Below are 57,671 nucleotides of genomic sequence, written 5' to 3'. Positions count from 1 at the left end.
CCCTTGACGGCGAACACCGGAATGCCGGCGGCGGCGATCGCGGCCGCGGCGTGATCCTGGGTCGAATAGATGTTGCAGGAGACCCAGCGGATGTCGGCGCCGAGCGCGGCCAGCGTCTCGATCAGCACCGCGGTCTGGATCGTCATGTGCAGCGAGCCCGCGATGCGCGCGCCCTTCAGCGGCTGCTTGGGGCCATACTCCTCGCGGGTAGCCATCAGGCCGGGCATCTCGGTCTCGGCCAGCGAGATCTCCTTGCGGCCGAAATCGGCGAGCGCAATGTCCTTGACGATGTAGTCGGTGAAGCCGGGCTTCGTGGGGGCGTTCATTTGAGCGTCCTGTTGTTGAACGGGTCGTTCCGGGTCGCCTCGAAGAGGCGAACCCGGGATCTCGAGGTGATGATTAGGGATTCCGGGTTCGCTCGCTCTCGCGAGCGCCCCGGAATGACGCAAGTATCAGAGCGCGCGCTTCAGCTGCTCGACGAGATCGGTCTTCTCCCAGGAGAAGCCGCCCTCATTGTCGGGCGTGCGGCCGAAATGACCGTAGGCCGAGGTGCGCGCGTAGATCGGGCGGTTGAGGTCGAGATGGCTGCGGATGCCGCGCGGCGTCAGATCCATCGCCTTGGCCGCCGCCTTCTCGAGCTGATCCTCCGAGACCTTACCGGTGCCGTGGGTGTCGATGTAGATCGACAGCGGACGCGCCACGCCGATCGCATAGGCGAGCTGCAGCGTGCAGCGGTCGGCGAGACCGGCCGCGACGATGTTCTTGGCGACATAGCGCGCGGCATAGGCGGCCGAGCGGTCGACCTTGGTCGGATCCTTGCCGGAGAACGCACCGCCGCCATGCGGAGCCGCGCCGCCATAGGTGTCGACGATGATCTTGCGGCCGGTCAGGCCGGAGTCACCGTCGGGACCGCCGATGAAGAACTTGCCGGTCGGATTGATGTGCCAGATCGTCTTGTCGCTGATCCACTCCTTCGGCAGCGCCTCGCGGACATAGGGCTCGACGATGTCGCGGATCTGCTTGGACGAGAGGTCCTCGACCAGATGCTGATGCGAGACCACGATCTCGCGGACGCCGACCGGCTTGCCGTTCTCGTACTGCACCGTGACCTGGCTCTTGGAGTCCGGACCCAGCACCTTCTCACGGCCGGAGTGGCGCGCTTCGGAGATCAGCCGCAGGATCTTGTGGGCGTAGAAGATCGGCGCCGGCATCAGGTCCGGCGTCTCGTTGGTGGCGTAACCGAACATGATGCCCTGGTCGCCGGCACCCTCTTCCCTGACCTCGCCCGGCTGCAGCGCGTCGACGCCCTGCGCGATGTCGGCCGACTGCGGATGCAGCAGGATCTCGATGTCGCAGTTCTTCCAGTGGAAGCCGTCCTGCTCGTAGCCGATATCCTTGATTGCAGAGCGAACCACGCTCTCGATGTGGTCATTGGTGACCGAGCTCGGGCCGCGCGTTTCGCCGGCGATCACCACCTTGTTGGTGGTCGCGAGCGTCTCGCACGCCGCGCGGATCTGCCACGGGTCGATGCCCGCTTTCGGTCCCTCGCGATAGAACAGATCGACGATCTCATCCGAGATACGATCACAGACCTTGTCCGGATGGCCTTCCGAGACCGACTCGCTGGTGAACAGGTAAGACGCGCGCATCAAGCAAACCCCTTGTTAAGTCGAAGTCCGACGTTGGTTGGTGAATATGTCCCCGGCATGTCAGTCTCGTCGCCGCGAGATGACGTAGGATTCGTCGTAGAACCACAGCCCGTTGTGTTTGCGGAGAACTTCGCGTGTGGCCTCGAGAGCTCGTCCGTTTTCGGTCGTTTCGGTCAACCGCTCATCTTCGATCTGCGCGACATACACCGCCGCATTCCACGCAGCAAAGGCCGTCGAGGTTCCGATCGAGCCGGTCACCTCATTGGGCAGCGCTTCCATATCATATCGGAAGATCGAACGGTTATCGGCGTAGGCGTTGAAGTTCAGCTCGCGTCCGGCGGATCCCAGTTCGTATTTCACCGCGCGCAGTATCTCATGGCGACTGACGGCGAAAGGATTTTCTCCGGGCCAGACGGCTTGAATCATTTCAAGTCCGGGATCGCCGCCGTGGGAGTGGATTCCTATCAGCCGCCCGCCGCCGCGCAGCGCGCGGGCCAGCGGCGCGATGATCCGCTTGGCGCGGAAGTTCACCGAGGATTTGGCACGGTAGGGTTGCGAGGCGATCACAAGATCGAAATTGGCTTCGGTGCGGCCGGCCCGCGGAATGATGGAATCGAGCAGGAACCGGTGATCGTCCCGGTACAGGACCAGCGCCACCGGCCGCTCATAGATCGGCATCGCATTGCCGGGGCTGAGATTGGCGCGCCAGTTCTGCTCCAGGAATGGACCGAGTTCGGCGATCTGCGCCTCGAATTCGCCCGAGGAAGCGCCCCGCAGGGCTACCTCGTGCCAGATCATGCTGGCGGCCGCCGCGGAGTTCTTGGGCGTCAGCCAGGGCGCCTCGGCGTAATACATGTTGGTGAACACGAAGACGCTGGCCGGATGCTCGAACAGGCGGTCGGGGACCTTATCGAGGGTGAGGCGGACGTCCTCGAGGCTCAGTTCCTTGCCGGCGACATAGAACGGCATATGTGGGAAGCGGCCATGCATGGCGCGCAGGACCCGCGCCAGCACCGTGCCGTCGCCCATTCCGGCATCGAACACCCGCAGCGCCGGCGGCCGCGGGTGGATGGCCGCCAGTTCCAGCGCGACCCGGTCGGCGATGACCCGCTTCTCGCTACAGGTGTGGACGAACAGCAAATAACGCTGGCGGTTCTCGAAGAACCGGAAATTGCCCCGCGGATCGCGCTTTTCCGGCGGCACCACGAGGCCGCGCGGCGGCGCCACGCCGCCCGGCGTCGAGGTCGCGATGAAGGCGTTGATGCGGTCGAGCGTATCGATGGTGATGCGCTTGCCCTCGCGCAGCCGGTACACCAGCTTGCCGTCGTTGACGGCACGGCGGCCGAACGTCGTCTCCGCCATGTCGGAGCGGCGGCAGAAATCCGTGATCTGGCTGAGGATTTCGTCGTTCTTCATGGCGCCTGGGGTGGGCAGCGGCGAGTGGGACGGAAGTGGGCAGAATTGATGACTGACAGCGTCTTATCACCATTTTCCCACCAGTTGAACCCCCCTCTGCTGCCCGATCACCAAACAGTCAGGACCGCCCCCTGGACCGTCTCTTGGACCACCCTGCCGTCGTCGATCGCCATGACGGCTTTACCCCCGGATGACCGATGCGCCGCCTGCTCCTGATCCCCGCCCTCCTGGCCGCTCTGCTCTGGTCGGCGCCCTGTTTCGCCCAGGCGCGCTCCCAGCTCGGCCCGCTCTGCACGACCGAGACCACGCCGGCCGACCAGATGATCGACGCCTGCACCAAGATCATCGCGCTGAAGGTGTTTTCCGGCGAGAGGCTCGCGACCATCTATTTCTGGCGCGCGGTCGGTTGGAACAAGAAGGGCAACTACGCCCAGGTGATATCCGACGCCACCGAGGCGCTGCGCCTCAAGCCCAGCACCGCTGTCTACAATCTCCGGGGCTCGGCCTATTTCGACAAGGGCGAGTACGACATCGCGATCGCCGACTTCAACGATGCGCTGCGCATGGGGCCGCCGAGCGGCATCATCTTCCACAACCGCGGCAACGTCTATCGCAGCAAGGGCGACTATGCCAAGGCGATCGCCGACTATGACGCCGCGATCAAGGCCGGTCCGAAGTCAGCCTTCTCCTATCAGAACCGCGGCGCCTCGAAGCGGGCGCTCGGCGATCTCGACGGCGCGCTCGCCGACATCAATGAGGCGGTCAGGATCGACCCGTCGCTGCCGCAGCCGCTGATCAGCCGCGCCGTGATCTGGCGCGCCAAGGGCGAGATCGAGCGCGCGATTGCGGACACGTCGGAGGCAATCCGGCTCGCCAAGGCCAAAGCGCCCGTCAACATCATGACGCCGCCCGGCAGCGTGCTGATCTCGGCCTATACCCAGCGCGGCCTCAGCTATGAAGCGAAGGGTGATGCTGCGCTTGCCAAGGAAGATTACGCCTCGGTGCTCGAAGGCGTGGCGTCCGATGCCGGCAGCAAGGCCAACCAGGCCACCGCGAAAGTTCGGCTCGCGCTGCTCAAGGAGGCCGACGCGGCACCGCGCAAGACCGCGGCGGCGCCGGCCGCCGAGAGCAGCCCGGCCGCGCCACCGGCCGCTTCTGTCACGGCACCGGCCCCGCCCGCCGCGCCGGTCCGGGCGGCAGCAACCGGCCGGCGCGTCGCGCTGGTGATCGGCAACGGCGCCTATGCGCATGTCAAGGCGCTGCCCAATCCGCCCAACGATGCGCGCGCCATCGCCAGGAGCCTGCGCGATATCGGCTTCACCGTCTCCGAGGGGCTCGATCTCGATCGCGGCACGATGCAGAAGACGATCAACGATTTCCTGCGCGAGGCGGCGCGGTCGCAGATCGCCGTGGTCTACTATGCCGGTCACGGCGTGCAGGTCGACGGCCGCAACTACCTCGTGCCGGTCGACATCGAGTTCAAGCCGGGCAGCCGCGCCACCGACGCGATGCTCGACATGGACACCATCATGGCCGGGCTCGACGACCAGATCCGCACCAACATCCTGATCCTCGATGCCTGCCGTAACAATCCGATGGCGCCGCAGCAGGCCTCCGCGGGTCCAAGCCGCGGCATCGAAGCGGGCTCCGGCCTTGCCGCGCCCGCCTCGCTCGGATCGGGCTCGACGCTCGGCGCCGGCACGCTGATCGCGCTTGCGACCGCGCCGGGCCAGGTCGCGCTCGACGGCGAAGGCGCCAACAGCCCGTTCTCGGCGGCGCTGTCGCGCCATGTCGGCACGCCCGGCCTCGAGGTGCAGCAGATGCTGACGCGGGTCCGCGCCGAGGTCGTCGCCGCGACCAAGGGCAAGCAGGTGCCGTGGTCGAACTCGTCGCTGCTCGGCGAGGTCTATCTGGCGGAGCAGTGATGGTGCGCTTGAGCACCGTCATCCCGGGGCGCGCGCAGCGCGAACCTCAGGGGCGCAATTGCGCCCCGGGGGATCTCGATATTCCGGGTTCGATGCTTCGCATCGCCACGGAACGACATCAGCGCGTCACTTCCCCCACACCTCGTTCGCGACCTCGACCGCGAGCCGCAGCTTGGCCCACTGCTCTTCCTCGGAGAGAATGTTGCCTTCCTCGGTCGAGGCAAAGCCGCATTGCGGCGACACCGCGAGCTGCTCGATCGGGGCAAATTTCGATGCCTCCTCCAGCCGCCGCTTGATGTCGTCCTTCTTCTCGAGCTCGCCGAACTTCGAGGTGATGACGCCGACCACCACGACCTTGTTGCCCTTGGGCAGGAAGCGCAGCGGCTCGAAGCCGCCGGCGCGGTCGGAATCATATTCGAGGAAGTAGCCGTCGTAATTGGTGCCGGCGAGCAGGGTCTCGGCGACCGGCTCGTAGCCGCCGGAGGAGATCCAGGTCGAACGGAAATTGCCGCGGCAGACATGGGTCGTGATCACCATGTCGGACGGACGGTCGGCGATCGCGTAGTTGATGACGCGAGCGTAGATCTCCTGCAAACCGTCCGGATTGTCGCCGCGGTCGCGCGACTTCTGCAATTCCTCCTGCGAGCACAGGTAGGCCCACACCGTGTCGTCGAATTGCAAATAGCGGCAACCGGCGTCGTAGAACGCCTTCACCGCCTTGCGGTAGGTCTTGCCGAGGTCCTGATAGAATTCCTCGAGGTCCGGATAGACCTCCTTCGAGATCAGCTTGCGGCCGCCGCGGAAATGCAGCACTGCCGGCGAGGGGATCGTCATCTTCGGCGTGACATGCGCCTGGTTGGCGCACTTCTTCAGGAACCGAAAGTGATCGAGCATCGGGTGATGATCGGAGAAATCCAGCTTGCCGATCACCCTGATGGCATCGTGCCGGGTCTGCACGCCCGCGAACTGGATGCCCATATCGGGATGGAACAGCTCACAGCCGGTCAGATAGCTGAGGAAATCGAAATGCCACCAGGAGCGGCGGAACTCGCCGTCGGTCGCAAGCTTCAGGCCGACCGAGGCCTGCTTGTGCACGACCTTCTCGATTTCCATGTCCTCGACCTTGCGCAGTTCGTCGACCGAGATCTCGCCCTTCTCCAATCTGGCGCGCGCCTCCTTGATCTTCGGCGGCCGCAACAGGCTGCCGACCTCGTCGGCGCGGAACGGAGGCTTGGTTCGCTGCATGGTCAACTCCCGGACGTTTCCAATGTGCCTTCTAGTGTGCCTTCTAATGTGCCTTGGCCCCGGAGACGCCGAGGTGGCGCTCGAGGACGGAGGGATCGGCCTTCAGCGCGCTGCTTGCGGCATCGTGCACGATCGTGCCGCGTTCCAATATCACAACGCGGTCGGCGAGCCCCAGAATCTTTTGCGCGTTCTGCTCGACGATGATCGAGCAGATGCCGCCTGAGCGCGTGATGGTTCCGATCGCTTTTAACAATTCCTCAACGATGATCGGCGCGAGGCCTTCGGTCGGCTCGTCGAGCAGCAGCACTTTCGGATTCAGCGTCAGCGCGCGGCCGATCGCCAGCATCTGCTGCTCGCCGCCGGACAGCTGGTTGCCGAAATTGCGGCGCCGTTCCTGCAGCCGCGGAAACATCTCGTATACCCGCTCGACCGTCCACGGCCCGGGCTGCGCCACCGCGGTCATGTTCTCTTCCACCGTCAGCGAGCGGAAAATGTTGCGCTCCTGCGGCACCCAGCCGATCCCGGCGCGGGCGCGCTGGTCGGGCCGCATCGCCGTGATGTCGTGCCCTGCGAGCGCTAGGCTGCCGGCGAAGCGCCTGACGATGCCGACAATCGAATTGATCAGCGTGGTCTTGCCGGTGCCGTTGCGGCCGAGCAGCGCGAGCACCTGACCCTCCGCAAGCGCCAGCGACATATCGGGCAGCACCACCGCCTCGCCGTATCCGGCACGCAGACCCTGGATGGAAAGAAGGTCAGGCATCGGCCGCCTCGCCGAGATAGACCGCCCTCACCTGCGGATCGCGCGCGACCTCGTCGGGTGCGCCTTCGGTGAGCAGGCCGCCACTGACCAGCACCGAGATGCGGTCGGCGAAGGAGAACACCAGGTCCATGTCGTGCTCGATCAGGAGCACGGTGACGTCGCGCGACAATGCTGCGACCGCCGCGAGGATGTCGTGACGCTCGCTCTCGGGCACGCCGGCCGCGGGCTCGTCGAGCAGCAGCACCCGCGGCTTCGCGGCGATCGCGACCGCGATCTCGAGCAGGCGCTGCTTGCCATAGGGCAAGGTCGAGGTGAACTCCGTCATCACGTCGAGCAGATGGAAGCGCGACAGGATCTCGGCGATCTCGGCATTGACGTCGCTCCGGGTCCCCATCCGTCGCCACCAGTCGCCGCCGCGGCCCATCCGTTCGGAGACCGCAAGCCCGATGGTTTCGAGCGGGGTCAGGTCGGGATAGAGCTGATTGATCTGGAAGGTGCGCGACAAGCCGCGCAGCACCCGCTTGTGCACGGACAGGCCGGTGATGTCGCTGCCCTCGAGCAGGATGCGCCCGCTATTCGGCGTCAGCACGCCGGTCAGCTGATTGATCACGGTGGTCTTGCCCGCGCCGTTCGGCCCGATCAGCGCGTGGCGGGCGCCCTGCATCACCTTCAGCGAGAGATCGCGGGTGACGCGAAGGGCGCCGAAGGATTTTTCGAGGCCTCGTGTTTCCAGCGCGATCGTCATGACGCGTCGCTCTCCGGCATCGCAACGGCAGCCTTGCGGCCGGCGAACTGGCGGATGATCAGGTTCGGCACGAACAGCACCCAGCGATGGATCCGCGCGCGGCCGACCATCACGATCACGACCAGCACGAGGCCGATCCAGAACAGCCAGTATTGCGGGGTGATGCTCTGAAACAGCTCCTGCAGCATCTTGAACACGACGGCGCCGACCAGGCCGCCATAGAGATAGCCGGTGCCGCCGATCACCAGCACCAGCATCAGGTCGGCCGAGCGCTCGAAGGAAAACACGTCGAGCGAGGCGAGTGCCGTGGTCTGGGTGAACAACGCGCCGGCGATCCCGGCATAGAAGGCGGCGAGCGTATAGACCGCGATCAGGCGGCGGTTGACCGGCACGCCGATCGCGGCCGCGCGCAGCGGATTGTTCCTGATCGCGCGCAACGACAGGCCGAACGGCGAATGCACCACGCGTCGCGCGAGCAGGAACAGGATGAACAGCACGATCAGCGAGTAGAAGAACCCGGTCTTGCCGAACATGTCGAAGGTGAACAGACCGAGGATCGGCTGCATCTCGATGCCCTGCAGCCCGTCGGTGCCGCCGGTGATGTTGGAGAAGCGCTCGGCGAGCGCTTCCAGCAGCAGCGCGATGCCGAGCGTCACCATCAGCCGTGTCAGGTCGACGCCGCGGATGACGAGAAAACTGGTCAGGAAGCCGAGCAACGCCGCAACCAGACCGGCGGCGACCAGCGCGAGCACGGGCTCGTTGATGATGCCGTGCAGCGCCAGCAAGCCGGCCGAATAGGCGCCGACGCCGAAGAACGCCGCGTGGCCGAGCGACACGATGCCGGCGTAGCCGAGGATCAGGTCGAGCGACAGCGCGAACAAACCGAGCCGTACGATGTCGGTCATGATCAAATAGCGCGACGGGAACAGGAAGGCGCAGGCGAGCGCCAGCGCCCAGAACGCGACCTCGTTGATCCGCCAGCGCGCGCTGGCCATCGCGTGAGTGGAAACGTCTGATAGCGCGGTCATGCCCGCCTCACCGCGCCGCGGTGCGGCCGAACAGGCCGTTCGGACGCCAGAGCAGGATCACGATCATCACCGTGTAGATCACGAACGGTCCGAGCTTCGGCACGTAATACTTGCCCGCGACGTCGGCGATGCCTAGCAGCAGCGACGCCAGGAACGGTCCGGTGATCGACGAGGAGCCGCCGACGGTGACGACGATCAGGAAGTAGATCATGAATTTCAGCGGGAAATACGGATCGAGCCCGAGGATCTCCGCGCTCAGCGCGCCGCCGAGGCCGGCGAGGCCGCAGCCGAACGCAAAGGTGAAGGCGAACACCTGCGGCACGTTGATGCCGAGCCCGATCGCGGCGCGCGGATCGTCGACTGCGGCGCGCAGCCGGCTGCCGAACCGGGTCTTGGCGAGGATCAGTTGCAGCGCCAGCGTGAGCAGGCCGCAGATCACGACGATCATCAGCCGGTAACGACCGATGCCGACGCCGAACAGGTCGATCTGGCCTTCCAGCGCCACCGGCAGCTTGATGAAGACCCGCGACGATCCCATGATGTAGTCGACCGCCGCGACCGACATGAACACCAGACCGATCGAGAACAGCACCTGATCGAGATGGCTGCGGCTGTAGAGATGGCGGTACAGCGTGCGCTCCAGCGCAATGCCGATCACGGCGCTGCCGACAAAGGCGAGCGGCAGGCCTGCGAAGAACGGCCAGCCGGAATTATTTACCAGCACGGCGCAGATATAGCCGCCGGCCATCGCGAAGGCGCCATGCGCGAGGTTGACGAAATTCATCAGCCCGAGCGTCACCGCAAGCCCGCAGGCGAGCACGAACAGCAGCATGCCGTAGGCGACGCCGTCGAAGAAATTGGTGAGGATAGAGGCCATGGAGTCAGCTTAGCCGTGAGGACGCAACAAGAACAACAGCTCGAAGGTCAAGGTCATCGTCATGGCCGGGCCTGTCCCGGCCATCCACGTCTTTCTGCTCGCCGGGAAGAAAGACGTGGATGCCCAGCACACCTGCAAGAAGACGCGCTTCGCGCTTTTGGCCGGGCATGACGTGGTGAGGGCCGGAGCGCACGCCGCCGATGACGATGCTATCTCTTGGTCTTGCCGGAATCCTTGACGGCTTCGAAGGTCGCGAACTCGACATTGTAGAGCTCACCGTCGACCTTCTCGACCTTGCGGATATAGATGTTCTGCACGATGTCGCGGGTTTCCGGATCGATCGAGATCGGGCCGCGCGGGCTCTCCCACTTCATGCCCTTCATCGCCTCGATCAGCTTGTCGCCGTCGGTCGCACCATTGGTCTTCTTCAGCGCGTCGTAGATCAGATGGATGCCGTCATAGCCGCTGACCGCCATGAAGCCGGGGCGGTTGCCGAACGCCTTCTTGTAGGCGGCGACGAACTCCTTGTTCATCGCGGACGGATGGGCGGCCGAATAGAGATGCGCCGTCACCGCGCCAAGCGCGGCATCGCCCATATTGTTGAGGAGATCGTCGTCCATGACGTCGCCGGGTCCGATCACCCTGATGCCGCTCTTGTCGAGCCCGCGCTCGGCATATTGCTTCATGAAGTTGCCGCCCTGCCCGGCCGGCACGAATACGAACATCGCGTCGGGCTTGGAATCCTTCATGCGCTGCAGGAACGGCGCGAAGTCCGGATTGGCGAGCGGGACCTTGACCTCTTCCACGATCTCGCCACCGCCGGCGGTGAAGTGCTGCTTGAAGAACGTCAGCGCATCGTTGCCCGGCGCATAATCGGAGGTCAGCGTCGCGACCTTCTTGATGCCGTTCTTCACCGCCCAGTCGCCGATGATGGTGGAGGACTGCGCCAGCGTGAAGCTGGTACGCACGATATAGGGCGAACGCTCGGTGATGATCGAGGTGCCGGCCGCCATCACGACTTCCGGGATCTTGGCTTGCGTCGCCAGCGGCGCAGCGGCAAGCGCCGCGGGCGTCACGCCGAAGCCGGCGATGAAATTGACCTTGTCGTTGACGATCAGTTCCTGCGCGAGCCGCTTGGTGTTGTCGGGCACCGCGGCATCGTCCTTCAGGATGATCTCGATCTTCTTGCCGGCGACGGTGTCGCCCTTCTGCTGCATGTAGAGCTTGATGGCGTTATCGATCTGCTTGCCGGTCGACGCCTGACCGCCGGTCATCGGCAGGATCAGGCCGATCTTGACGGCGTCGTCCGCCCACGCCGGCACGCTGGCACACAACCCGGGAAGCACGGCCGAAGCGGCGCCCCACAGCAACATTTTGCGACGATTGAACATCGACGTCCCTCCCCCTTCCGTTCTTCTGCATCGAGCCTTGGTCCCGGCTCTTGCCTTGTTTTAACTCAAGCATGCACGGCCAAGCCGCAACGCGACAAGGCGTCTCCCCGTGCCCCCTGTCAATCGGACGATGGACGTGTGCCGCGCGCGACGCGATCGGGCTTGGCTGCAGAGACAAGTATCAGGATACCAATATCGCTCCCCAAGACTCAATGCCTCCGCGAGAAGCGGTCTTGCGCATTCAGCGCCGCCGCCGGCTCGATTCATTTGTACGATCGTACAAACGCAGCGACAATGTCAACAAACAAGCACAATTGCAGCCGAACGGTCGCGCCCGAGATCATCATCCATAAAGACCAGGGCCGTATCCTGCCTCCCATGCCAATCGTCTCGCGTCCCATCGCTGTCCTGACTGCCCTCGCGCTCGCGGCCGGCGCGCTCGGGGGATGCAGCTCCATGAACCAGAAGCTCTCGGCCGGCATGGCCGACACCATTCCAGCCTGGGCCGGCGGCCTGCCGTCGGATGCACCGCCGCGGCCGGGCACCCCGGAATACGACAAGTTCATGCAGGATCGGGAACGCAAGCGGCTGATGCCTGCGGCCCAGCGCGGCGACGAGGCGAAGCCGGCAACGGCACCGCAGGACGCGGCCCGCTGAGCGCACGGTCGGCCGGCAGAGCCCGCATCGCCTTGTGCGGGCGAGCGAAGTGCGGATCAGTCCACGAACACCACGGTCTTGCGTCCGTTGAGGATGACGCGATCGGCGAGATGGTAGCGGATCGCGCGCGCCAGCACCCGGCGCTCGATGTCGCGCCCCTTGCGCACGAGATCCTCAGGCGTGTCGCGATGGCTGATACGCTCGACGTCCTGGTCGATGATCGGCCCCTCGTCGAGATCGCTGGTGACGTAATGCGCCGTGGCGCCGATCAGCTTGACGCCGCGCTCATGCGCCTGATGGTAGGGCCTGGCGCCCTTGAAGCCCGGCAGGAAGGAATGATGGATGTTGATGCAGCGGCCCGACAGCCGTGCCGACATCTCGTCCGACAGGATCTGCATGTAGCGGGCCAGCACCACGAGATCGGTCTTGGTGTCCTGGGCCAGTTTCCATACCGCGTCTTCCTGCTGCCGCTTGGTCTCTTTCGTCACCGGCAGATGATGGAACGGGATATCGCCGAAATCGAGCGAGCCGTAGGTCTCGCGCGGATGGTTGGAGACAACAGCGGTCGGGATCATTTCGAGCTCGCCGGTGCGCCAGCGGTAGAGGATGTCGACCAGGCAGTGATCGGACTTCGACACCAATAGCATCACCCGGCGGCGGCTGGCGCGATCGCGCATCTGCCATTCCATGCCGAACCGTTCGGCGATCGCGGCAAAGCCGGTCTGCAGCGCCGCGAGCTCGACCGCTAGGTCGGCCGCGGTGAACACCACGCGCATGAAGAACTTGCCGGTTTCGACGTCATCGAACTGCTGGGCGTCCAGGATGTTCTGGCCGTTATGGGCAAGAAACGTCGAGACCGCCGAGACGATCCCCGGACGATCCGGACAGGACAGGGTCAAAACGAATTGATGGTCGGGCATGCCAATTGACCAAAGCTTGAGCAGATTGGTGGAACGGTCATTTTCGGCCCTCGTCTACACCGCAGGCGGCCTTGCGCCAATCCCGGCGCGGGGGTCAAATCGAACAAATGACGACAATGTTTGTTAGGGACCATCATGGCTGAACGGCTGAACGGCTACCGCATCCTGATCCTCGAGACGCGCGAGGAGGCGCAGTTTTCCCGCCTGCTCGCCGAGCAGGGGGCCGACGTGCTGCAATGCCCAATGTTCACCATCCACGATGCGCCTGATGCGGCGCCGATCGAGGCCTGGATTCGCCGCGCTATCGAACGGCCGCTCGACGATCTCGTGCTGATGACCGGCGAAGGCCTGCGCCGGCTGATGAAGGTCGTGCGCCGGATCGGCGTCGAGCGGGAGTTCGTCGATGGCCTCGCCAAGGCGCGCAAATTCGCCCGCGGCCCCAAGCCCGGCCGGGCGCTGCGCGAGATCGGCCTGGAGCCGCAAATGACGACCGAGAAGCCGACGTCGGAAGGCGTCGCGGAGATGCTGTCGAAGCTCGACCTCGCCGGCCATCGGCTCGGCCTGCAGCTCTATCCGGACAAGGATCACGCCACCCTGATCGGCGCGATCAAGGCACAGGGCGCCGAGGTCGATACGGTGCTGCCCTATGTCTATGATGCGCAGGCCGCCGACGCCAACATCGTCACCGCGATCGAGGAGATGGCGCAGGGCCGCATCGACGCGATCGCGCTGACCAATCTCGGCCAGGTCCGTCGGCTCATCGAGGTGGCACGGGCGCGCGGTTGCGAGGACAGGTTACGCCAGGGGTTCGAGCGTACGCCGATCGCTTCCGTCGGACCGGCGGTATCGGACGAGCTCAAATCCCACGGCCTGCGCACCGACATCTACCCGGCCGAAGACGCCTTCTTCATGCGGCCGCTGATATCGGCGATGGCGGCGGCGCTTTCAAAAAATCCACCGCGCGCGACGGCGCGAAGCTAAAGCATGATCCGGAGAAGTGGGAAGCGGTTTTCCGGGAAGACCATGCTTAAACAACAAGTTAAAGTGCGATGACGATTCGACCGAATCTCATCGCGCTTTAGTCCACCTTGGCACCGGCGAACTTGACCACCTTGCCCCACTTCTCGGTCTCGTCGGCCACTAGTTTGCCGAAGTCGGCAGCCGAGCCCGGCAGCATGATCGCGCCGATCTCGGTAAACCGCGCCTTGGCCTTGGGATCGGCGAGGATTTCATTGACGGCCTTGTTGAGCCTGTCGACGATTTCAGGCGGTGTGTTCTTCGGCGCCGCGAGGCCGTACCAGGCGCTGGCTTCGTAACCCGGCAGAAAGTCGGCGACCGGCGGCAGGTCCGGAAGCACGTCCGAACGGGTCGTGCTGGTGACCGCAAGTCCGCGCAGCTTGCCGGATTTGACGTGCTCGGCACAGGTCGGAAGATTGTCGAACATCACCTGCATCACGCCGGATAGCATATCGGTGAGCGCCGGCGCGCCGCCCCGGTAGGGCACGTGCTGCATGTTGATGCCGGTCAGCATCTTGAACAGTTCGCCCGACATGTGGATCGTCGAACCGTTGCCTGAGGACGCCATGTTGAGCTTGCCGGGATTGGCCTTTGCATAGGCGATCAATTCGGGAATCGACTTGATCGGCAGCGAGGGGTGCACCACCACAACGTTGGGAAAGCGAATGATGCCCGCGATCGGCTCCATCTCGCGCATGAAATCGAAGGGCAGCTTTTGGTAGAGCGTCGCATTGATCGCATTGGCTGGCGCGACCAGCAGCGTGTAGCCGTCAGGCGCCGCGCGCAGCGCCTGCTCGGTGGCGATGTTGGTCCCGCCGCCCGGCCGGTTCTCGACAATGAAGGATTGCCCGAGCTTTTCCGACAGCCACTGTCCCATCAGGCGCGCCGTCAGGTCCGCCGAACCGCCGGGAGTATAGCCGATCACGAGGCGAACCGGCCGCGCCGGATAGGCCTCGGCAATCGCTTTTCCAAATGTGAGCGGAAGCGCAGCCGTAGCGGCTGCAAGTTGCAGGAACTGGCGGCGTAGAACCTTCATGATGTCTCCTCCGACGCACTGGCGGCTCTTGCGGCACGCTTGGGCACGCGCATCCTAGCCGCGCAGCGTCGCCAAGCCGACAGATATTCTCAGTCGGAGGGCGGGAGGTTCACCGCGTCACTTCGTCTCGCGCAGATAGGCCTGGTACGCGAGGGCGATGCCATCCTCGAGCGAGGTGGTGGCGCGCCAGCCGAGCCTGGCCAGCCGGCCGACGTCGAGCAGCTTGCGCGGCGTGCCGTCCGGGCGCGACGTGTCGAAGCTGATCCCGCCGCGATAGCCGACGGCGGCCGCGACGACGCGCGCGAACTCGGCAATGGTGATGTCCTCGCCGGTGCCGATATTGACCAGTTCGGGCGAGGAATAGGTCTTCATCAGATGAACGCAGGCGTCGGCGAGATCGTCGACATAGAGGAATTCGCGGCGCGGCGTGCCGGTGCCCCACACCGCGACGTTGCCGGCGCCCGAAACCTTGGCCTCGTGGAAGCGGCGGATCAGCGCGGCGACGACGTGACTGTATTCGGGGTGATAATTATCGCCGGGGCCGTAGAGATTGGTCGGCATCACGCTGATGAAATCGGCGCCGTACTGGCTGCGATAGGCCTCCGCCATCTTGATGCCGGCGATCTTGGCGATGGCATAGGGCTCGTTGGTCGGCTCCAGCGGGCCGGTCAGCATCGAATCCTCGCGCAGCGGCTGCGGCGCCAGGCGCGGATAGATGCAGGAGGAGCCGAAGAACATCAGCTTCTCGCAGCCATTGGCGTGGGCCGCCTGGATCACGTTGCTCGAGATCGCCAGATTGTCGTAGAGGAATTCCGCACGCAGCGTGTTGTTGGCGACGATGCCGCCGACCTTGGCGGCAGCGAGAAATACAGCCTGCGGCCGCTTCGCGGCAAACCAGGCGTTGACCGCGGTTTGGTCGCGCAGATCGACCTCGCTGCGCGACACCGTCAGGAGATCGGCCTCCTCGCGCGCCAGCCGGCGCATCAGCGCCGAGCCGACCATGCCGCGATGGCCGGCAACGAAGACCGTCTTGCCCTTCAACTCAAACGCCATGCTTGCCATTGGTCGCGTCCTGCCTAGCCTCGACGAGATCGCTGGCGACCATTTCCTTCACCAGCTGCGCGAACGGCGTCTTCGGCGTCCAGCCGAGCTTGGCGCGCGCCTTGCTTGCGTCGCCGATCAGAAGATCGACCTCGGTGGGGCGGAAATAGGTCGGATCGATCTGCACCAGAGTGTTGCCGGACGCCGTGTCGACACCGACCTCCTCGACGCCCTTGCCGCGCCATTCGATGCTGCGGCCGACCTCGGCAAACGCCAGCTCGACGAATTCGCGGACCGACCGCGTCTCGCCGGTCGCGAGCACAAAGTCGCCGGGCTCGTCGACCTGCAGGATCCTGTGCATGCCCTCGACATAGTCGCGGGCGTGGCCCCAGTCGCGCTTGGCGTCGAGGTTGCCGAGATAGAGCTTGTTCTCGAGGCCAGCCTCGATGCGGGCGACGGCGCGGGTGATCTTGCGCGTCACGAAGGTCTCGCCGCGGATCGGGCTCTCATGGTTGAACAGGATACCGTTGCTGGCGAACATGCCATAGGCCTCACGGTAGTTCACCGTGATCCAATAGCCGTAGAGCTTGGCGACGCCATAGGGCGAGCGCGGATAGAATGGGGTGGTCTCTTTCTGCGGCACCTCCTGCACGAGCCCGTAAAGCTCCGAGGTCGAGGCCTGGTAGAACCGCGTCTCCTTTTCCATGCCGAGGATGCGGATCGCCTCCAAGAGGCGCAGCACGCCGATAGCGTCGGCGTTGGCGGTGTATTCCGGGCTCTCGAAACTGACTTGGACGTGGCTCTGGGCGGCGAGGTTATAAATCTCGGTTGGCCGGATCTGCTGCACCAGGCGGATCAGATTGGTCGAATCCGTCATGTCGCCGTAGTGCATCAGGAACGGCACGTTGCCAACGTGCGGATCCTGGTAGAGATGGTCGACGCGCGCGGTGTTGAGCGAAGACGACCGGCGCTTGATACCGTGGACGATATAACCGAGGCTGAGCAGATATTCGGCGAGATACGCGCCGTCCTGCCCGGTGACACCGGTGATCAGCGCAATGCGCCGTTTTGAATCTTGAGCCGTCATGTCATCTCCAGAGGGCGCGGAACCACGCGGTCCCCAACGAGGCCGGTCTGTAGCAGACAGCCTCTTCCAAGTCTAATGGCATAATCGTTTGAAAATCAGGCCTTTAGAGTGTGCGAAAGTGGTCAAATACGGCCTGGAGCCGGTCACTCCCCGTAATGGCGCAACTTGTCGAGGTTGGTGATGGTCACACCACCATATTCGAGCCGCAACAGCCCTTCCCGCTCGAGCCGCTTCAGGCACTGGTTGGCGTTCTGCCGGGAGATTCCCGATAGCGCCCCGATCTCCTCCTGCGTGATCTCAAGGTGCAGCGTCAGGTCGGGATAGAGAATCGGATTGAACAGCGAGGCGATCGAGCGCGCCAGCCGCGCCGTGGCGTCCAGCGTGCGGCCATATTCGAGCAGCGCGATGAACTGGCCGAGCCGCTCATTGAGCGAGCCGACCAGGAATCGGTTGAAGCCGACGCTGTTCTCGAACAGCCAGACGAAGGTCCGGCGATCCATCATCGCCAGTCGCGTGTCGCGCAGCGCGACCACATCGTAGCGCCGGGGCTCATTCTTGAGCACGGTCCCCTCGCCGAACCACGCGCCTGCGGTGAGGCCCGCGAAACTCGCCGCCTTGCCGCCGCGCGAGACGATGCCCATGCGCGCCAGCCCGGTGACAATGCCGGTCCAGTACTGGAAGTTGTCGCCGCGCATGAAGATGAATTCGTTGGCGCGGTAGGATTTCTCGGAAATGCCGGCGCGCGCGATTTCGATTTCTTGCTCGCTCAGTTCGCGCGACCAGGCCGCGATGCGCCTCAGGTAATCAGCAGCAATCATTCTAGCGACGGCATCCCACCCCAAGATACTGCAACGATATTGCACCGCAGCAACGCCGTGCGCGAAGCCAGGGACCCGGGGCCTGGAATGCCAGCGAAAATTCCTGACCAAATGTCGGGCACATGACAATTCAACCTATCGCTTTCTCGTATTCAGAGCCACCTCGCGTAACGTCGCGCAGCTCCTCGATGGATCGGTGAAGGCGGACGACGCGAGAGACGGGCTTGCAGGCAGGGTGCGGCGTTACCGCGCATGACGCAGGCGATCGGGGCGAGCGATCTCCCGAACGCCGGCATCATTAGTCGGATGGTCTCCCTTCGGCGGCCCATGTAAGATCGAAGTGTAAGATCGAAGCAAGATCGAAGCGAAGATAAAGAGCGCGCCTAAGCGCCCGTATCTGGAGGGAACAGGGTGGCTAATAGTCTCGAGGTGCGCGGAGTCTCATTGCGCTTTGGCGGCGTCCGCGCGCTGACCGAAGTGAGCTTCGGCGTCAACGAGGGCGAGCTGTTCTCCATCATCGGCCCGAACGGCGCCGGCAAAACCTCGATCGTCAACTGTATCTCCGGCCGCTACAGGCCGACCGAAGGCCAGCTGTTCTATCGCGGCCAGGACATTACCGGCCTCAACCCGAACGCGCGGCCCCGGCTCGGCATCGGCCGGACCTTCCAGAATCTCGCGCTGTTCCACCACATGAGCGTGCTCGACAACATCATGGTCGGCCGCCATCACCTCCTGAAGAACAACTTCATCACGGGATCGCTGTACTGGCTGACCGGCGCGCGCCGCGAGGAGCTGGAGCACCGCCGCAAGGTCGAGGAGATCATCGACTTCCTCGATCTGCAATCGGTGCGCAAGGCGACCGCCGGCACCCTGCCCTACGGCTTGCGCAAGCGCGTCGAGCTCGCCCGCGCGATGGCGCTCGAGCCGCAACTGATCCTGCTCGACGAGCCGATGGCCGGCATGAACTTCGAAGAGAAGGAAGACATGGCGCGCTACATCGTTGATCTCAACGAAGAGTTCGGCATGACGGTGATGATGATCGAGCACGACATGGGCGTCGTGATGGACATCTCCCACCGCGTCATGGTGCTCGATTTCGGCCGCAAGATCGCCGAGGGCGATCCGGCCACCGTGCTCGCCGATCCCCATGTCAAGCGCGCCTATCTCGGCGAGGAAGACGAAGTGCTGGTCGACCCCGACGACAAGCCGGCGGTGCGGGAGAGTGCGGCATGATGGACTATGCCGGTCGCGCCGCGCAGGCCGACACCTTTCCCAAGATGCTGCGCCTGAACGCGAAGGAACACGGCCAAGAGATCGCGCTGCGCGAGAAGGATTTCGGGCTGTGGCGCGAATTCACCTGGAACGACTACCAGACCCGCACCCATGATTTCGCGCTCGGCATGGTCGAGCTCGGGCTTGGCGGCGGCGACGTAATCGGCATCATCGGCGACAACCGGCCGGACTGGGTCGCCGCCGAAATCGCGGCCCACGCGATTGGCGCGATGAGCCTCGGCCTCTACCGGGACGTGTTGGACGAGGAAGCTGCCTATCTCCTGACCTATGGCGAGGCCAAGCTGGTCTTCGCCGAGGACGAGGAACAGGTCGACAAGCTGCTCGGCCTGGCCGATCGCGTGCCCCACCTCAAGCACATCGTCTATTCCGACCCGCGCGGCATGCGCAAATACGACGATCCGCGATTGATGGAGGCGAGCAAGCTCGTTGCGCTGGGCCGCGATCGCGCCGCGCGCGAGCCTGGGCTCTACGAACGGCTGGTCGACGCCACTGATGGCGAGGACGTCGCGATCCTCTGCACCACCTCGGGCACGACAGCCAATCCGAAGCTCGCGATGCTGTCGGCCGGGCGCGTGCTGCGGCACTGCGCGACCTATCTCGCCTTCGATCCGAAGGGTCCGGACGACGAATATGTTTCGGTGCTGCCGCTGCCCTGGATCATGGAACAGATCTACGCGCTGGGCAAAGGGCTGCTCTCCCGGATGAAGGTCAACTTCGTCGAAGAGCCCGACACCATGATGCACGACTTCCGCGAGATCGCGCCGACCTTCGTGCTGTTCGCGCCGCGGGTCTGGGAATCGATCGCGGCCGACGTCCGCGCCGGGGTGATGGACGCCTCGCCGTTCAAGCAACGGCTCTACGACCTCGGCATGAAGACCGGGCTGGCGGCGCTTGCCGAGGGCAAGCGCTCTGTTTTCGCCGACCAGCTGCTGTTCCGCGCGCTGCGCGACCGGCTCGGCTTCACGCGGCTGCGCTCGGCGGCGACCGGCGGCGCGGCGCTCGGGCCGGATACCTTCAAGTTCTTCCAGGTGATGGGCGTGCCGCTGCGCACGCTGTACGGCCAGACCGAGCTGCTCGGCGCCTATACGCTGCATCCCGAAGGCAAGGTCGATCCCGACACCACCGGCGTGCCGATGGCCGACGACATCGAGATCCGCATCGACAATGCCGACGTCAACGGCGTCGGCGAGATCGTGGTGCGGCATCCCAACATGTTCCACGGCTATTACAAGAACCCCGAAGCCTCGGTCGCCGACATCAAGGACGGCTGGATGCATTCAGGCGATGCCGGCTACTACAACGATAGCCGGCAGCTTGTCGTGATCGACCGCATCAAGGATCTCGCCGAGACCTCGCGCGGCGAGCGCTTCTCGCCGCAATATATCGAGAACAAGCTGAAGTTCTCGCCCTATGTCGCCGAAGCGGTCGTGCTCGGCGCCGGCCGCGACGCGCTCGCCGCGATGATCTGCATCCGCTACTCGATCATCTCGAAATGGGCGGAGAAGAACCGGATCTCGTTCACGACCTACACCGACCTGTCCTCGCGGCCCGAGGTCTATGCGCTGCTCAAGAAAGAGGTCGAGACGGTCAACGCCACCCTCCCGCCTGCGCAGCGCATCTCGCGCTTCCTGCTGCTCTACAAGGAGCTCGATGCCGATGACGGCGAGCTGACCCGGACCCGAAAAGTCCGCCGCGGCGTCATCAACGAGAAATACGCCGACATCATCGATGCGATCTACCGCGGCAAGGCCAGCATCCCCGTCGACACCGTGATCCGCTTCCAGGACGGCTCGACCCAGCGCGTCCGCACCACGCTCGAGGTCGTCGACCTCGGCCGCGCCGTGCTCGCGGAGGCCGCGGAATGACTGTGTTGCGCGACCAGGGCGCGGTGCTCATGAATGTGTCCTCTCCCCTTGTGGGAGAGGGCTACACCGCCAGTCGACACGAACTCGCTTGGGTGAGGGGTACCCTCTCCACGATCCCGATGCGGAGACAACCCCTCACCCGGCTTAGCTTTGCGAAGCCACCCTCTCCCACAAGGGGAGAGGGTGCTGGCGCCGCAGTTCGGAGCGACCGCACCCCATGAACACCCAGTTCCTGATCCAGCTGATCGTCAACGGCCTCGTGGTCGGCACGCTTTACGGCGTGGTCGCGATGTCGTTCGTGCTGATCTACAAGGCGACGCAGGTCGTGAACTTCGCGCAGGGCGAATTGCTGCTGGTCGGCGCCTGGGTGTGCTGGGCGCTGCTGACGAAATATCAGGTGCCGTTCTGGGTCGGCATGCCGATCACGCTGGTCTTCATGTTCATCTTCGGCATCGCGATCCAGGTCGTGATCCTGCGTCCGATGATCGGCGAGCCGATCATCTCCGTGATCATGGTGACGATCGGCCTGTCGACGGTGTTCCAGGCCGCGCTGAAGTGGATCTTCGGCGTCAACCCGCAGCCGTTCCCGCGCGTGTTTCAGAGCCAGTCGATCAGCCTGTTCGGGCTGCAGATCCAGACCGTCTATGTCATGAGCCTCGTGGTCTCGCTCGCCATGATGGTCGGCATGGCCTGGTTCTTCCGCGCCTCCAAGTATGGCCTTGCGATGCGCGCCACCGCCTTCAACCAGCAGGTCGCGCAGTCGCTCGGCATTTCCGTCAAGAACGTGTTCGCGATGGCGTGGGCGATCTCGGCCACCGTCTCGGCGGTCGCCGGTGTCGTGGTCGCCGTGGTCAACGGCGTGTCGTCCGGCCTCTCCGCCTACGGCATCAAGGTGTTTCCGGCGGCGATCCTGGGCGGACTCGACTCGGTCGGCGGCGCCGTGCTCGGCGGCATCATCATCGGGCTATTGGAAAACGTCGCCCAGTATGTCGACAGCCAGTACCTGCACTGGGGCAATCTCTACGAGATCGCGCCGTTCTACGTCTTGATCATCATCCTGATGATCAAGCCGTACGGCCTGTTCGGCACCAAGGATATTGAGCGGGTCTGATCAATGGCGACAAGCACACTCATCCCCTCGGGCGATTTCCGCACCAGCTACGCGGCCGACACCACGATTTTCCCGACCGCAACCAGCCGCAATTTCGCGATCCTCGGCATCGTGCTGGCCTGCTGCGCGCCGATGCTGCTGTCCAACTACCTGCTCTCGATCGCGATCCAGGTCGGCATCTTCGCGATCGCGGCCCTCGGCCTCAACGTCCTGGTCGGCTTCACCGGCCAGATCTCGATCGGCCACGCCGCGTTCTTCCTATTCGGCGCGTTCACCTCGGCCTACATCTCCAACAACGCGCCGATCCCGGTGTTCTTCGCCATCCCGCTCGCCGGCGTCGTCACGGCGCTGGTCGGCCTGATCTTCGGCGTGCCGGCGGCGCGGCTGAAGGGGCTCTATCTCGTGATCGCGACGCTGGCGGCGCAGTACATCTTGCTCGACTTCTTCTCGCGCGCCGAATGGTTCTCGGGCGGCTCGGTGCCGGCCAGCGCCAACCCGTTCTCGATCTTCGGCTACACCCTGCGCGGCGACCGGCAGTATTTCTACGTCGTGCTCGCCTACATGGTGATCAGTTATCTCCTGGTCACCAATCTGATGCGCACCCGCGACGGCCGCGCGCTGGTCGCGATCCGCGATCACTATCTGTCAGCCGAGATCATGGGCATCAACCTCACCAAGTACCGCACGCTGTCGTTCGGGCTTGCCGCCTTCTTTGCCGGCATCGCCGGCGCGCTCTACGCGCACTATCAGCTCGTGGTCTCGCAGGAAGGCTTTGGCATCGAGCGCTCGGTGCTGTTCCTCGCCATGGTCATCATCGGCGGCACCGGCTCGGTGATGGGCACGCTGATGGGCACGGCCTTCGTGGTGCTGCTGCCGGAATCGATGGAATGGCTGAGCGCCTGGCTGAAGGGCGGTGCCATCGACAAGGCGCTGCAGCTCAACAACAACATCACCTTCCTGCGCGAGATCGCGATCGGCCTGATCATCATCGGCTTCTTGATGTTCGAGCCCGACGGCCTCGCGCATCGCTGGCGGCAGATCAAGGCCTACTGGAAGCTCTACCCGTTCTCGCATTGACGCAAGGCACGGAACGCAACTCAAAATTCGGTTCAACGAATAAGCAGGAGGAAAGAAAAAATGACGATTAGATCCCTTTTGAGCTCGGTCTCCCTTGCGCTGCTGATCGGCAGCGCGGCCGCCACTGCGCAGGCGCAGATCGCCATCGGCCATCTGCAGGACCTCTCGGGCGGCACGTCCGACGTCGGCACCCCCTATGGCCAGGGCGTCGCGGACACCTTCGCCTGGGTCAACAAGAACGGCGGTATCGGCGGCAAGCAACTCAATGTCGACAGCAACGACTATGGCTACCAGGTGCCGCGCGCCATCGCGCTGTACAAGAAATGGTCGGCGCCCGACGGCAAGGTCGCGGCGATCATGGGCTGGGGCACGGCGGATACCGAGGCCCTCACCGGCTTCCTGGCGCAGGACAAGATCCCGGACATCTCCGGCTCCTACGCCGCCGCGCTGACCGATCCGGAAGGCACCAGCGGCAAGGCCAAGCCCGCGCCGTACAATTTCTTCTACGGTCCGAGCTATTCGGACTCGATGCGCGCGATGCTGACCTGGGCCGCCGAAGACTGGAAGGCCAAGGGTAAGCCCGGCAAGCCGAAATTCGTCCACATGGGCGCCAACCATCCGTATCCGAACGCGCCGAAGGCGGCCGGTGAGGCGCTGGCGACCGAGCTCGGCTTCGAGGTGCTGCCGCCGCTGGTGTTCGCGCTGTCCCCCGGCGACTACTCGGCGCAGTGTCTCAGCCTGAAAAGCTCCGGCGCGAATTATGCCTATCTCGGCAACACGGCGGCCTCGAACATCTCGGTGCTGAAGGCCTGCAAGACCGCCGGCGTCGACGTCCAGTTCCTCGGCAATGTCTGGGGCATGGACGAGAACGCGGCGAAGACCGCCGGCGATGCAGCCGACGGCGTGATCTTCCCGCTCCGCACGGCGGTGAGCTGGGGCGGCAACGCGCCCGGCATGAAGACGGTGATGGAAATCTCCAAGATGTCCGACCCGTCCGGCAAGGTCTATCGGCCGGTGCACTACATCGCCGCGGTCTGCAGCGCGCTCTATCTGAAGGAAGCGCTCGACTGGGCTGCCAAGAACGGCGGCGCCACCGGCGAGAACGTCGCCAAGGGCTTCTACCAGAAGAAGGATTGGGTGCCGGCCGGCATGGACGGCGTCTGCAATCCCTCGACCTGGACCGAAAAGGATCACCGCCCGACCACGAAGGTCGACCTGTATCGCTCGAAGATCTCGGGCGCGACCGACGGCGACATCAACGACCTGATGGGCAAGGGCACGATCAAGCTCGAGAAGGTGAAGACCGTCGACCTGCCGCGCAAACCCGAATGGTTTGGCTGGTGAGGTCGTGGGGCTGCCACCCAGCGCAGCGTCGACAACAATCGTCATCCCCCGCGAAAGCGGGGGATCCAGTACGCTGCGGCCTCTCGATTGATCGCCGGCGCCTCTGGAATCCTGGGTCACCCGCTCGAGTGCGCAGTTGCGCACGAAACGCGGGTGACGACAGTGGAGAGTGATCGAGACCATGAACGAAACCCTCGAAGCCACCCGCCCGGGGCCGACGGCCGTCCCGCCGCCGCCACTGCTCAGCATCAACAACATCGAGGTCGTCTATGACGACGTCATCCTGGTGCTGCGCGGCCTCAGCCTCGAGGTGCCGAAGGGCGCAATCGTCGCGCTGCTCGGTGCCAACGGCGCCGGCAAGTCGACCACGCTGAAGGCGATCTCCGGCCTGCTCAAGACCGAGGACGGCGAGGTCACCCGCGGCGAGATCCTGTTCGAGGGCCAGCGCATCAACGGCATCGATCCGGACAAGATCGTCCGCCGCGGCATCTTCCAGGTGATGGAAGGCCGCCGCATCGTCGCCGACATGACGTCGCTGGAGAACCTGCGGCTCGGCGCCTTCACCCGGCGCGACGGCGAGGTCTCCGATGACATCGACATGGTGTTCAAATATTTCCCGCGCCTGAAGGAGCGCACCGGCCTCGCCGGCTATCTCTCCGGCGGCGAGCAGCAGATGCTCGCGATCGGCCGCGCGCTGATGGCGCGCCCCAAGATGATCCTGATGGACGAGCCGTCGATGGGGCTGTCGCCGCTGCTCGTCAAGGAAGTGTTCGCGATCATCAAGGAGATCAATCGCGACCTCGGCGTCACGATCCTCCTGGTCGAGCAGAATGCGCGCGCCGCGCTGTCGGTCGCGAGCCACGGCTACATCATGGAACAGGGCAAGGTCGTGCTCGACGGCTCCGCCGACGAGCTGCGCGACAACGAGGACGTCAAGGAATTCTACCTCGGCGGCGCCGGCGATCAGCGCAAGAGCTTCAAGAACCTGAAGAGCTTCAAGCGGCGCAAGCGCTGGCTGTGAGGATAGTGAGCGTTTTCAGGCGGAGTTGCGTGTGCAGAAAACGCGTCAGACCAGGAAGGCGGTTCTATCCGAGCACCTGCTCGGCTTCAGTGACCGCGCAAAGCACATGATAGAACGACGACGCCGGGATCGTGGCGACCAGCGAATTGCCGTCGCGGTCGAACTGATCGTACCAGCCGCCGGTCACGGGATGGCTGAGATAATGCCGCTCGAGCAGCACCAGCGCAGCGCGCGCCTCGTCCGCCGCGCCGGCTTCGCCCGACTCGGCCTGCGCGATCCAGGCCTTCGCCAGCTCGCTCTGCGGCCACAGCCGCCGGGTGTGGCGGCGGATGTTGCCCTCGGCGTCGCCCTCGTCGACCAGGCAGCCGGTGGCCGCGTCGCGATAGCGCAGCGCCGATGCCAGCAACTCGCCACGCGGGCGCCCGGTCGGGCAGCCGGTGATGCGCTCAAATCCCTTCAGCAGCCAGACCCATTCCGCGAGGTGGCCGGGCTCGACGCTGACCGGCGGGATCTTCGACCAGTCCTCCTCGAAATACTCGCCGAGGGTTCGCGTCTGCTTGTCGTAGAGGCTGGCCAGGAACAGCGCGAAGAAATCGCCAGCGCGGTTCTGGAACGACAAATCGTGGGTCGCATCGAAGCAGGCGATCATCGCCTCGAACAGGTGCATCTGCGGGTTCTGCCGGCGCGGCATCGAGGGCGGCAGGCCTTCGTGGAAGCCGCCATGGGGCGAGCGCAGCTGGGTGTCGAGGAACGACAGCAGCGCGTCGATCTCGGCGCGGATCTGGGCGTCCTGGTCGAGGCCGTAGACGGTCGCGAGCGCGAGCAGCACGAAGGCATGGCCGTAGGTGTCGCGCAGCGGATCGTGCACGCCGCCCTCTGCGGTCAGGCTGTGGACGAAGCCAGGCCGGCCGTCCGGCGCCCTGGCCTTGGCCAGCAGGTAGTCCAGCCCCTTCAGCGCGATCGCACGTCCTTCCGGATACCAGCCGAGCTGGGCCGCCTTGGCGTAGCAATAGATCTGGCGCGCCTGCACCATGATCCGGCGCGGGGCGGCGTGATCGGCTGTCCCGTCCTGGTGCAGCCGGTCGACAAAGCCGCCGGCGGTGCTGTCCCAGCCCGCGGTCGACCACAGCGGCAGGGCCTCGCCAATGATGCGGCGCTTCAGCCTCGCGACGACGTCGGCGGCCTCGTCCGCCGCAACGCTCTCTGCCTCAGCCATCGTGCTCCCTGGAACCGTCCCAATGTCAGCCGTCACCGTCTGATAGCACGGGCGGACCGGCACGCAACCCGCGCACATCCTCTCAAGGACCTGCCATGACCGACCATTACGACGCCCTTGAAACGCGCGATCCGGCCGAGCGCGAGGCCGCGTTGTTCGCCCGGCTGCCCGAGGTGCTGCGCAAGGCGATGGCGGCGCCGGCCTATGCCAATTTGCTGAGGGGCGCCGATCCCGGCTCCATCACCAGCCGGGAGGCGCTGGCCGGGCTGCCGGTGCTGCGCAAGTCGGAACTGCCGGCCCTGCACAAGGCCGCCCCGCCGTTCGGCGGCTTCGTGGCCGACAAGCCCGGCTCGTTCGCCCGGCTGTTCACCTCGCCCGGACCGATCTTCGAGCCCGAGGGCCGCCAGGCGGACCCCTGGCGCGGCGCCCGGGCGCTGTTTGCGGCAGGCTTTCGCGAGGGGGATGTGGTGCTGAACACCTTCAGCTATCACCTCACCCCCGGCGGCTTCATCTTCGATGCTTCCGCGCGGGCGCTCGGCTGTGCGGTGATCCCGGCGGGCCCCGGCAATACCGAGCAGCAATTCGAACTGATCGAGGCCTATCGCCCGGTCGGCTATAGCGGCACCCCGGACTTCCTGAAGATCCTGCTCGACGCCGCCGCTACCGCCGGCCGCGACGTATCCTCGATCAAGCGCGCGCTGGTCTCAGGCGCGGCATTTCCGAAATCGCTGCAGGAGGAGATGAAGTCGCGCGGCGTCGAGGCCTATCAGGCCTTCGGCACCGCCGATCTCGGCCTGATCGCGTTCGAGACGGCGGCGCGCGAGGGGATGACGGTCAACGAGGACCTGATCCTGGAGATCGTCAAACCCGGCACCGGCGATCCCGTCGCGGCGGGTGACGTCGGCGAGATCGTGGTGACCTCGCTCGATCCGCACCATCCCTGGATTCGCCTCGCGCTCGGCGACCTGACCGCCGCCCTGCCCGGCGCGAGCCGGTGCGGGCGCACCAACATGCGCATCAAGGGCTGGATGGGCCGCGCCGACCAGACCACCAAAGTGAAGGGGATGTTCGTTCGCCCCGAGCAGATCGCGGAGATCGGCAAGCGCCATCCCGAGCTTGGACGGATGCGCCTTGTCGTCACGCGCGCCGGCGAGGCCGACGTGATGACGCTGAGAGCCGAATGTGCCTCGGCGCCGGATGCCCTGTTGAGCGAGGTTGCAGCGACGCTGCGTGCAGTCACCAAGCTGGGGGGCACCGTCGAACTCGTCGGCACCGGCTCGCTGCCGAACGACGGCAAGGTGATTGCGGACGAGCGATAACCGTCGAGACCACACGGGGCATGATCGGTCAACATTTGTCGCGCGCGGCGTTGTGAACTATTGAGCTAGCTCATGCCTCGTGGAGACGGACGGATCATCACCTCATGAGCAGCGCTTCCGGAGATCAGCCGCGAAGGCCGGCCGTGTTCTTCGATCGGGACGGCGTCCTGAACCAGGACATCGGTTACCTGTTCGAAAGCCACAGGCTGGTCTGGATCAACGGCGCGCGCGAGGCGGTCAAGGCTGTCAACGACATGGGGTATTTTGCGTTCGTCGTGACCAACCAGTCGGGCGTCGCAAGGGGTCTCTACGAGGAGACACACGTGCGGCGGCTTCACGACTGGATGGCCGATGAGCTCGGCAGGATCGGCGCGCATATCGACGCCTTTGAATACTGCCCGTTCCATCCTGAAGGGACGGTTGAACGATATCGGCAGGTCAGCCACCGCCGCAAACCGGCGCCGGGCATGATCAATGATCTGCTGGAACGCTTTCCGGTCGACGTCGAACGCAGCTTTCTGGTCGGCGATCAGCCGACGGATCTCGAGGCGGCACGTGCGGCCGGGCTGAAGGGCTACCTGTTCTCGGGATCCAATCTGGAAAAGTTCCTGAGGCCCCTGCTGCTCGGGAGCTGAAGACCACAGCGTCAGGCGCGTGGTCGCGATCGCGATCAGAACTTCCGGATCAGCTCGATCACCTCGTCCTGCTGCTGGCGCGTGATCTCGGCGAACATCGGCAGCGAGAGAATCCGGCCCTGATCGCGATGCGCGTTGGGGAACTGCTCCGGCCGATGCTCGAACCGAGCATAAGCCGGCAGGAACGGCAGCGCGGTGGGATAGTTGATGGCGGTCTGCACGCCGTTGGCGTTGAGATGGGCGGCGAGCGCGTCGCGGCGCGGATGCCTGATCGTGTAGAGGTGATAGACGTGGCTGCGTGCCGGCGCGACCTCGGGCACCACGACATCCTCGATCTGGTTGAGGCCGCCATCATAGACCTCGGCCGCGGCCTGCCGGGCCTCGGTCCAGGCGGCAAGATGCGGCAGCTTGGCGGAGAGGATCGCCGCCTGCATGCCGTCGAGCCGGCTGTTGATGCCTTCGATGTGGTGCTGGTGCTTCACCAGTCCACCATGGCGCGCCAGCATGGCCATCTGCTCGGCGAGGGCCGCGTCGTTGGTGACGACCGCGCCGGCATCGCCCATCGCGCCGAGATTCTTGCCGGGATAGAATGAATAGGTCGCGGCCGCGCCGAAGGTACCGACCATGCGGCCCTTGTAGCGCGCGAGGTGGGCCTGGGCGCAATCCTCGATCACCCACAGCTTGTGCTTCTGCGCGATCGCCATGATCGCGTCCATATCCGCGGGCTGGCCGTAGAGATGCACCGGGATGATGCCGACCGTGCGCGGCGTGATCGCGGCCTCGATCGCCGCCGGATCGATCGTGAACGTGGCCTCGTCGGTGTCGCAGAATACGACGGTGGCACCGGAATGGGTGATCATCGCCGCGGTCGAGATCCAGGAATGCGCCGTCGTGATCACCTCGTCGCCCGGCTTCACCTTCAGCGCCCGCATGGCGAGGTAAAGCGCGTCGGTGCCGTTGGCGCAGGACACGCAATGAGCGACCTCGGCCGCCGCTGCAAATTCGCGCTCGAAGGCGTCGACATAGCTGCCGCGAATGAAGGCGTTGTCGCGGATCACGCCGGCGATCGCAGCGTCGATCTCGCCCTTGATGGACTGGTATTGCAGTTGCAGGTCGGCATACGGCACCGCCATCGATATTCCCCTATTGCCCTATTGGCTCGTCAGCAGCCGGCGCGCCGGATTGCCGGCATAGGTGCCTGATATCGTGATGTCCTTGGTCACCACCGATCCGGCGCCGATGACGACGTCGTCGACGATCCTGACCGGCATGATCGTCGCGTTGGAGCCGATCGACACCCGGTTGCCGATCACCGTCTCGCGCCACAGCTCCTTGCGTCCACGCGCCGGGCCGCCGGTGGAGAACGTGTCGTTGACGAACATCACACCGTGGCCGACGAAACAATCCTCGCCGATGGTGACGAGTTCGCAGACGAAGGCATGCGACTGCACGCGGGTGCGCGCCCCGACGATCACGCCCTTCTGGATTTCGGTGAAGGGGCCGACGAAGCAGTCGTCGCCGAGCTTGCAGCCATAGAGGTTGCAGGGCTCGACGATCTTGACGCGTTCGCCGAACGCGACATCGCGCACGCTGGCCTGATGCACCTCCGGCCGGTTCACGAAACGACGCCCAGCCGGCTCAGCCGTGGCGTGAAGCGCAGTGCGACCTCCTCGCCGGTCTCGATCGACTCGTAGAGGGCGGAGATCAGCTCCAGGCTCTTGCGGCCCTCGAGTCCATCGACCAGCGCGGCGCGCTGGTTCACCAGACAATCGACTACATGGTGATAATAGGCCTGATGGCCGAAGCCGTAGACGTTGGGCGGGTTGACCGAGAACTTCTCCACGACGTCCTTGTCCGACGGCAGCTCGTCGACAAAGCGCCAGTGCCGGATCTGGTTGACCGCGAAGCCCGAAATCTCGACCGTGCCCTTTTCGCCCAGGATCGAGAGCGAGCCCTCAAGATCGGTCGGGCGCGTCGCGGTGGTCGCCTCGATGATCCCGAGCGCGCCGTTGCGGAACTTCAGCGTCGCGACGGCCGTATCCTCGGTTTCGATTTTGGCCAGCGCTGTTGCCGCGCGCGCATGCACGCTCACCACTTCGCCGAAGAACCACTCCAGCATGTCGACATGGTGGCTTGCCTGATTGGTCAGCACGCCGCCGTCATAGGCCCAGGTGCCGCGCCAATCGTCCTGGTCGTAATAGGCCTGGTCGCGGCACCAGCGCACCCGGACCGTCCCCAGGATCAGCTTGCCGAAGCGGCCGGCATCGAGCGCCTCGCGCGCCTTGACCACCGGCACGTTGAAGCGGTTCTGCTTGACGATGAACATTTTGACGCCGGCCTGGTCGCAGGCCCGGATCATGTCGTCGGCGTCCTGCAGCCGTAGCGCCATTGGCTTCTCAACCACGATGTGCTTGCCGGCCTTGGCGCAGGCGATCACATGCGCGGGATGCAGCCCGCTCGGCGTCAGCACGGCGACGGCATCGATATCCTTGCGAGCAAGAAAGTTATCCATGTCCGAGTAGGCCGCAACGCCGAACCTCTCGGCGATCACATCAGCCCGCACGCGAACTCGGTCGCATACCGCAACCAAGCACGCTCCTGCAATATGATTGCCTCCTAAAAGGTCAGAATGGCGCTTGGCAATGCGCCCACACCCAAGCAGGCCGAATCTTATCATGTATAGGCCCTGTTCGCACCCGGCGAGCAGCAGGGGAGACGTTGCCGGTTGCTCGATATCGTCCATTACTCGAAAAGCTTCGGTCTACGCAAGGCGTCATCTGCACTCGCTCTTCAGAGCAGGAGCACCTGCACTCGCTCTTCAGAGCAGGAGCACCGCAATAAGACAACCAACGCTATAATTGGGCGAGAGGCCCGAGCTTCGCCCGCGTGTTGAGGTTGCCCGAGTGGGTAAATAGCTAAACGACCGCAAGATTACTCGCCCTCTGAGAAAGCGGCTGCGTCTGCGAAGTTCCCGGTGTCTCGACAACTCGCTCCGAAGCCTCCTATCCTCATTGCGATGTAAAGCTTTCCAGCTGCTTTGGCTCGACTGTGTATTGCGGTCGGCACTGAACCCAACCGATGAGCCGCACGACGAATTCGACAACTTACCCGTCTGAAATACGATAAAACGGCGTTCGCATCTGGTTCTCATAAGTAGGACGAGATAGATGGATTGCGATATGCCGGCCGCTGAAAACGACTGTCCGTTGCCCGCGCCTAGGGGCTCGACGCCGGTGGCCTGTCGCTACTAGGGCGCAACTATGGAGACACGACTTGCGCGGGATTGGTCAACCAACGCTTGAACGCTGCCGCCTAGCGGCCCTCACTTTCCTTTGTGCTGCAGCAACATGTGCATCACTTGCATGCGCCGCACAAATTTACCCAGAGTATCATATTCGATTTCAGCTGGACGACTTTCCACGGGCAAGCGCCATCGTGGTAACGTTTACAATAATCGGAATTTTGTTTGCCTATGCAGAGTTCAGCTTCGGCTATTTCGTAGGCTTCTATTTCTTCATCATGATCGCAGGCTATCTCTGGCTCAATCAATTCTCTGCATTCACGTACAATCATCTCTTGAGCGGCTTTTCCGCCGCCGTGTCGGCGCTCGCATTCATCGCGCCTGCACTGTTCATCAAAACTCCTTTGCCTCAACGGTACACTCTCTCACCTTGGGCCACCGACCGACTCATCAGCACAATCCTAGTACTTGGCATAGGGGTGATATCGATCGGGGCAAAGTACAATTTCAAGATCGTCTCGATGGAGCAAATTTATGACTATCGCAACGCATTGAATATGCCGAAGTTATTGAATTACATGATCGGCATCACGAGCGGAGCACTTTTGCCGTTCTCCTTTGCTTGCTGCATAGAGCTAAGGAAATTTTGGCGAGCGACATTAGCGCTCCTACTCCTTCTCGCTTTTTACCCGATTACGCTCAGTAAAGTATCTCTCCTGACGTCTGCCTGGCTCATCGCAATGCTGCTCTTTTCAAAGCTCCTTGAGTTAAGGATCGCAGTCATCGTCTCGCTGCTCGGACCTCTCGTGGCTGGAATCCTCTTCTATGCGCTAGCCAAGTACAACTGGGTCTCGCTCGAGGCAGCGAGATCTTATTTCGCGCTGGTAAACTTTCGCATGGTCGCAATTCCGTCACTCGCAATGGACTACTATAACGACTTTTTCTTCAGACACGATCTAACGCACTTCTGCCAAATTAGCGCGCTCAAGCCACTAATGCCGTGTCCCTACCACGAGCAGATTTCAGTCGTCATCTATAACGCTTTTCCTACCGGTGGAAACTTCAATGCGTCCCTATTTGCAACGGAAGGCATTGCGTCTGTCGGAGCACCATTCGCTCCCATCACGGCCTTCGTTTGCGGACTGGTGATCGCACTGGCAAACCGGGCATCGGCCCATCTCCCGCGCCGTCTCGTCCTTGTATCCGGAGCTGTCTTAGTTCAATTGCTTCTCAATGTACCGTTTACGACGGTATTGCTTACACACGGAGCGATTTTGCTGTTTTTGCTTTGGTATGTAACGCCTACGATCCAGAACGGCTCATTTGCAACCGCCCGGCATTCTGTTTCAGGGCCTGATGTACTGTGAACGCAAAGCTTGCAGCAAACGCGCCGACGGCGTCATCGTGATGCGGAACGATATCACGATTAACCAGCCCGCGAGCTTCGCGGGAGATCTGCGCAATATGGTCTGCCAGTGCTACCGGATCATCCACGCCGAAATACCGCGCACTACCCTCGGTCTGTTCTCGGTGCACGGCGATATCGGATAGGACCATCGGAACGCCAAACGATTTGGCCTCCTCAACAGTTGTGCTCCAACCCTCGAAGCGTGACGGATTAAGCAATGCAGTCGACGCCCGTAAGAGCGCGTAGACGTGGGATAGAGGGATAACACCGACATGGCGGAAGTGGGCACCAAGGCCGCGCTTACCAATCTCCGAATTAATGAGATTGTAGTACCCCGGCTCACGCCGATCCTCTGGACTGCCGGATGCACAAATGACCACGTCGACACCGCGACGCTTCAAGATCGTCAAGGCCTCAACAACGAGTTGGTGGTTTTTGTGGCGATAGAACTGATTGGGAAGATAGAGGTAGTTCGCCGGCAGACCATATGCTTCGACGACTTCGGATGGATTCGTGCTCAGGAAGGCAGTTGGCGGCCGGACCGCAAAGCGGACAACGGCGACGCGGTTTTTGACACGTGGATAATAGGTCTTGAAGTCAAGCAGAGCGCTTTCGCTACTTAGCATGATGGTTCGACCCGATGCGATCTGCATGCGGAACCCAAACTCGCGACGCCAGCGTGCGGCCCTCGGAAACAGATGAGGCAAAGTGCGATGCTGCAGATCGGGAATCCAAGCTATTGTCGGGAACGGCAGCCGCCAACCGAAAAAACGCGCCGATTCAACGACCAGATCGATCCGAGCTATCCGAAATGCCGTTGCAGCACCCTTGTCTAAGCCGAGCGCAAGCGCTGCCGTTAGGCCAGGTTGTCCGTCGAATGCGTTTGATCTCACAATCTCGACATTTGATATCGCCGCGAGGTCGGCAAGTTCATTCTCATCAGCTTGCATCCCGGCAAAGAGAACCGGAATGAATTCACCAGGCCGAAATTGGTCGAGCGCTGCGAACAGATTACCTTGATAGTTGTATCCGCCGGCCCATAGCCGACGTGAAATATGACTAAACGCGATTCGCAGTGGGCGGGGCGTCACGAAGCCTGCTCCTTGAACCAGGTCACGTAATCGGCAAGGCCCTGATCGAGCGGAATGCGCCAATCGAATCCGATCCGGCGCAGCACGGCATCGTCGGCCAACAGGCACAGCGGATCGCCGGGCCGGCTTACGCCCGAGTGTCGCACAACGGTGTTGCCGCCCCACTGCCGGCTGAGACCGGCGGCAATATCGGCAACGCTGGTCCCGCGGCCCGACCCGCCGTTGATGACCCGGAGGGCCGCTTGCGACGACGGTGCTGCGACGCTTGCGAGCAGCCTTGCGACATCGCGCACGTCGGTCCAATCGCGGATTTCGTTGCCCGTCCCGCCAAGCGTGAGCACCTGCTCCTTGGCCGCCAGCCGCGAGCAGATATCCCAGAGCAGTTGCTTGCGCAAATTGGGTCCATAGACCGAGAACAGCCGCACGATCGTGCAGCGGATGCCAAACGATTGCGCGTAGCTCCTGCACAATTGCTCCATCATCAACTTGTGCTGCCCATAGGGCGACATCGGAGTTGCGATCGCGCTTTCAGCGATCGGGCCGACATGGTCGGCTCCATAGACGGCCGCACTTGACGCCGCGATCACGGCGCAGTTCGGCGCAGATCCGCGCAGCCATTCGAGCAGCCGCGCGGTGCTCGCCACGGTGCGCGAATAGTCCTCGAACGGCCGCGCGATCGAGATGCCGACCGACGATCCGCCAGCCAGATGAAAGATCTGCGCCGGCAGCCCGTGGGCGGCCGCGAGCGCGTTGAGATTGGCCGCGTCGATTTCACCGTTGATCCAGCTCTGCAAACCAAGCCGCCGGGTTTCCACTGCATCGAGGGCGCCGTGCCCGACGCCGTGCACCGCATGGCCCGCTCCCGCCAGCTGATGCACGAGATGGCGGCCGATGAACCCATTCGCGCCTGTGACCCAGACGATCATCGCTCAGGCCTTGTGACAGACAAAGGAGTAGAGCCGGCCCGGTCGATTGTCGAAACGTTCGGCCATCGACAGCAGCGAGCCAAACACAAGACGTGACGCAAACGCGGTTCGCCACAGTGGAGCGACCGGAACCTTTTGCGTCAACCTGGTCACGATCGCCGATTTCAGGGTCTCCAGCGTATAGGGAAACAGGTTGATCGGGCTTTGCAGCGGCGCCAGCGTGTCGATCGCGGAAAAGCCTGCGGCGGTCAGGGCGCCGGTGTAGCGATCGAGCAGGAAGGCATGCTCTCCTCCGTAAAGATGATGCAACGGATGCTGCGCGAGGAACTGGGGAAGGTCCGGCTCCTTGCTGATGACATGCTCACGCGCCGCGATCAGCATGCCACCGGGCCGCAGCACCCGAAACATCTCCCGGCATGCTCCCTCGAGATCGCGCGTGTGGTGCAGCACGGCGCGGGCGAAGACAAGATCGAACGCTGCGTCGGCGAACGGCAGCCGCTCGCAAAACTCTTCGACCACCCGGATCGGCAGTTGCGTCTGCCGTACCAGGTTGCGGATCGCCGCCGCTCCCACGATCGCGCTGGGATCCGGCTCGAGCGCTCTCACGACAAAGCCGGTTCGGGCGAGCGCATAACTCGCAATGCCGCGACCGGCTCCCACGTCGAGTGCGGTACCGCACCGCCCGGCCAGCAACTCAGTAATCGCCTGCCATTCGGAGCTTTGGAAATAGCGCTCGGCGGCGCCAACCAGCGGATCGTCGTAGAACGCATCGAGCACAAGCTGGCGCTGGTCCGGCTGATTGCGCAGCCAAACTACGGCCTCCTCCCAGGTCGCGAATGCTTTCTCACCCGACATGCAAACACTTTGACTTTCTCAGATCGGTCAAATCAACTCTTGGAACTTGGTCCACTGCAGCGCTTTGTTATAGCGCTCCTTCACCATTGCATGCCCCGCTTGGGCGATCAATTTTGCAAGCTTCTCTTCTTTCATCAGCTTGCCGATCAACTCCGGTATTTGCTCAGGCGACGAGTATACCAGCATGGTTTCGCCATGAACGAAACCCTCCGGATAGCGTCCCGCATCCGTCAATAGAACCGAACCGCATCCAGTCGTTTCGAAGCATCTCATATTGCCGCGGTCCTCGCCGGCCATGTCGATCGCGCCGTTGAACACCATGCGGCTCTTTGCCATCGCGGCATAGGCATCTCGCCCGTACACCGGATCGGCGCGGATCAAACGAATATCCTCTGGGTGGCGGTACGAACGAAGCACTGGTAACGGAGCGAGAGCATTCGCCAGCCGCGTGAGGCGCGAATCCTCAAGATAAAAGCGCGCGCGGACTCCGGCCGCCGACGCCGCAGCTCGCATCGCTTGGCTGCGATTGACATGATGGCGCGTGTATCCACCAATGAAAATAACATCAAGCTCCTCCGCGCGAGCACCGGCGTAGCCGTCCATCACCGGATCATGCGCTGGAAAGAAGGATGCAACACTGCACCCCTTTTGTCGCCAATTCTCGAGGATCGATGCAAAGTTGCATACGACGAGGTCGTATTCAGTCAAATCCGCGTTTCCGGAGGGGGCAGCCCTCCAGGCGATGGACTTTTTCACACATCCCGGCAGCTTCGCAACGAACTTGCTGGAATAGCGTATCGGATCGAGATTGTAGAACACCTCGGTGCGATGCTGCTCGATTTGAGCCAGCAGAATTTGTTCCAGATCGTCCGTACGGAGATTATTCTCCTTCGCCCACAGCAACTGGAGGCGCTCGTCGTCTCCATTCGTGTAGAAGGCGTCCGGGTTGTCGGTGAGCACCGGCAGGAGGATATGCGATGCCGTGAACCGCGTATCGAGAAACTGCGCTCGCCCGGCAGCGAAATTCCGATAGGGCGTCTCGTGACGGTGGGCGCGAAAGCCGCGCGAGAGACCATTGTTCTGAAAGAGACGCATGACGATTAAGGCTCGCGATTTTCGTCTGAAGGTTGACCGAGCAGTCGAATGACTCTCGCCGGATTGCCGACGGCCAACGAATAGGGCGGAATGTCACGAGTGACAACCGAACACGCTCCAATGACTGCGCCCGTCCCTATCGAAACCCCTTTCAGGATGCTCACATTGAACCCGATCCAGGCTCGATCAGATATCACGACTGGCGCATTCGCAATCTTATCCCAGTTTTTTCGACGAGCCGCCCATTCCCGGACATCGTTGCGGCGGTCCATCCAATCGATGCTGTGCGAATCGTGATCTACGATCGTGATTCCCCATGACATGATGACGTCGTCACCAATAGTGAGGCTTCGGTAGCAAACGAGATTGCTTCGCCCGATGAACGTCCGGCTGCCGATTTGAATCCTGCCTCCGGTTTCCTCGAAGTTAATGTCGGCGTGAACAATCGAGCCTTCCCCCACCGACAGGTCATTACCGGCCGCGCGTCTGATGCGGCGCCATGCGATCGTCGATCCGCGTCCGACGCGCACCGCCCCTGAGAACCGGCTGCGCCAACCAAGGACACCATCAATCGCATCTGTCACAGCACGCCTGAACATCTTACGACCTTGCCAACATCCATTTCATGTTCAAATAAGGCCAGATCCGGCCGACACTCTTCCAATCCCAGCTCTGCGACGCCGTCAAGCGGCCGACCGCCCTTCGAAGGGGCGCTTCGTCGACGAACTGGGCGAATGCCGGAACATTCCGATCGAGCAGCTCTGCCGTCCAGCCCGCCAATGGCCCGTTCAACCATTCCGGCATCGGCGAGTTGAAGCCTACCTTGCGGCGCGCGGTGCGGATGCTTTCGGGCATCAGGTTCGCCATCGCCTGCCGCGCCACCACCTTGGTCAGGCCATCCGCCGACTTGCTCGTTTCCGGCAGCGCCATCGTGTAGGTGACCAGCCGCCAGTCCATGAACGGCATGCGGACCTCGATCCCGTGCGCCATCGAGAGCCGGTCGAAATTGCGCAGGATGGTCGGCAGCGTAGTCGAATGGAACATGCGGTAGAGGCGCCGGTTCAACGCGCCCCATGTATCAGGCAATTCATCATCCTCGGCGACCAGCGGCAGCGGCGCAGGCGCGGCCGCAACGCCTCCGCGCAGAAAGTAGTGCCCCTCGCGCCTGATCATCTGCGCCCGCAGGAAGTCGATGCCGCGCTGCGCCAGCTGCGATCGTGAAGTGAGCGCGGCTGCTGCGTTCCGAATCCGGAATGCAGCCAACTGCCCCTCCTGCAGGTAGGCGCCCATCAATTCGTCTGCCCCGTGGCCGTCGAGTGACACGGTAACGTTCTGGCGCCGAAGCTCGCGATAGATCAACCACGGCGCGCTCGGCAGCCCGATATAGACGTCGTCATTATCGTCGAGAATGCGGTCAAGGTCGGTGAGCGCGTCGGAGCGCCCGATCTCGAGAAAGCTCGGTGCCACATCGGCCCACGCGGCCGCTTCCTCCGCCATCGGCCGCTCGTCGTTGCTGGCGCCGGGAAACGTCGCGACAAAGGCGTGTCGCCAGGCCGTCGAGCCACGCGGTCCCATGCCGGCCTTCTCATGGGTCGCCATGGCGCAGATCACCGCGGACGAATCAAAGCCGCCGGACAGGCAGGTCCCGATCGGAACATCGCTGCGCATCCGCAGCGCGACGGAATCCTGAAACAGTTCGCGAAAGCGCTCGACGCGTTCGACCTCGGTATCCGGAATCGCCGGCAGGTGATCCACGGTCCGCCACCAGCGGCGCACCTGCACACGCCCCTTGCGCAGCCACATGCAGTGGCCGCCCTGCAGGCGGCGCAGTTGCGCGAACAGAGTCCGCTCGCTGCCTTCGATCCCGAACGGGTCAAGCAACAGCCGCCGCGCCACGTCGATATCGAGTGACGTCTCAACCAGCCCGCTCCGCGCCAGCGCCCGCTGTTCGGACGCGAACACGAACCGCTCGGATGACAACGCATACAGCATCGGCTTGATGCCGAAGCGATCGCGCGCCAGGAACAAATCATCCGTGGCGGTGTCGTAGATCGCCAGCGCCCACATGCCGTTGAAACGCAGCAGCATGTCCTCGCCCCATGCCTGCCAGGCGGCAAGGATCACTTCGGTATCGGACTGGCTGCGGAAGACCGCGCCCTTTGCCTCGAGCTCGCGACGTAATTCGAGGAAGTTGTAGATCTCGCCATTGTAGACAATCACATGGCGGCTATCGCCTGACACCATCGGCTGATAGCCGCCCTCGCCGGGATCGATGATCGCGAGCCGGCGATGGCCGAAAGCGACGTTTCGCTTGGCATTGAACCAGGTGCCCTCGCCGAACGGACCGCGATGCGCGATCAAATTGGTGAGCCGCGAGATGTCGGCCGGCTCCACCGGAGCGTCGCGCAGATTGACGATGCCTGCGATGCCGCACATGTCTAGATGGCCTTGAAGGGCAGGAAGCGACTGCTGATGACGCGGAGATCACGCCAGCACACGGCGCGATAGGGACCGAGCTGCGACATCGCGACGGCGGCGACAAAGATCGCCGCAGCCGACACGCCGTAGAGCGACACCACATACCACCATGACGGCGCGTGGTCGAATGACGCGTGGCCCAGCTGCGAACGCAGCGCCAGCGCGATGGCTACTCCCGTGCCGAGCGGGACCAATACGAAATGCAACATCCGTGACCACATACCTGAAAGCCGGAAGGTTCGTCGCATCAACAGCACGGTGATCACCATCTGGGCGACCATCCCGACGCAGGAGCTCCAGCCGGCTGCCTGCCAGCCGAAATGCGGCAACGCGACGGCGCTGGTCGCCAGCGTGAAGATACCCGTGACGAGCGAGATCAGCGCGTTGGAACTGGAGCGCCCCTGCGACAGCAGATAGAACGCAAACACATTGGCGCTGGACCCCAATATTCCGCTGATCGCGAGGACCACCAGCACCAGCTGAGCCTCGGCGGCGACCTCGGCGCCGGTCCATCGATGCAGCAATGCGCCTGCGACCGGGATCAGGCCGCCCAGCGCGCTCGCGGCAAGCACATTGAGAATCCAGGACGAGCGAAGCAGGAGGTCGACCTTGCGATCGTCATCCTCCCTCTGCAGGGTGCTGAAGAACGGGAACAAGATCTCGCCGATCTTCAACACGCCAATGTAGACCGCCTCCTCCAGCCGCTGCGCGACGCTGTAGAAGCCGACGAATTGCGGCTGCAGCAGCGCGCCGAGCAGATAGCGGTCCGCCTGCCCGGCGAACAGCGCGCCGCTTTGCGCCGCGAACTGCCAACCGCCAAGCTTGACCAGCGCACGCAGCGCGCCGCGATCGAGCGCCGGCCGTGCCAGCCAGTCACTGATGGCGTGGCGCGACCAGGCAAAGGCCATCATGAGATTTGTTGCAGAGCCCAAGGCCTGACAACCGAGGAAGGTCGAGGCACGCGGCGCGCAGGGGATCAGCAGCAGCATCGATATCGTCGTCACCACCGCGCCCGTGATGCTGATCGATGCGATCCGCCGATAGTCCTGACGCGCCGTGAACAACGAGAGGAAGACGGCGAACAGGCACTGGAACAGCCAACCGGCGGCGGCCAATGCGAAAGCGAGCCCGAGGTCGTCGGCGGCCGGGCCGCCGAGGTGAAATCCCAGTCGTGCGAGCGGCGCTCCGCCAAAGGCAAGCAACGCTGCGATCAGGCCGCCAAGGACGATGGCAAGCGCGAGAGCGGTTGCGAAAAATCGCCGTGCCAGGTCGCGGTCGGACGGTTCCAACCTTTGCGCGAGCTCGCGCGCCGTCGAAAGGCCGAGTGCATTGCTGAACATCAGCGCCGGCGCGACACAGGCCGTCACCAGACCCGCAACGCCGAACGCGGCGAGACCGAGCCGGAAAATCACGAATGGCAGGATCGCGAGATTGAGCAGCACCGCGACCGCGAAGGCGGTCGCGTTCCATGCCGAGTTACCGAGCAGATGGGAGGGACCCTTTTTCACCGCCATGCCCGCTTTCGGTCCACCGCTCCGATAGGCCTCAAGTGCCTCTTCCGTAAGGGCAAAACCCATTCGATATGGCGACGGGCTAGCAGCCGGCGCGGTGATTGTCGAGGGTTGGTGGACGGCGTGGAGGTGTGGGGCCAGGCCAGGACCGCAAGATACAGGAGCCGATCTTCAGGGAACCATGGCTGGTTGTTTCCGGCCTTGTTTGTGATCCGGGTAACAGTTGGAAATGCCTGCCAAATTGTCTATGGCAGATGGGCTCAAGCCCCCGGGCAGCCCGCCCAACAAGAGGTGTCTCAATGCCCTTTCCCCGCGCATCCCAAGCCCTGTCCCGTTTCACCGTGCTGGATTTGACCCGGGTCCGGTCTGGGCCGACCTGCGTGCGTCAGCTCGCCGATTGGGGCGCCAATGTCGTCAAGATCGATGCGCTACTGGAGGACGGCGGTGGCGAGCAGCCGGGCGGCCCGCGCGGCGGGTCCGATTTCCAGAACCTGCATCGCAACAAGCGCGCCATGACGCTGAACCTCAAGGACCCCAAGGGGCTCGAGGTGTTCAAGCGGCTGGCCGAACAGGCCGATGTCGTGGTCGAAAACTTCCGGCCGGACGTCAAGGCCAAGCTCGGCATCGATTACGAGAGCATCCGCAAGATCAACCCGCGGATCGTCTATGGCAGCATCTCCGGGTTCGGCCAGGACGGCCCCTATCACAAGCGCCCGGGCTTCGATCAGATCGCCCAGGGCATGGGCGGGCTGATGTCGGTGACCGGCGCGCCCGGCGGCGGACCGATGCGGGTCGGCATTCCCGTCGCCGACCTCACCGCAGGCCTGTTCTGTGCGATCGGCATCCTCACGGCGCTGCTGGAACGCGACGTATCCGGCGAAGGCCAGTGGGTGCAGACCTCGCTGCTGCAGGCCCAGATCTTCATGCTGGATTTCCAGGCGGCCCGCTGGCTGATGGAAAAGGAAGTGGCCAAACAGGCCGGCAACAACCATCCGACCTCGATCCCGACCGGCGTGTTCAAGACCTCAGACGGTTACATCAACATCGCCACGACAGGCGGGCGGATCTGGGAGCGTTGCGCGCAGGCGATCGGCGCGCCCGAGCTGATCACCGACCCCGACTACGCGACCGCCCCGGCGCGTTCGAAGAACCGCGACTCGCTGAACGCCAGGATCGGCGCGCTGACCGAGAAGAAATCGACCGAGACCTGGGTACAGGAGCTGAACGCCGCCGGCGTGCCGTGCGGGCCGATCTACTCGATCGACCAGATGTTCGAGGATGCCCAGGTCAAGCATCTCGGCATGGCCCAGCACGTGCCCAATGACGAGAACCGGCAGATCCAGCTGGTCAGCCAGCCGGTGACGCTGTCGCGGACGCCGAGCAGGATGGCCGCCCGCCCGCCCGAGTTCGGCGAGCAGACCGAGGAGCTGCTGGCCGAATTCGGGTTTGATAAGGACGAGATCAGCGAACTCCGGCATCGGAAGGTGGTGTAATTACTGCTCGTTCCGGAATGACAAAACCTCAGAACTGGCGCTTTTTTGCCTAGCGGCGATCACCAAACAGCTTGCTTCGGTGGTCGCTTGCAAACGGCCGATCATTTTGATGCAATAAGCGCTTTAGCCTCAGCGTTCATGAGCGTCTCAAATATGGTTCCGCCGACCCGCTTGATCCCTCCATTGTGTAGAGAAGCTAGCCGTGACACGCGGATGCTATACTACTCGGCCTCCTCCCTGATATGCCCAGCTAGCCTGTTGGTAGACGACCTAGCGGAGCAAACCCTCCGGGTCTCCGGGCACGTCGGCGGCGCAACTTGCCAACTATAACTGATCGAGCTGCCGCTGAGACAGCCGTTCAGACTCTGCTAAATTTAGCTAACAAGTTGGCGTGAGAGCTGCTTCCGCCTGCGTCACTCGCCGTCGTGGCGGCTCGTTGGGCTGCATGCCCCGTTGCCAATTCCAAGCTAGGAACGATCATGACGTCAATATCTTTCAGGACGGAGGCCGTTGAAACCGAGGGGAGCGAACAGAATCCTACCCGCCGCCTGTTGGCCTTGCTAAGATATTCACCCGTAGCCGAAACCGGCCAAATCTTGACAAATAGTCCGATTCGTCACTGTTGATCATGTTCTGCGCTGCAATATCCGCCAGACGACAATGCGCTCCAGAGCCCGCTCCAGTGTGAACAGATGACGAATATTTTGGTGACACAGCACTACCGTCCCGATGATACGTCGACTGCGGTTTTCTTGACAGCGATCGCCGAAGAGATCTCGCGCGAAGACGAGTTGCTGGTCATATCGGGAACTAAGGGCTCACGGGCTAAGGGTAATCCTACAGTTTCCGAGGTGCCTGCCTGGACCGTACCAAAGGCCGCGCTTGTGCGTCGAGCCTTGGCAATGCTTTGGTTTTGTATTGCTGCTTTTGCGCTAGTCTTCTGGCGTGCGAGACCGAGCTCACCGGTATTCGTCGTTACGACTCCGTTTCTTCTACCATATTTTGTCGCCCTCGCTGCTCGCCTTCGCGGCGCCCCCTCTGGATTGATCGTTTACGATCTTTATCCGGAGAGCTTGATCGCGGGAGGAATCGTGACCCGCGACTCAATCGCTGTGCGACTTATCCGGCGCATGAATTCGTGGATGTTTAAAGCGTTGGATACGATCGTCGTTATTGGACGAGATATGGAAAGGCACATCACGCCACAATCTCCGTCAGCAGCGGCTAAGATATGCTATATTCCGCATTGGTCGACATTGCCGCCATGTGAACGCGCCATCGATCAGGGCAACGCTTTCCGAAAAGGTATCCCTGGCAAGCTCGTCGTCGGACTTTCTGGCAACCTCGGGTTCACGCACGATCCCAAATCCGTATTTGACGCCGCTCAAAAGCTCGCTGGCGATGCGTCCATCCACTTCATTTTGTCGGGGTGGGGCGTGGGTTGGAAGCAGCTAGTTGCATATCAAAAGGCGGCTTCGCTGCCTAACGTAACGTTGATCGAGCGAGTACCCGAAGACCAGCTCGAGCTTCTTCTCACCGCGGCCGATGCCTGGATCATACCTTACCGTCGCAATATGTCGGGCATTTCCGTTCCAAGCCGACTGTACAACTTACTTGCCATTGGGCGACCGATCATCGCACTTACGGAAGCTGATTCCGAGCTTGCTCTCATGCTCGCCAGCCATGACGCAGGTTGGGTTGTTGAGCCGGAGACACCATCCGCTCTTGCAAGCATAATAGCGGCCATCGCTCAACGCCCGAACGAACTCGCCGCGAAGCGTCGCAATGCAGTGAAAGCCCTTTCCGAAGAATTTACGCGGGATGCTGCTGGTACGGCCTACAGGGAGCTGATACGCCGACTGCACGCTACACGGACGTCAGAATGACCCGTAAGCCAGATTGATTAGGTAACAACCCGCTCTAGCCGCTTGACGCAGGAAAGCGTACGCGACCGTGCGCTCACATCGGAATGAGCCCGAGACGGCCATATAGAGTGCGCATCGCGTTACGCGCTTGCCCAAGATACTCACGCTCGAAAAGGCGTCGCGCATTCTCACCCATGCGGCGGCGCTCTCCGGGCTCCCTTAAGGTCTCTACAGCAGTCGCGAGCGCAGCGACATCCCCATATGGAACAACGATTCCGCAATGCTCGCGTGTTAGCCGCTCCCCTAACCGCATTCCCGTCGAACAGATGCTTGGCTTTCCTAGCATTAGTCCCTCAAAGAATTTATTGGGCGCAGCGAATTGATTGACTACGATCGACGGGTCGTACGTCAAAGCCATGATATCGGCAGCGCGCGATCGCGATAACGCTTCCTCATGCGAAACTCGATTGATTTGTTCGAACCCATACTGGTCAAGAATTTGACGCGACCTCTCATCCGCAATGGTCCCATAGAGATCAAGCTTAAGTTTGGGATTATCTCCAACGAGTCGGCACCAGGCATCCAGGTTGCGTCGATAAGATACAAATCCAGAAAGGCTAATGGTTATATTGTCGCCACCGCTGAACTGGTATCCGGTGAACTGATCTTCCTCAGGCGAGTTCGTCATAATGACAGCGCGCTTGCGCGCGGCCTGCGGCACAAAGTCCATTAATTCCGGGGACACGACAATAATTCCATCGCTCACTCGAGCAGCGAGAGACTCGAGAAAGTGCAGTGCGCGCGGAACCAAAGGCCCGTAGTGACTAGTGGACAGCTTGACGGGATCGCGTATATCAAAGATGAGATGCGGAGATCGGAACAACTTGCTGGCGATGCCCGCAACAGCCGAGAACACATCGCAGAACTGCACGATGTCGGGACGAACACGAGCAACTGTGCGCACCAAGAATGCCTGATAGGCCGCAAGTGCCTGCGCACGACGTCTTAACCCCTCGAACGAACCACGGGAAGTGTACAGTTCGTCGACGAAATCTGCTGGGGTTCGGCTGCTGCCAGTATCTAATTCGGCGCCAACAATTGTTCCAGAGAACCCGTTCTCGCGTAAGAATTTCACATAGCGTTCCACAGCCGGGGTGACATTTAGTGGCATGGCACGCGCGAAAAGTATTGTCGTCAAGGGATTGGCTCCACGAGCACCGCCGGAACCCACTTAGCTGGAAGACCATCGAAAACGACAGCGAACCAATCTTCTCGGAGATTCTCCCCTCCATGCGGTTCAGAGCATTCGCGCTTCCTACTACGCACAGTGAGCGCCCACTCCACCGCTGGTTCCAGGTACGTGGATCGCCCTACCACGCAAAACTGCTCGTCGCAGGAGTTTGGCTCCTCCATCGTACGTCCTTCGACGTGTTGATCGCACATTAGTCTTACCTCGAATATCGAGACAGTTGATGATCGGAGAGAACGAAGTAAGCCAACTTTGATCTAGAGAGGCTCGCAAGTTTCATCCTCAATCCGATAGCTATCGCCACACGCTTCGCACGCAACGCGCCCAGGTGCATCCGGCAGCCGGACGCCACATCGGCACATCCATCCCCGACGTGCGGCGGGAACCCCCAACATCAGCGCAAATGGAGCAACGTCGCGATTGACGACAGCCCCAGCGCCAACGAATGCATACTCACCAATTGTTGTGCCGCACACTATCGTGCAATTGGCTCCCAACGTCGCCCCCTTGCGCACAAGCGTTTGGCGGTACTGGTCTTTCCGCGCGATCGCTGACCGCGGATTATAAACATTGGTAAATACCATGCTCGGCCCGCAAAAAACATCGTCTTCAATCCGGACGGCATCATACACTGAAACGTTGTTTTGAACCTTTACGTTGTTGCCAATGACAACATCGTTGCCGATAAACACGTTTTGACCAAGCGAACAATGCGCGCCGATCCGGGCTTTTCCACAAATGTGAACCCAATGCCAAATTCGACAGCCGTCACCAATCTCCGCACCTTCATCCACGATTGCGGTGGGATGTATAGTTACCATCCAATACCTCCGAACAAGAATGCCCCTTGCAGGGTATAGCTACTAGATGTCAACCCAAATCCAAACCAGATGACGGCATCATCGCCCGCTGACACATCATTACCCACCGCCTCAGCGACGACTTCACACTCCGGCGCCATCGCAGAAGGCTCTGCGCCATCTCTATAACAGGGGGCACGAGAGCTCAGGATCCGAGCCCACAATGCGTCGATATCTCAAGTCGCGCCCCACGTCGCCGAACCTGCATCAGACGAACTTTCGCTTTTCGGACGAACGTTTATCCACGAAGACGCAATGATGCACAACAAAAAACCATTACCGATCAGAACGCTGAGAAAAGGCCCAAGAAAGACGCTGAACAAGAATAGCGGTAGAATACATTGCAGAGCTCGATCGCTTGAGCGCGAAAAATAGCTAATTGTCGCTCCGATCAGCACGCTGAAAACAAGCACGCCGATCCAGCCAAAATTTATGAAGGCGTCGACAAAGTAGGCTGCGTTAGCCGCGCTGGTACCCGTGAGAGAAGGCCCCCACTCGTACACGAAGACTTCGCGCTCAAAATAGATCCGCGGCAATTCCATGATTTGCGAGAGCATTAGGTTCGTCGCCCCCAACAATAACTGCCCCTGATAGCTCTTCCACCAGTAGTCCAGCGAGTCAGTGACGGTCCTGCTCGGAATGTAGAGACCCCGATAGACCAAGAAGTCCCTCGCATTCATTCCAGACGATTCAGCAAATCCAGAAATCAACGTGTTCATAAATAACAGCAAGACCGCCGCCGCGAGAAGCCACGTAAGCTTAAATCGCTTGGTACCACTCACAGCAACAATCGCCATCAGCGGGATAAACAATCGCAAGAAAAAGGCCTTCTCGACAAAGGCCAGCGTGTACAGAAAGAAGATTCCTAAAACCACCCAGCGGAAACGATAACGCCGCAGAATCGCAACGCAGATACAATAGGGTAGCAAAGCCCCCGCAAGTAAAATATTGAGATAAGGCAAAATCGCTGCCCACCCCACCCGCGCCTTAAGAAAGTTTTCACGCGAAACCGCAATTTGCTCAGGGGTTGCCCCCCGGAAGGCATCCAACAAAGGCACCGACGGCGCTGTAACCATTGTCACGACACAAAACACTAGAAACAAGAGTGTCACGCCGTAGACTAGAATGCGCCCACGCGCATCGACGAAGACAGTCGAAGGTCGCGCTCGAAAGAACAGCATAGAACCTACCGCAACTCCGACAGCGGCCAACCAAGGGAGAAAGACCATATCGGAACGCGTGCGCGCGGACATCGACAGGTCCAAAAACCAGATCGTCACGCCGTAATACAACCCGATACCGACGATGAAAAGTGATGCGCCCGTGGCGGGCTTAACCAAGAATCGTAGGAGCCTCTCCATGGAATTGATCCGTTACGATCTTCTGCCGATGGCCGAGATGGTCGTCATCGGCGCAAGCTTTCCGACCTGGGCTTACAGACCCTACTGCCGAAAATACCGTATACGTCCATAATATCTCCCCAGGGTCGGTTCTAGCAAATGTGACTGGGCCTATCGGCAATACACATAGAATCGCACCGATGGAGACCTTCAAGTCTTTGCCGAGCGGACCATCACTGGCAGCAGGCGATCGCTCCTGATTTCAGTCTTGGCCTCGTTCAGCGCAAAGGGACAGAACCCTCTCTACAACTTTTTCGGAAGCGTGGCCGTCACCGTAGAAATTCGGCCAAACTGTAGGTCCCCTGGCTTCGCGGATCGCGGAACTTATGCGATCAGGATCAGCACCAACCAACGTATTCCAACCGCTTTCGACCAACTCGGTCCACTCGGTTTCATCCCGCATTGTCACACAAGGCTTCCGCATGAAGAAGGCCTCCTTCTGGACACCTCCCGAGTCCGTCGCGATACAAGAGGCATACCGCTCAAGCTGTAGCATCGTCATAAAGCCCACGGGATCTAGAATAGTTACATTGCTAGGCACCGCCAATTGGTAGTCAGTGAGCTTATCACGCGTTCGCGGATGGAGCGGCAGCAGAACCGGACGGCCAGAGCGACGCAACCCTTCAAAAATTCCGGCCAGACGTGTTCGATCGTCAGTATTTTCCGCGCGATGGATCGTTGCCAAAGTGAATCCGGAGCATTCCAAGCCATAGTCCTTTGGGTCGAACTTTTTTTCGGCCGACGCCCCATAGCGCAAGCATGCGTCGAACATTACGTCGCCAACGTTTTCGATGCTTGATTCCGACAGCCCCTCCAAAAGCAACTGACGCAAAGCAGTTTCGTTGGGAGTGAATAGAACGTCGCTGACGTGATCTGTCGCAATCCGATTGATCTCTTCGGGCATGGCGCGGTTGGCTGACCGGAGGCCTGCTTCGACGTGGGCTACGGGAATATGCAGCTTGACTGCAGCGAGCGCGCCGGCCAGCGTGCTGTTCGTATCGCCATAGACAACAACCGCTTCGGGCCGCTCGGTCAGAAAAATGCTCTCAATTTGCTCGAGCATCCGACCAGTCATCGCCCCATGAGACAGGCCGTGCACAGCAAGGCGATATCGAGGAGCTGGAATCTGCAACTCCGCAAAAAAGACATCGCTCATATTCCCGTCGAAATGCTGACCGGTGTGAACGATATAATGGTCCACGTCAGCTTTTGCGGCAAAAGCGTGCGCAACGACTGCAGCCTTTACAAACTGTGGGCGCGCGCCCACTACTGAAATTATCCGTCGCATATTACTCACAGTCGGATTTGAAATTTCTTAAGCCACGCTCCAAAACATACCACCCGCCACACGTGGTAGCTAAACGGAGCCTTACCCGCCAATACGTTCGAGAGCACTTCGCGCATCGCCGGCTTGATGATTCCTCCAGACCATTTGATCGCCTCGTCAATCCTGTCGGAGACTTGTCTCGCTTGCTTGCCTTTCATCCAATATTCTTCCGCGGTCAAGAACCCCTTCTTGTCATGACGAGTCAATATTCTCTCAGGAACCAGACCACGCATAGCCTCTCGAAGCACGCGCTTGGTTAGACCACGCTCGAGCTTGAACGCGTCGGGCAAACTAAGGACAAATTCGACTAAGCGATAATCAAGAAATGGCACACGCGCTTCGATAGAATGCGCCATCGAGTTTCGGTCCTCCCAATGCAGAAGCATCTGCAGGTTGGCTCCGCTCAGCTGGGCGAGCGAAAGTTCGCGAATCGACTTGGCGCGCGCTCCAAGCGCCACCATAGGATCACGGTCCACCGCACCGAGCGCATGGACGTCGATCCAATCTCTTCGCATCTGCGTCATTCCCCCCAGTGCACCCAACGGACGAATTGAAGAAGGCATGAGATTTGCGAGAAAGTATTGCAAGAACTTATTAGGCCCGTAACCATGTAGCGCTCTTACAGACTGGAGCTCTGCACTAAATTCACTCAAACTCCCTTTCCGCAGAAGCCCAGAAAGCCTGGCGCCAATGAAGCCGTGATAACCAGCCAGATGCTCGTCGGCGCCTTGACCATCGAGCATAACGACAACATCTTGCTCGTGCACCGCGCGAAAAATACTCCACTGCGCGAAAATGCTGCCCGACCCAAACGGCTCGTCCTGCGTCCAGACCAGATCGTCGATTCGATCGAACAGTTCCTCGCCAGTCGGGAAGACGTGCGTTTCTTGAATATTGGTTCCGCGGGTCACCTCGGAAATGTAATCTCGCTCATCGATGCTGGAAAATTCCGAACATGACGAAAACGTTCTCTGGGGCTGCGTATTGCCTATCGAATCTAACAAACCACGCACCAGGCAAACGACGGAAGATGAATCAAGTCCTCCGGAGAGACAGGATCCAAGCGGCACATCTGCCCGCATTCGCAAACGCACTGCATCCAAGAGCAGTTCTCGCAGATGCTGCGCAGCGTCCTTAAACTCCAAGGGTGCACTGCGTATTTTCGACGAGAGGTCATACCACTTGGTTATCTTTAGCTTCGGCTCCAATGCTTCAACCAAACGTCCACTCGTATCCAATTGCACAACGGCGTAGTGGCCGGGCGGAATTTGATAGACTCCCTTGAATAAGGTCTCCTCGCTATGATCTTGGAGCCCCCATGCGAGAAAATCGAACGCGGGTTGAGCTCCAACCTCACGACGCCAAGTCGGCAACGCTGCGAATGCTTTAATTTCGGAAGCGAATGCCAGGGAGTCGCCCCCCTCTCCAACTAAATAGTAAAGCGGCTTGATACCGAATCGATCTCGGGCGAGCAGAAGTTTTTTCGTTTGCCGATCATACAGCGCCAACGACCACATGCCGTTGCAGCGATCGAACAGCTGTACACCCCACTTGTCGTAAGCAGCCAACAAGACTTCTGTATCGGTGCCGGAACGAAACGTGTAGCCGTCTTGTTGTAATTGCTCGCGCAGCTCAATGTAGTTGTACACTTCGCCGTTATAGACGATCCAGTAGCGGTCCATATACGACATAGGCTGATGGCCGAGCGGAGATAGGTCGACGATTGACAATCGGCGATGTCCCAAGGCAACAAATGACCGCTCCTCACTGCCTAGCCAGTCCCGTTGGTGTGCCGTCGGCCGATACGGCAACGAGTCCATTCCGTCGAACACGGCTGTGTCGTCGCCGGCCAGACAAAGAGGTCCCCTCTCTGGAAAAACCACGTATCCTTCGTCATCTGGACCTCGATGGCTGATAAGCTCCGCCATTCCGATCACATGACGAATGTCGATTGAATTCGACTGAACTAGTCCAACAATTCCGCACATCTAGAGCGCAACCCGATCAGCAAGGTGAAGATAGACGACATAACAGAAGAATTCACTTCCGACATAAGCAACGAGTAAGTGTTCTAGCGAAACGTCGCCCGCAAACGTCCAAAACAAACCAGAAGTCATCAGGAAATAGAACGTCTGCCAGATCGCGCAGATGCGCAACCGACGCTGCAAAATAAAGATACCTGTTACCGGAGAAACGCAGCATCGCACAGCGACCGGAGCGAATACCAAAAGAAGGAACGCAGTGTCGGTACGCCAATGGCTTCCCAGAAGTAACGAGAGCGCTGGCGATCCGAACAACCCAACACATACCAAGCCTACGCACGTCGCTACCGCCAGGCTGATCACAACCCGCCGCTGAAATCCTCTTGCGGACTGCCCGGCGCGGACAATGTCCCCCGCACGCTTCATAAAAACCTGCCCTACGGCCAAGGCAAACAGCATGAGTGGTGCGGCAAGGAGTCGTTGCGCCTGAGCGTAATTGCCCGCATCCATCGGCGAATAATGCGAAGAGATAAACCATATCGGAATAGCCAACGAGACCGTATCAAGGATTGAAGTAGGGAGCGACATCAATGGAAATTCGCGGAGTCGCCAAGCCTCCGAGATAACATCGCGCATATCTGCAGGCCGCAGCCCGCTGATGAACTTCGCGGCAACTGGCAAAGCAGTGAGGAAGCCGAGCAAGCAACTACCGACGAGACCGATCGGCAGAGTAATCGCGGCAACCGAAAACATGGCAGGCTGTCCAGCACGCAGTATACTCGACCACGCAAATTGGCCGCGCCGGATAGCGAACGTCGAGGTTGCTTGATAGATGCCGCAAATGAGGGCAGCCGCTGCGATCCAGGATGGGTTCAGTTGAGCGCCCACCGCGCGGCGAAATAACTCCTCTCCCCATTTGGAGCTAACGAGGACGAGTACCAGGGCCGCAGTGACCGCAGCTGCCAAACAAGCGACAATAAATACTCGAACTATTTGGTTATCGGCGGAGGCGTTGAGCGCAGCGTCATAACGAAGGCAAGCAACGGCCACGAAAACATTGCACACCGCCAAAAAGACGGCATATTCGCCAAACTGAGCTGGCGAGTATATGCGCGACAAGAACGGCGTCGCCGCCAAGACGATCAGCTGACCAGCCGCCGAACCTCCGGCGATAGTGGCCATATGCCTTAGGAATTGACTCCTAGCTAGTCGACTGCTGCTCTTGATATGCATATGCGTCGCGAGGGAACCAAGTTTAAGGACGCGCATGGGTCACAGTTGAGTTTAGAGCGCCAGCCGGCGAGGACCTTTCGTCTCGGCACGCGTCGGACTCGACGCACCGGACAAATGATGAACAACTTTTGATAAGCTTGGGATTTCCCCCTGTTGCAGCTATCCGTTCAGGTTGCCAACGTCAACCCCCGCTCTGAACGCTGCATGGGCCAAACGAATGAGGCCCTTTTGCGCGGAGAAAGCCAGCTTCCGCTTCGCCGTTGATGTCCCGCTGAAATCGCCACAGTTGCCTCAATCTGTGTTAGGCGTAGATGTAAATAGCGCCGATTTCCTGAACGCAAATCGTTTGTCGCTGGCTCGCGCTAGAGGCAAAACGACTCCTACCTTCCGAGACCAGCAATGCATCTTACAACCATGCGAACCACCGATTGGCTTTCTCTTGTTTGGAAGAATAAATACGTAGTTCTGCCTTGTGCGATCATAACCTTGATAATCGGCGTAAGCCTCGCAAGTCTCCTTCCTAAAACTTATGAATCGAATGCGTTGATCCGCGTAAATACGATGGACGCGTTTGCTCCATTTGCGGTGCTGATACCTGATGCTTCTTTTGGTACATCATCAAACATGGAACTCAGAGCGCAGCGGACCTTTGTAAATTTGGCTCGCGACAATAGCGCTTGGCGCACATACGTACTCTCTCATCGGCAGCTGTTTGGTCGTATCGACCTGAACGACGCTAATAAGCTCCGAGATATTATCACCAAAGATATCGTCATTGTCCCGTCCCTCAACACTCAGGATCCAACGGATACATCGATTCAGATAAGGTTTAGGTACAAGGGAGAGACATCTGGTCCCGAGATTTTGAATGGGTATGTCAATTCAACGATCGCCGCCACAAAGCAGACCATTTTGGCGGAAGGTCGATCAATTCTGATTGCGGCGAAAACCAAGTCAGAACTCGAGCTGGCGAGACTCCGTCAATCGCGGGATTTGGCCGCGAATCAACAGATGCTTGAATATCGGAATGCCTTTGACGCCGCCAAAGATGCGGGAATTGAGAAACCTTTGGCAGTCAGCTCTACCGCGTCCGTGTCAGTTATAAACGGACAAATGCCACTTTATCTAAATGGCACTACGGTCTTGGATGCTGAACTGAAGGGCCTTTCGAAGCGGATAGGAAACGATCTCGCTATTCCTGGATACGCCGACATCATGGCCTCTATAACGGATTACGAGGGCAAGCTAAAACTCCTCGATAATGCTCTGGCTGATCCGATGCGGGTTACCCAATCAGCCTACGAGTACCCATCAATATTTCCGCCGATGCTTCCAATAGCCCTAATTTCCTTCTTGATAGGGGGCGTCCTAGCAGTCTTGTGGAGCTATCAGCGATCGAAGTGATTTATCACCGTCCACGATGACGCTTGGCCGTTCGACCTTGCTGACCTGTCTGGGCAGCAATCACTTGAGCTCATGCCCTGCCATTCTGCCATTTGGCGCGGATCCATAAGATTAGCTTGCTTGACTAGGCTAACGACCCGAGGCGCTCATGCCCAAGGTGTAAGCGCTGTTCAGCGGCCATCTACCGGACGACGGGGAGAACTACGGTACGCATCCGGCCGTAACCGGCATGAGTTCCCACGTCTGCAGTGATCAGCGCGCGCGAGCGTAGCGGGTCGGCATCCAGTACTGGCGGATGGCCTCGACGACGTCCGGAATGTCGGTATGGGCGTTGCGCAGGAATTCCTCGGTCTCGCGGCCTTTCCTTGGTGGTCCAAGCAGTGGACGCCCCTGATCGTCGACGCAATGCAGCAGGATGGGCAGGAGCAAGCCGTGGTTTATGTTGTGGATGTCGAGCAGCGGGGTCCATGCCGATAGTCTCAGCCGCATGGCGGCATGGAATCCCTGGCACCACGGCCGCGCATCAACGTCGCCATTCGGCTTGCGGGCATGGGTGGGCGCGAACCGATGTGGCGCGGTGGAAAGAACGTTACTAATGTCGTTGTGGCGCAGCGCGACGGCCGAAATCGCAGCGAACTCAGGCGTGCCGCCATGGTTGAACGCATCGGCGTCGATGGCGAGTAACGGACAGATCCAGTCGGGCGGACTTATCGACACCGGCCCGGCCACGATCGCGGCGACATAGCCGTCGAGCATAGGAAGACTCGTGGCGATGGGATGCTGCGCGGCGCGAGCCTGCAGCCAAGGCTCAAGTTCGTCGAGCGGCATCGCGGCTGCCGCCATCGATGATGAAGATGATGATGAATGGCGGCGCCGGCTCATGCAGCCTCCCGTGCGCTGAGCTCGCGGGCCTTCCAGTTCCAGGCGAGAAGTTCGCGCAACTGGTGGCTCTTGGTCTGGCCGGAGATGATGCGCTCCAGCACATCGGCCAGATAGACCTGCGGATCGAGTTCATGGAGCTTTGCCGTATTGACCAGCGATGCGAGGATTGCCCAACTCTCAGCACCGCTCTCGCTGCCGCTGAATAATGAGTTCCGCCTTCCCATCGCAATCGGGCGCATTGAACGCTCGACAGTGTTGCTGTCGACCTCAACGCGGCCGTCGCGGAGAAACAGCGTCAGCCCATCCCAGTGATTGAGCGTATAGTTGATAGCCTCCGCCAGCTTCGACTGGGAGAACAGCTGGTCGAGCATCGAGCTCAGTCGCGCCTTCAGCACCTCCATCAGCGGTGCGGCCCTGGTGCGGCGGGCGGCAAGCCGCTGTTCGGCGCTCGAGCCGCGGATCTCGGCCTCGATGGCGTAGACCGCTTGCAGGCGCTCGATCACTTCGTGAGCGAACGGCGACTGCATCGTCTTGTACACTTCGACGAATTTGCGTCGGGCATGGGCGAGACAAAAAGCGAGCTGGATCGCGCCGCCATGACCGCGGGCAAGCGCTTTGTAGGCGGCATAGCCATCCACCTGCAGAATGCCGGAGAAGCCGGTCAATTGCCCGGCGATCTCCTCGGTGCCGCGGCCATCGGCAAACACATAGGCGACCGCCGGCGGCGATGGGCCGCCCCATGGGCGATCATCCATCGCATGCGCCCAGAACTGGCAGATACGAGTGCGATGTCGTCCGGGATCGAGCACCGGCATCGGCGTCTCGTCGCAGAACAGCCGCGGCGAAGCCTGGATCGTCCGCAGCTGAAGCTCATAAAGGCTCTTGAGCCACCATGCCGCACGCTTCACCCAGCCGGCGAGCGTTGCGCGGTCGAGATGAATGCCCTGGCCAGCCAGGATCTGCACTTGGCGGTACAGCGGCAGATACCAGGCGAACTTCGAGACCACCACGTGAGCCACGAGTGCCGTCGATGCCATTCCGCCTTCAACCAAACGCGGCAGCACCTTCGCCTGGACCACGCCGTCGGTGCAACCGCGGCAGGCGTATTTGGGACGAACCGTGCGTAGTACCCGCAGGATCGCCGGGATCACGTCCAGCACCTCGCTCACATCCTCGCCGATCCTGTGCAGAGCGCCCTGACAGCACGGGCACGCTGTCGTGTCCGGCTCGAGCACCTGCTCGCAGCGCGGCAAATGCTTGGGCAACGCACCGATGTTGCGCCTCGCCTTCTTGCGCGGCTTCCCAGCCGGCTTCGTCGCAGGTAGATCGTCGTTGGCTGACGCAGGTGGTGTGACGCCGGTCGCGAGATCGTTCAGTTCGAGCGCGAGCTGCTCGGCCACGATCGCCACCAGCCGCTCCGAGCGCTTGCCGAAGATCATCTCCTTCAGCGTCTGCATCGCCACGCGCAGCTTCTCGTTCTCGGCGTCAAGCGCGAGCACCATCTCGGTCAGAGCCGCTGCGTCGGTCGGAAGAGCTTCGGGGCGAATCGCCATGATCGAACGATATATCCGCGCATCACAGGCTCCAGCAAAATCTTCGCCTCTCAGCCGACAACGGCCGGCTGCTTCACAGGCTTGGGTGAGACACGCGTCCACTCCAGCCCGTCGAGCAGCATCGCGAGCTGCGTCGCACTGAGATGCACCACGCCATCGCGGATCGGCGGCCAGGTGAAGCGCCCCTGGTGCAGCCACTTCGTCACCAGCACCATGCCGCTGCCGTCCCACGCCAGAAGCTTCACTCGGTCCATGCGCTTGCTGCGGAACACAAAGACGTCGCCGCAATACGGGTTCGCACGCAGCGCTTCGCTAACCAGCGCCGACAGCGTGTGCACCGACTTGCGAAAGTCGACCGGCTGTGCCGCCAGCACCACCTTGAGGTCAGACCGTAATGCAATCAACGGATGCCCCGAAGCGCCGATAGCACTGTCGAAAGCGTCGCCAGCTCCACTCCGGGCTCGACCCGGATGCGTGCCCCGCCCACCTCGATCTCAATCATCCCGCCAAGCTTGCCTGGGGGCGATGCCATCTGCGGCAGCACCTTATGCGCGGACGCGAACCGGTCCGGTTCGTCTGCCGCCGCCGGACCGCTCTCGGAAGCGATCCGGACCGGCACGAAGCCTGGCGCCTGAAAGCTCGCTGCCGTCGCGAACTTGCGCCGCCACACCGTCAGCAGCCCACGGACAACGCCATGGCGCCGAGCGACCTCGGAAATATTGGCCCCTTCCTCGAAGCTCTCCGCCACGATCTGGGCCTTCTCTTCCGCCGTCCAGTGCCGTCGCCGACGCTGCCCCGTGATCACTTCGATCCGACGATAGGAGCCGCCTTCCTGCCTGGCATCAAGCATGGCTTCATGCATGGCATCTGCCATAGCCTACCTCCAAAAAAACAGGTCATACCAGGCTGTATCGCAGCTCATTCGCGCGATGCCCAGGTGGGGGGCTCATGCCGATTACATCCGGCCAGCACCCCGGCTAGTCGCGCCGGTCTGCCGCGGCGCCTCAGGCAGCGGCCGCTTTGGACTGTTGGGTCGCCTTCCAATTCCACGGGAGCAGGTCGGCGACTCTGTTGACGGGGTGATCTGGAAGCCTGGCCAACACGTCAGCGAGCCAGGCTTGCGGATCAACGTCGTTCATCTTGCAGGTTTCGATCAGGGTATAGATAGCGGCGGCACGATTGCCGCCAGCATCTGAACCGTGAGCGTCATCCGGTGACCACGCCCTGAGGGCTGATCTGGTCGGCTAGGAAGATCTCGTGGATTGGTTTTTCACGAGGTCACCATGTCAAAGGATAGTTGTAAGGCTGGCGATAAGGATAGGCAT

At 61.7% G+C, this 57,671-nt stretch carries 50 protein-coding genes and 1 pseudogene (1 of these 51 running past the window's edge); 15 read left to right on the top strand and 36 right to left on the bottom strand.

The features are described 5' to 3' along the window. The 3 genes from ahcY to AC1VNY_RS30390 form a co-directional block, all read right to left on the bottom strand. Window positions 1-326: the beginning of an adenosylhomocysteinase gene (ahcY, locus tag AC1VNY_RS30400; RefSeq protein ID WP_018272646.1), read on the bottom strand. 1,102 nt of this gene lie to the left of the window's left edge; the window shows 326 of its 1,428 coding nt (coding positions 1-326); its start codon is at window positions 324-326; the stop codon falls past the left edge of the window. A gap of 126 nt (window positions 327-452) precedes the next feature. Continuing rightward, entirely contained in the window at window positions 453-1,649 is a 1,197-nt protein-coding gene (metK, locus tag AC1VNY_RS30395; RefSeq protein ID WP_018272647.1) for a methionine adenosyltransferase, read from the bottom strand. A gap of 60 nt (window positions 1,650-1,709) precedes the next feature. Beyond that, entirely contained in the window at window positions 1,710-3,065 is a 1,356-nt protein-coding gene (locus tag AC1VNY_RS30390) for a hypothetical protein (RefSeq protein WP_016843649.1), read from the bottom strand. A 197-nt stretch (window positions 3,066-3,262) separates the two neighbouring features. On the opposite strand from AC1VNY_RS30390, the gene AC1VNY_RS30385 reads away from it, so the two are divergent. Next, window positions 3,263-4,990, top strand: coding sequence for a caspase family protein (locus tag AC1VNY_RS30385; protein ID WP_482407921.1), 1,728 nt, complete (start codon window positions 3,263-3,265; stop codon window positions 4,988-4,990). A 126-nt stretch (window positions 4,991-5,116) separates the two neighbouring features. Here the strand turns inward: AC1VNY_RS30385 and AC1VNY_RS30380 are convergent, their stop codons facing one another. The 6 genes from AC1VNY_RS30380 to AC1VNY_RS30355 all read right to left on the bottom strand — a co-directional run bounded on the left by AC1VNY_RS30380 (window position 5,117) and on the right by AC1VNY_RS30355 (window position 11,036). Beyond that, the gene (locus tag AC1VNY_RS30380) at window positions 5,117-6,235 is read right to left on the bottom strand and encodes a cobalamin-independent methionine synthase II family protein (protein ID WP_018272649.1); all 1,119 of its coding nucleotides are present in this window, start codon (window positions 6,233-6,235) and stop codon (window positions 5,117-5,119) included. A 43-nt stretch (window positions 6,236-6,278) separates the two neighbouring features. Next, window positions 6,279-6,995 carry an ABC transporter ATP-binding protein gene (locus AC1VNY_RS30375; protein WP_018272650.1) on the bottom strand — a complete coding sequence of 239 codons (717 nt, stop codon included), beginning with the start codon at window positions 6,993-6,995 and terminating at the stop codon, window positions 6,279-6,281. Then, the gene (locus AC1VNY_RS30370) at window positions 6,988-7,740 is read right to left on the bottom strand and encodes an ABC transporter ATP-binding protein (protein ID WP_482407920.1); all 753 of its coding nucleotides are present in this window, start codon (window positions 7,738-7,740) and stop codon (window positions 6,988-6,990) included. Before AC1VNY_RS30370 ends, AC1VNY_RS30375 begins: the two co-directional genes overlap by 8 nt. After that, window positions 7,737-8,768, bottom strand: coding sequence for a branched-chain amino acid ABC transporter permease (locus AC1VNY_RS30365; RefSeq protein ID WP_026193035.1), 1,032 nt, complete (start codon window positions 8,766-8,768; stop codon window positions 7,737-7,739). The genes AC1VNY_RS30370 and AC1VNY_RS30365 overlap by 4 nt, the downstream gene beginning before the upstream one ends. A gap of 7 nt (window positions 8,769-8,775) precedes the next feature. Then, window positions 8,776-9,645, bottom strand: coding sequence for a branched-chain amino acid ABC transporter permease (locus AC1VNY_RS30360; protein WP_018272653.1), 870 nt, complete (start codon window positions 9,643-9,645; stop codon window positions 8,776-8,778). A 209-nt stretch (window positions 9,646-9,854) separates the two neighbouring features. Next, window positions 9,855-11,036 (bottom strand): ABC transporter substrate-binding protein, encoded by a 1,182-nt coding sequence (locus tag AC1VNY_RS30355; RefSeq protein WP_018272654.1) that lies wholly within the window; start codon window positions 11,034-11,036, stop codon window positions 9,855-9,857. Between the two features lie 378 nt (window positions 11,037-11,414). On the opposite strand from AC1VNY_RS30355, the gene AC1VNY_RS30350 reads away from it, so the two are divergent. Continuing rightward, window positions 11,415-11,693 (top strand): hypothetical protein, encoded by a 279-nt coding sequence (locus AC1VNY_RS30350; RefSeq protein ID WP_026193036.1) that lies wholly within the window; start codon window positions 11,415-11,417, stop codon window positions 11,691-11,693. A 56-nt stretch (window positions 11,694-11,749) separates the two neighbouring features. Here the strand turns inward: AC1VNY_RS30350 and purU are convergent, their stop codons facing one another. Beyond that, window positions 11,750-12,613, bottom strand: coding sequence for a formyltetrahydrofolate deformylase (gene purU, locus AC1VNY_RS30345; protein ID WP_018272656.1), 864 nt, complete (start codon window positions 12,611-12,613; stop codon window positions 11,750-11,752). A 135-nt stretch (window positions 12,614-12,748) separates the two neighbouring features. Here purU and AC1VNY_RS30340 point away from each other — a divergent pair, with 135 nt between their 5' ends. Further along, window positions 12,749-13,594 (top strand): uroporphyrinogen-III synthase, encoded by an 846-nt coding sequence (locus tag AC1VNY_RS30340; protein ID WP_018272657.1) that lies wholly within the window; start codon window positions 12,749-12,751, stop codon window positions 13,592-13,594. A gap of 97 nt (window positions 13,595-13,691) precedes the next feature. Here AC1VNY_RS30340 and AC1VNY_RS30335 read toward each other — a convergent pair whose 3' ends face one another. The 4 genes from AC1VNY_RS30335 to AC1VNY_RS30320 form a co-directional block, all read right to left on the bottom strand. Further along, window positions 13,692-14,666: a Bug family tripartite tricarboxylate transporter substrate binding protein gene (locus AC1VNY_RS30335; protein ID WP_482407919.1), complete on the bottom strand. Its 975-nt coding sequence runs from the start codon at window positions 14,664-14,666 to the stop codon at window positions 13,692-13,694. A gap of 117 nt (window positions 14,667-14,783) precedes the next feature. After that, on the bottom strand, window positions 14,784-15,728 hold the full coding sequence (fcl, locus tag AC1VNY_RS30330) for a GDP-L-fucose synthase (protein ID WP_026193037.1): 945 nt from the start codon (window positions 15,726-15,728) through the stop codon (window positions 14,784-14,786). Continuing rightward, on the bottom strand, window positions 15,709-16,794 hold the full coding sequence (gene gmd, locus AC1VNY_RS30325; RefSeq protein ID WP_018272660.1) for a GDP-mannose 4,6-dehydratase: 1,086 nt from the start codon (window positions 16,792-16,794) through the stop codon (window positions 15,709-15,711). Before gmd ends, fcl begins: the two co-directional genes overlap by 20 nt. Before the next feature lie 143 nt (window positions 16,795-16,937). Continuing rightward, on the bottom strand, window positions 16,938-17,612 hold the full coding sequence (locus tag AC1VNY_RS30320; RefSeq protein ID WP_018272661.1) for a Crp/Fnr family transcriptional regulator: 675 nt from the start codon (window positions 17,610-17,612) through the stop codon (window positions 16,938-16,940). Between the two features lie 411 nt (window positions 17,613-18,023). On the opposite strand from AC1VNY_RS30320, the gene AC1VNY_RS30315 reads away from it, so the two are divergent. From AC1VNY_RS30315 to AC1VNY_RS30290, 6 genes are all read left to right on the top strand, one after another. Continuing rightward, the gene (locus AC1VNY_RS30315) at window positions 18,024-18,845 is read left to right on the top strand and encodes an ABC transporter ATP-binding protein (RefSeq protein ID WP_016847995.1); all 822 of its coding nucleotides are present in this window, start codon (window positions 18,024-18,026) and stop codon (window positions 18,843-18,845) included. Beyond that, on the top strand, window positions 18,842-20,770 hold the full coding sequence (locus tag AC1VNY_RS30310; protein ID WP_026193038.1) for a long-chain fatty acid--CoA ligase: 1,929 nt from the start codon (window positions 18,842-18,844) through the stop codon (window positions 20,768-20,770). The genes AC1VNY_RS30315 and AC1VNY_RS30310 overlap by 4 nt, the downstream gene beginning before the upstream one ends. Before the next feature lie 217 nt (window positions 20,771-20,987). Further along, on the top strand, window positions 20,988-21,881 hold the full coding sequence (locus AC1VNY_RS30305) for a branched-chain amino acid ABC transporter permease (protein ID WP_018272664.1): 894 nt from the start codon (window positions 20,988-20,990) through the stop codon (window positions 21,879-21,881). 3 nt (window positions 21,882-21,884) lie between these two features. After that, window positions 21,885-22,958, top strand: coding sequence for a branched-chain amino acid ABC transporter permease (locus AC1VNY_RS30300; protein WP_018272665.1), 1,074 nt, complete (start codon window positions 21,885-21,887; stop codon window positions 22,956-22,958). Between the two features lie 60 nt (window positions 22,959-23,018). Continuing rightward, complete coding sequence (locus tag AC1VNY_RS30295) at window positions 23,019-24,302, top strand: ABC transporter substrate-binding protein (protein WP_026193039.1); 1,284 nt, start codon at window positions 23,019-23,021, stop codon at window positions 24,300-24,302. Window positions 24,303-24,483: 181 nt separating this feature from the next. Continuing rightward, window positions 24,484-25,323 carry an ABC transporter ATP-binding protein gene (locus AC1VNY_RS30290; RefSeq protein WP_018272667.1) on the top strand — a complete coding sequence of 280 codons (840 nt, stop codon included), beginning with the start codon at window positions 24,484-24,486 and terminating at the stop codon, window positions 25,321-25,323. 64 nt (window positions 25,324-25,387) lie between these two features. Here AC1VNY_RS30290 and AC1VNY_RS30285 read toward each other — a convergent pair whose 3' ends face one another. Then, window positions 25,388-26,539, bottom strand: a complete 1,152-nt coding sequence (locus tag AC1VNY_RS30285) for an AGE family epimerase/isomerase (protein WP_018272668.1) — start codon at window positions 26,537-26,539, stop codon at window positions 25,388-25,390. A gap of 95 nt (window positions 26,540-26,634) precedes the next feature. Between AC1VNY_RS30285 and AC1VNY_RS30280 the strand changes: the two genes are divergently transcribed. After that, window positions 26,635-27,858, top strand: coding sequence for a phenylacetate--CoA ligase family protein (locus tag AC1VNY_RS30280; protein WP_018272669.1), 1,224 nt, complete (start codon window positions 26,635-26,637; stop codon window positions 27,856-27,858). Window positions 27,859-27,962: 104 nt separating this feature from the next. Beyond that, entirely contained in the window at window positions 27,963-28,493 is a 531-nt protein-coding gene (locus AC1VNY_RS30275) for an HAD family hydrolase (RefSeq protein WP_018272670.1), read from the top strand. Window positions 28,494-28,528: 35 nt separating this feature from the next. Here the strand turns inward: AC1VNY_RS30275 and AC1VNY_RS30270 are convergent, their stop codons facing one another. Genes AC1VNY_RS30270 through AC1VNY_RS30260 form a run of 3 tightly spaced genes read right to left on the bottom strand, consistent with a single transcriptional unit; the run spans window position 28,529 to window position 31,170 of the window. After that, window positions 28,529-29,626, bottom strand: a complete 1,098-nt coding sequence (locus AC1VNY_RS30270; RefSeq protein ID WP_018272671.1) for a DegT/DnrJ/EryC1/StrS family aminotransferase — start codon at window positions 29,624-29,626, stop codon at window positions 28,529-28,531. An 18-nt stretch (window positions 29,627-29,644) separates the two neighbouring features. Next, on the bottom strand, window positions 29,645-30,112 hold the full coding sequence (locus tag AC1VNY_RS30265; RefSeq protein ID WP_018272672.1) for an acyltransferase: 468 nt from the start codon (window positions 30,110-30,112) through the stop codon (window positions 29,645-29,647). After that, window positions 30,109-31,170, bottom strand: coding sequence for a Gfo/Idh/MocA family protein (locus AC1VNY_RS30260; protein ID WP_026193040.1), 1,062 nt, complete (start codon window positions 31,168-31,170; stop codon window positions 30,109-30,111). Before AC1VNY_RS30260 ends, AC1VNY_RS30265 begins: the two co-directional genes overlap by 4 nt. Window positions 31,171-31,766: 596 nt before the next feature. Here AC1VNY_RS30260 and AC1VNY_RS30255 point away from each other — a divergent pair. Beyond that, on the top strand, window positions 31,767-33,101 hold the full coding sequence (locus tag AC1VNY_RS30255) for a hypothetical protein (protein WP_141382101.1): 1,335 nt from the start codon (window positions 31,767-31,769) through the stop codon (window positions 33,099-33,101). Here AC1VNY_RS30255 and AC1VNY_RS30250 read toward each other — a convergent pair. From AC1VNY_RS30250 to AC1VNY_RS30220, 7 genes are all read right to left on the bottom strand, one after another. Continuing rightward, the gene (locus AC1VNY_RS30250) at window positions 33,037-34,233 is read right to left on the bottom strand and encodes a glycosyltransferase family 4 protein (RefSeq protein WP_080650392.1); all 1,197 of its coding nucleotides are present in this window, start codon (window positions 34,231-34,233) and stop codon (window positions 33,037-33,039) included. The two genes, AC1VNY_RS30255 and AC1VNY_RS30250, sit on opposite strands and share 65 nt — an antisense overlap. Further along, the gene (locus AC1VNY_RS30245) at window positions 34,230-35,159 is read right to left on the bottom strand and encodes an NAD-dependent epimerase/dehydratase family protein (protein ID WP_018272678.1); all 930 of its coding nucleotides are present in this window, start codon (window positions 35,157-35,159) and stop codon (window positions 34,230-34,232) included. The genes AC1VNY_RS30250 and AC1VNY_RS30245 overlap by 4 nt, the downstream gene beginning before the upstream one ends. A 3-nt stretch (window positions 35,160-35,162) precedes the next feature. Beyond that, on the bottom strand, window positions 35,163-35,936 hold the full coding sequence (locus AC1VNY_RS30240; RefSeq protein WP_245467171.1) for a class I SAM-dependent methyltransferase: 774 nt from the start codon (window positions 35,934-35,936) through the stop codon (window positions 35,163-35,165). Window positions 35,937-36,041: 105 nt separating this feature from the next. After that, a complete protein-coding gene (locus AC1VNY_RS30235; protein WP_018272680.1) occupies window positions 36,042-37,109 on the bottom strand; it encodes a glycosyltransferase family protein in 1,068 nt (355 codons plus the stop codon). Window positions 37,110-37,114: 5 nt separating this feature from the next. Beyond that, window positions 37,115-37,708, bottom strand: a complete 594-nt coding sequence (locus tag AC1VNY_RS30230; protein WP_018272681.1) for an acyltransferase — start codon at window positions 37,706-37,708, stop codon at window positions 37,115-37,117. A 1-nt stretch (window position 37,709) separates the two neighbouring features. Further along, window positions 37,710-39,545 (bottom strand): asparagine synthase (glutamine-hydrolyzing), encoded by a 1,836-nt coding sequence (asnB, locus tag AC1VNY_RS30225; protein ID WP_018272682.1) that lies wholly within the window; start codon window positions 39,543-39,545, stop codon window positions 37,710-37,712. Window positions 39,546-39,547: 2 nt separating this feature from the next. Then, window positions 39,548-41,101 (bottom strand): lipopolysaccharide biosynthesis protein, encoded by a 1,554-nt coding sequence (locus AC1VNY_RS30220; RefSeq protein WP_018272683.1) that lies wholly within the window; start codon window positions 41,099-41,101, stop codon window positions 39,548-39,550. Window positions 41,102-41,397: 296 nt separating this feature from the next. Here AC1VNY_RS30220 and AC1VNY_RS30215 point away from each other — a divergent pair, with 296 nt between their 5' ends. Further along, on the top strand, window positions 41,398-42,591 hold the full coding sequence (locus AC1VNY_RS30215; protein ID WP_026193041.1) for a CaiB/BaiF CoA transferase family protein: 1,194 nt from the start codon (window positions 41,398-41,400) through the stop codon (window positions 42,589-42,591). Between the two features lie 692 nt (window positions 42,592-43,283). After that, window positions 43,284-44,477 carry a glycosyltransferase family 4 protein gene (locus tag AC1VNY_RS30210; protein ID WP_026193042.1) on the top strand — a complete coding sequence of 398 codons (1,194 nt, stop codon included), beginning with the start codon at window positions 43,284-43,286 and terminating at the stop codon, window positions 44,475-44,477. A gap of 73 nt (window positions 44,478-44,550) precedes the next feature. On the opposite strand, the gene AC1VNY_RS30205 is transcribed toward AC1VNY_RS30210, so the two are convergent. From AC1VNY_RS30205 to AC1VNY_RS30180, 6 genes are all read right to left on the bottom strand, one after another. Next, window positions 44,551-45,654 (bottom strand): glycosyltransferase family protein, encoded by a 1,104-nt coding sequence (locus AC1VNY_RS30205; protein WP_129965148.1) that lies wholly within the window; start codon window positions 45,652-45,654, stop codon window positions 44,551-44,553. 308 nt (window positions 45,655-45,962) lie between these two features. Further along, window positions 45,963-46,526: an acyltransferase gene (locus AC1VNY_RS30200; RefSeq protein WP_080650393.1), complete on the bottom strand. Its 564-nt coding sequence runs from the start codon at window positions 46,524-46,526 to the stop codon at window positions 45,963-45,965. A 215-nt stretch (window positions 46,527-46,741) separates the two neighbouring features. Continuing rightward, entirely contained in the window at window positions 46,742-47,905 is a 1,164-nt protein-coding gene (locus AC1VNY_RS30195) for a hypothetical protein (RefSeq protein WP_129965149.1), read from the bottom strand. Window positions 47,906-48,167: 262 nt separating this feature from the next. After that, window positions 48,168-49,232 carry a non-hydrolyzing UDP-N-acetylglucosamine 2-epimerase gene (gene wecB / locus AC1VNY_RS30190; protein WP_244620919.1) on the bottom strand — a complete coding sequence of 355 codons (1,065 nt, stop codon included), beginning with the start codon at window positions 49,230-49,232 and terminating at the stop codon, window positions 48,168-48,170. A gap of 26 nt (window positions 49,233-49,258) precedes the next feature. Next, window positions 49,259-51,280 carry an asparagine synthase (glutamine-hydrolyzing) gene (gene asnB, locus AC1VNY_RS30185; RefSeq protein ID WP_026193044.1) on the bottom strand — a complete coding sequence of 674 codons (2,022 nt, stop codon included), beginning with the start codon at window positions 51,278-51,280 and terminating at the stop codon, window positions 49,259-49,261. Next, entirely contained in the window at window positions 51,281-52,507 is a 1,227-nt protein-coding gene (locus tag AC1VNY_RS30180) for a lipopolysaccharide biosynthesis protein (protein WP_157183467.1), read from the bottom strand. A 399-nt stretch (window positions 52,508-52,906) separates the two neighbouring features. Between AC1VNY_RS30180 and AC1VNY_RS30175 the strand changes: the two genes are divergently transcribed. Beyond that, window positions 52,907-53,911: a Wzz/FepE/Etk N-terminal domain-containing protein gene (locus AC1VNY_RS30175; RefSeq protein ID WP_129965151.1), complete on the top strand. Its 1,005-nt coding sequence runs from the start codon at window positions 52,907-52,909 to the stop codon at window positions 53,909-53,911. A gap of 252 nt (window positions 53,912-54,163) precedes the next feature. On the opposite strand, the gene AC1VNY_RS30170 is transcribed toward AC1VNY_RS30175, so the two are convergent. From AC1VNY_RS30170 to AC1VNY_RS30150, 5 genes and pseudogenes are all read right to left on the bottom strand, one after another. Beyond that, on the bottom strand, window positions 54,164-54,793 hold the full coding sequence (locus tag AC1VNY_RS30170) for a UPF0149 family protein (RefSeq protein ID WP_482407918.1): 630 nt from the start codon (window positions 54,791-54,793) through the stop codon (window positions 54,164-54,166). Then, window positions 54,790-56,346 (bottom strand): IS66 family transposase, encoded by a 1,557-nt coding sequence (gene tnpC, locus AC1VNY_RS30165; protein ID WP_482407917.1) that lies wholly within the window; start codon window positions 56,344-56,346, stop codon window positions 54,790-54,792. Before tnpC ends, AC1VNY_RS30170 begins: the two co-directional genes overlap by 4 nt. A gap of 50 nt (window positions 56,347-56,396) precedes the next feature. Then, window positions 56,397-56,750 carry an IS66 family insertion sequence element accessory protein TnpB gene (gene tnpB, locus AC1VNY_RS30160; protein WP_027577378.1) on the bottom strand — a complete coding sequence of 118 codons (354 nt, stop codon included), beginning with the start codon at window positions 56,748-56,750 and terminating at the stop codon, window positions 56,397-56,399. Next, entirely contained in the window at window positions 56,747-57,220 is a 474-nt protein-coding gene (tnpA, locus tag AC1VNY_RS30155; protein WP_482407916.1) for an IS66-like element accessory protein TnpA, read from the bottom strand. The genes tnpB and tnpA overlap by 4 nt, the downstream gene beginning before the upstream one ends. 130 nt (window positions 57,221-57,350) lie before the next feature. Then, window positions 57,351-57,545 (bottom strand): annotated as a pseudogene (locus AC1VNY_RS30150) (transposase domain-containing protein); the annotation flags it as partial. Between the last annotated feature and the right edge of the window lie 126 nt (window positions 57,546-57,671).

This window comes from Bradyrhizobium ferriligni (assembly GCF_056837965.1).
Note: the sequence above shows the minus strand (reverse complement) of the source record. Positions and strands in the feature narration are given on the sequence as shown.

Coding starts and splice junctions, on each gene's coding strand:
- metK (WP_018272647.1), bottom strand. CDS start 1,649: ATGCGCGCGTCTTACCTGTTCACCAGCGAGTCGGTCTCGGAAGGCCAT.
- AC1VNY_RS30390 (WP_016843649.1), bottom strand. CDS start 3,065: ATGAAGAACGACGAAATCCTCAGCCAGATCACGGATTTCTGCCGCCGC.
- AC1VNY_RS30385 (WP_482407921.1), top strand. CDS start 3,263: ATGCGCCGCCTGCTCCTGATCCCCGCCCTCCTGGCCGCTCTGCTCTGG.
- AC1VNY_RS30380 (WP_018272649.1), bottom strand. CDS start 6,235: ATGCAGCGAACCAAGCCTCCGTTCCGCGCCGACGAGGTCGGCAGCCTG.
- AC1VNY_RS30375 (WP_018272650.1), bottom strand. CDS start 6,995: ATGCCTGACCTTCTTTCCATCCAGGGTCTGCGTGCCGGATACGGCGAG.
- AC1VNY_RS30370 (WP_482407920.1), bottom strand. CDS start 7,740: ATGACGATCGCGCTGGAAACACGAGGCCTCGAAAAATCCTTCGGCGCC.
- AC1VNY_RS30365 (WP_026193035.1), bottom strand. CDS start 8,768: ATGACCGCGCTATCAGACGTTTCCACTCACGCGATGGCCAGCGCGCGC.
- AC1VNY_RS30360 (WP_018272653.1), bottom strand. CDS start 9,645: ATGGCCTCTATCCTCACCAATTTCTTCGACGGCGTCGCCTACGGCATG.
- AC1VNY_RS30355 (WP_018272654.1), bottom strand. CDS start 11,036: ATGTTCAATCGTCGCAAAATGTTGCTGTGGGGCGCCGCTTCGGCCGTG.
- AC1VNY_RS30350 (WP_026193036.1), top strand. CDS start 11,415: ATGCCAATCGTCTCGCGTCCCATCGCTGTCCTGACTGCCCTCGCGCTC.
- purU (WP_018272656.1), bottom strand. CDS start 12,613: ATGCCCGACCATCAATTCGTTTTGACCCTGTCCTGTCCGGATCGTCCG.
- AC1VNY_RS30340 (WP_018272657.1), top strand. CDS start 12,749: ATGGCTGAACGGCTGAACGGCTACCGCATCCTGATCCTCGAGACGCGC.
- AC1VNY_RS30335 (WP_482407919.1), bottom strand. CDS start 14,666: ATGAAGGTTCTACGCCGCCAGTTCCTGCAACTTGCAGCCGCTACGGCT.
- fcl (WP_026193037.1), bottom strand. CDS start 15,728: ATGGCAAGCATGGCGTTTGAGTTGAAGGGCAAGACGGTCTTCGTTGCC.
- gmd (WP_018272660.1), bottom strand. CDS start 16,794: ATGACGGCTCAAGATTCAAAACGGCGCATTGCGCTGATCACCGGTGTC.
- AC1VNY_RS30320 (WP_018272661.1), bottom strand. CDS start 17,612: ATGATTGCTGCTGATTACCTGAGGCGCATCGCGGCCTGGTCGCGCGAA.
- AC1VNY_RS30310 (WP_026193038.1), top strand. CDS start 18,842: ATGATGGACTATGCCGGTCGCGCCGCGCAGGCCGACACCTTTCCCAAG.
- AC1VNY_RS30305 (WP_018272664.1), top strand. CDS start 20,988: ATGAACACCCAGTTCCTGATCCAGCTGATCGTCAACGGCCTCGTGGTC.
- AC1VNY_RS30300 (WP_018272665.1), top strand. CDS start 21,885: ATGGCGACAAGCACACTCATCCCCTCGGGCGATTTCCGCACCAGCTAC.
- AC1VNY_RS30295 (WP_026193039.1), top strand. CDS start 23,019: ATGACGATTAGATCCCTTTTGAGCTCGGTCTCCCTTGCGCTGCTGATC.
- AC1VNY_RS30290 (WP_018272667.1), top strand. CDS start 24,484: ATGAACGAAACCCTCGAAGCCACCCGCCCGGGGCCGACGGCCGTCCCG.
- AC1VNY_RS30285 (WP_018272668.1), bottom strand. CDS start 26,539: ATGGCTGAGGCAGAGAGCGTTGCGGCGGACGAGGCCGCCGACGTCGTC.
- AC1VNY_RS30280 (WP_018272669.1), top strand. CDS start 26,635: ATGACCGACCATTACGACGCCCTTGAAACGCGCGATCCGGCCGAGCGC.
- AC1VNY_RS30275 (WP_018272670.1), top strand. CDS start 27,963: ATGAGCAGCGCTTCCGGAGATCAGCCGCGAAGGCCGGCCGTGTTCTTC.
- AC1VNY_RS30270 (WP_018272671.1), bottom strand. CDS start 29,626: ATGGCGGTGCCGTATGCCGACCTGCAACTGCAATACCAGTCCATCAAG.
- AC1VNY_RS30260 (WP_026193040.1), bottom strand. CDS start 31,170: ATGATAAGATTCGGCCTGCTTGGGTGTGGGCGCATTGCCAAGCGCCAT.
- AC1VNY_RS30245 (WP_018272678.1), bottom strand. CDS start 35,159: ATGATCGTCTGGGTCACAGGCGCGAATGGGTTCATCGGCCGCCATCTC.
- AC1VNY_RS30235 (WP_018272680.1), bottom strand. CDS start 37,109: ATGCGTCTCTTTCAGAACAATGGTCTCTCGCGCGGCTTTCGCGCCCAC.
- AC1VNY_RS30230 (WP_018272681.1), bottom strand. CDS start 37,708: ATGTTCAGGCGTGCTGTGACAGATGCGATTGATGGTGTCCTTGGTTGG.
- asnB (WP_018272682.1), bottom strand. CDS start 39,545: ATGTGCGGCATCGCAGGCATCGTCAATCTGCGCGACGCTCCGGTGGAG.
- AC1VNY_RS30220 (WP_018272683.1), bottom strand. CDS start 41,101: ATGGCGGTGAAAAAGGGTCCCTCCCATCTGCTCGGTAACTCGGCATGG.
- AC1VNY_RS30215 (WP_026193041.1), top strand. CDS start 41,398: ATGCCCTTTCCCCGCGCATCCCAAGCCCTGTCCCGTTTCACCGTGCTG.
- AC1VNY_RS30210 (WP_026193042.1), top strand. CDS start 43,284: ATGACGAATATTTTGGTGACACAGCACTACCGTCCCGATGATACGTCG.
- AC1VNY_RS30200 (WP_080650393.1), bottom strand. CDS start 46,526: ATGGTAACTATACATCCCACCGCAATCGTGGATGAAGGTGCGGAGATT.
- asnB (WP_026193044.1), bottom strand. CDS start 51,280: ATGTGCGGAATTGTTGGACTAGTTCAGTCGAATTCAATCGACATTCGT.
- AC1VNY_RS30180 (WP_157183467.1), bottom strand. CDS start 52,507: ATGCATATCAAGAGCAGCAGTCGACTAGCTAGGAGTCAATTCCTAAGG.
- AC1VNY_RS30175 (WP_129965151.1), top strand. CDS start 52,907: ATGCATCTTACAACCATGCGAACCACCGATTGGCTTTCTCTTGTTTGG.
- AC1VNY_RS30170 (WP_482407918.1), bottom strand. CDS start 54,793: ATGAGCCGGCGCCGCCATTCATCATCATCTTCATCATCGATGGCGGCA.
- tnpC (WP_482407917.1), bottom strand. CDS start 56,346: ATGGCGATTCGCCCCGAAGCTCTTCCGACCGACGCAGCGGCTCTGACC.
- tnpA (WP_482407916.1), bottom strand. CDS start 57,220: ATGGCAGATGCCATGCATGAAGCCATGCTTGATGCCAGGCAGGAAGGC.